The organism is Flagellimonas onchidii, assembly GCF_004804315.1.
In the GTDB taxonomy this organism is placed as follows: Bacteria; Bacteroidota; Bacteroidia; order Flavobacteriales; family Flavobacteriaceae; genus Flagellimonas; species Flagellimonas onchidii.
This window is the reverse complement of record NZ_SRXX01000001.1, coordinates 173015-230685: the sequence shown is the minus strand read 5'-3', so window position 1 is coordinate 230685 and position 57671 is coordinate 173015. Positions and strand designations below refer to the sequence as shown.

The 57671-nt window shown below is 40.7% G+C and carries 31 protein-coding genes (1 of these 31 cut by a window edge); 26 read left to right on the top strand and 5 right to left on the bottom strand.

All coding sequences use genetic code 11. The features are described from left to right. The 3 genes in view from E4661_RS00820 to E4661_RS00810 are tightly spaced (at most 7 nt apart) and all read right to left on the bottom strand, a layout consistent with a single transcriptional unit that may run on beyond the window. On the bottom strand, window positions 1-480 hold the 5' portion of the coding sequence (locus tag E4661_RS00820; protein WP_136464913.1) for a hypothetical protein. The gene continues 291 nt to the left of window position 1, outside the view; the window shows 480 of its 771 coding nt (coding positions 1-480); the start codon lies at window positions 478-480; its stop codon lies off the left edge, out of view. After that, window positions 456-1631: a CHASE2 domain-containing protein gene (locus tag E4661_RS00815; RefSeq protein ID WP_136464912.1), complete on the bottom strand. Its 1176-nt coding sequence runs from the start codon at window positions 1629-1631 to the stop codon at window positions 456-458. Before E4661_RS00815 ends, E4661_RS00820 begins: the two co-directional genes overlap by 25 nt. 7 nt (window positions 1632-1638) lie before the next feature. Beyond that, complete coding sequence (locus E4661_RS00810; RefSeq protein ID WP_168796300.1) at window positions 1639-2955, bottom strand: OmpA family protein; 1317 nt, start codon at window positions 2953-2955, stop codon at window positions 1639-1641. Window positions 2956-3120: 165 nt separating this feature from the next. Between E4661_RS00810 and E4661_RS00805 the strand changes: the two genes are divergently transcribed. The 3 genes from E4661_RS00805 to E4661_RS00795 are packed head-to-tail and all read left to right on the top strand — an operon-like array spanning window position 3121 to window position 14866. After that, the gene (locus E4661_RS00805; protein WP_136464910.1) at window positions 3121-7791 is read left to right on the top strand and encodes a caspase family protein; all 4671 of its coding nucleotides are present in this window, start codon (window positions 3121-3123) and stop codon (window positions 7789-7791) included. 9 nt (window positions 7792-7800) lie between these two features. Beyond that, window positions 7801-11466 (top strand): caspase family protein, encoded by a 3666-nt coding sequence (locus tag E4661_RS00800; RefSeq protein WP_136464909.1) that lies wholly within the window; start codon window positions 7801-7803, stop codon window positions 11464-11466. A 28-nt stretch (window positions 11467-11494) separates the two neighbouring features. Next, window positions 11495-14866: a CHAT domain-containing protein gene (locus E4661_RS00795; protein ID WP_136464908.1), complete on the top strand. Its 3372-nt coding sequence runs from the start codon at window positions 11495-11497 to the stop codon at window positions 14864-14866. A gap of 275 nt (window positions 14867-15141) precedes the next feature. Here the strand turns inward: E4661_RS00795 and E4661_RS00790 are convergent, their stop codons facing one another. After that, window positions 15142-15798: a response regulator gene (locus E4661_RS00790; protein WP_168796299.1), complete on the bottom strand. Its 657-nt coding sequence runs from the start codon at window positions 15796-15798 to the stop codon at window positions 15142-15144. 539 nt (window positions 15799-16337) lie between these two features. Here E4661_RS00790 and E4661_RS00785 point away from each other — a divergent pair. From E4661_RS00785 to E4661_RS00675, 23 genes are all read left to right on the top strand, one after another. Next, complete coding sequence (locus tag E4661_RS00785) at window positions 16338-17813, top strand: hypothetical protein (protein ID WP_136464906.1); 1476 nt, start codon at window positions 16338-16340, stop codon at window positions 17811-17813. 3 nt (window positions 17814-17816) lie between these two features. After that, window positions 17817-18362: an OmpH/Skp family outer membrane protein gene (locus E4661_RS00780; protein ID WP_136464905.1), complete on the top strand. Its 546-nt coding sequence runs from the start codon at window positions 17817-17819 to the stop codon at window positions 18360-18362. Further along, on the top strand, window positions 18343-18972 hold the full coding sequence (locus tag E4661_RS00775; protein ID WP_136464904.1) for a hypothetical protein: 630 nt from the start codon (window positions 18343-18345) through the stop codon (window positions 18970-18972). Before E4661_RS00780 ends, E4661_RS00775 begins: the two co-directional genes overlap by 20 nt. A gap of 6 nt (window positions 18973-18978) precedes the next feature. Further along, window positions 18979-24795, top strand: coding sequence for a hypothetical protein (locus E4661_RS00770; RefSeq protein ID WP_136464903.1), 5817 nt, complete (start codon window positions 18979-18981; stop codon window positions 24793-24795). Further along, window positions 24773-25513 carry a hypothetical protein gene (locus E4661_RS00765; RefSeq protein ID WP_133067279.1) on the top strand — a complete coding sequence of 247 codons (741 nt, stop codon included), beginning with the start codon at window positions 24773-24775 and terminating at the stop codon, window positions 25511-25513. Before E4661_RS00770 ends, E4661_RS00765 begins: the two co-directional genes overlap by 23 nt. A 4-nt stretch (window positions 25514-25517) precedes the next feature. Next, on the top strand, window positions 25518-30509 hold the full coding sequence (locus E4661_RS00760; RefSeq protein WP_136464902.1) for a hypothetical protein: 4992 nt from the start codon (window positions 25518-25520) through the stop codon (window positions 30507-30509). A gap of 10 nt (window positions 30510-30519) precedes the next feature. Continuing rightward, complete coding sequence (locus E4661_RS00755) at window positions 30520-30918, top strand: hypothetical protein (RefSeq protein WP_136464901.1); 399 nt, start codon at window positions 30520-30522, stop codon at window positions 30916-30918. Between the two features lie 11 nt (window positions 30919-30929). Further along, on the top strand, window positions 30930-41714 hold the full coding sequence (locus E4661_RS00750; protein WP_136464900.1) for an RHS repeat protein: 10785 nt from the start codon (window positions 30930-30932) through the stop codon (window positions 41712-41714). A 3-nt stretch (window positions 41715-41717) separates the two neighbouring features. Next, on the top strand, window positions 41718-42128 hold the full coding sequence (locus E4661_RS00745) for a hypothetical protein (RefSeq protein WP_136464899.1): 411 nt from the start codon (window positions 41718-41720) through the stop codon (window positions 42126-42128). Between the two features lie 256 nt (window positions 42129-42384). Then, complete coding sequence (locus E4661_RS00740; protein WP_136464898.1) at window positions 42385-43848, top strand: hypothetical protein; 1464 nt, start codon at window positions 42385-42387, stop codon at window positions 43846-43848. A 431-nt stretch (window positions 43849-44279) separates the two neighbouring features. Continuing rightward, window positions 44280-45125, top strand: coding sequence for a toxin-antitoxin system YwqK family antitoxin (locus E4661_RS00735; protein ID WP_136464897.1), 846 nt, complete (start codon window positions 44280-44282; stop codon window positions 45123-45125). Continuing rightward, window positions 45118-46335: a hypothetical protein gene (locus E4661_RS00730; RefSeq protein ID WP_136464896.1), complete on the top strand. Its 1218-nt coding sequence runs from the start codon at window positions 45118-45120 to the stop codon at window positions 46333-46335. Before E4661_RS00735 ends, E4661_RS00730 begins: the two co-directional genes overlap by 8 nt. After that, window positions 46313-46657, top strand: a complete 345-nt coding sequence (locus E4661_RS00725) for a hypothetical protein (RefSeq protein WP_136464895.1) — start codon at window positions 46313-46315, stop codon at window positions 46655-46657. The genes E4661_RS00730 and E4661_RS00725 overlap by 23 nt, the downstream gene beginning before the upstream one ends. Continuing rightward, complete coding sequence (locus E4661_RS00720; protein WP_136464894.1) at window positions 46620-47126, top strand: PilW family protein; 507 nt, start codon at window positions 46620-46622, stop codon at window positions 47124-47126. The genes E4661_RS00725 and E4661_RS00720 overlap by 38 nt, the downstream gene beginning before the upstream one ends. Further along, entirely contained in the window at window positions 47126-48256 is a 1131-nt protein-coding gene (locus E4661_RS00715) for a type II secretion system F family protein (RefSeq protein ID WP_136464893.1), read from the top strand. The genes E4661_RS00720 and E4661_RS00715 overlap by 1 nt, the downstream gene beginning before the upstream one ends. Window positions 48257-48260: 4 nt before the next feature. Next, entirely contained in the window at window positions 48261-48704 is a 444-nt protein-coding gene (locus E4661_RS00710; RefSeq protein ID WP_240751386.1) for a type II secretion system protein, read from the top strand. Beyond that, window positions 48701-49186 carry a hypothetical protein gene (locus E4661_RS00705; RefSeq protein WP_136464892.1) on the top strand — a complete coding sequence of 162 codons (486 nt, stop codon included), beginning with the start codon at window positions 48701-48703 and terminating at the stop codon, window positions 49184-49186. The genes E4661_RS00710 and E4661_RS00705 overlap by 4 nt, the downstream gene beginning before the upstream one ends. A 9-nt stretch (window positions 49187-49195) precedes the next feature. Continuing rightward, window positions 49196-50614, top strand: a complete 1419-nt coding sequence (locus E4661_RS00700; RefSeq protein ID WP_313778716.1) for a GspE/PulE family protein — start codon at window positions 49196-49198, stop codon at window positions 50612-50614. Window position 50615: 1 nt separating this feature from the next. Continuing rightward, complete coding sequence (locus tag E4661_RS00695) at window positions 50616-52508, top strand: type II secretion system protein GspD (RefSeq protein WP_168796298.1); 1893 nt, start codon at window positions 50616-50618, stop codon at window positions 52506-52508. Between the two features lie 11 nt (window positions 52509-52519). Beyond that, window positions 52520-53695, top strand: a complete 1176-nt coding sequence (locus E4661_RS00690) for a PilN domain-containing protein (RefSeq protein WP_205728908.1) — start codon at window positions 52520-52522, stop codon at window positions 53693-53695. Next, on the top strand, window positions 53695-54219 hold the full coding sequence (locus E4661_RS00685; protein WP_136464889.1) for a hypothetical protein: 525 nt from the start codon (window positions 53695-53697) through the stop codon (window positions 54217-54219). The genes E4661_RS00690 and E4661_RS00685 overlap by 1 nt, the downstream gene beginning before the upstream one ends. Further along, complete coding sequence (locus tag E4661_RS00680) at window positions 54203-55168, top strand: hypothetical protein (RefSeq protein WP_136464888.1); 966 nt, start codon at window positions 54203-54205, stop codon at window positions 55166-55168. The genes E4661_RS00685 and E4661_RS00680 overlap by 17 nt, the downstream gene beginning before the upstream one ends. After that, entirely contained in the window at window positions 55165-55656 is a 492-nt protein-coding gene (locus E4661_RS00675; protein WP_136464887.1) for a hypothetical protein, read from the top strand. Before E4661_RS00680 ends, E4661_RS00675 begins: the two co-directional genes overlap by 4 nt. A gap of 787 nt (window positions 55657-56443) precedes the next feature. Here E4661_RS00675 and E4661_RS00670 read toward each other — a convergent pair. Continuing rightward, complete coding sequence (locus E4661_RS00670) at window positions 56444-57667, bottom strand: site-specific integrase (protein ID WP_313778890.1); 1224 nt, start codon at window positions 57665-57667, stop codon at window positions 56444-56446. Window positions 57668-57671 lie beyond the last annotated feature (4 nt).

Here is a 57671-nt window from a genome sequence, read left to right as displayed (position 1 = left end):
CCGAAGGAAAAAGTAATAGAAGTTGGTATTAGCATGTTCCCAAAAGAATCTTAGATTTCGATTGGAGACCATTGCCGAATCTGGTGGCGTAATTAGCAAATCATTACCCCGATAAACCCCAGCCATGACTGACTCTTTAGGTTGTTGTCCTGTAAATTCCTGATAGATGAATTGAAAATAGCGAACGGTCAGATTGTTCAACTTTTTTTTCTTTTCGAGCAAATCAGCAAACCTGCATTTTGCTTCACCTTCATAGGTGTATGCCTGTCCGTCTGCATCAATAGCTGTAATACTTGCTTCATTATCCAAAAGCAAAACATCTTGCTTTTTCAGGATGTCACCTTTTAAAATAACTTCTCTTGTTTTCATATTGATGATATCGCCTTTTGAGCTGAACACAAGTAGTGAGTTGACCCTTTGACCATAAAAGGAAACGGGAACAAAAAGGAAGAGAATTAATCTATAACATAGCTTTTCCATGGCCAGCGTTTTTTAACAAATCGGGTTAAATGAGTATAAAAACAAATCATTTCTAAACCTAATAAAGACAAAATTATTAAGGGGGTAATTTGCAAATGAATGTTTGTCTTTACCAATGCATATGTAAGGTATAATAAGATAATGGTAGCTAAAATTTGTACAATTTTGATGCCAAAATCAAAGGCGAAGGCATTCTTTTTTCCAATTCTCATGCCCAACGCAATTAGGCCCCATGTGCCAATAAACGCAAATAACCAACTAAAAAAATTAGGTACTCGATAAATAAATTGACTAGTGGTGAACATTTCTATGATATTGGCATGAATCACAAGCCCATAAATATCTGGAAAAGACCTTCCGGCAAACTTAGGATTCAAGGGGGAGTAATGTCTGTCCTCCAAAGAAAAATTGTCGCCTAAACTATCACCCATAAACCCAAACAATACAATGGCATTGTACATGGCTGGGATGTTTTTCCGATCCAATAATTCTTCAATGTCAAAACTCAGATAACGATTTTGGTTTCCAAAATAATTAATGGTCAATTCATGGTCATAAAGTTTAGCTATCTTATCCTTATCAAGAAAGCCTGCCTCTAAAGCCACTTTTACTGGAAACGCCAATAAGGTGTTATTTTTAATTGTTTTGGCCCCAGTGAACTGCCGCACAACGGAAGTTTCATCATTTATTGATAAATCCAAATATCCAGAATTTTTCAGGGGAATTTCAAACTTGGGATGATTATCTACTATTCTGTCCCGATCAAAACGAAAGGCAGAGACCAAATTAGGGGTGCTTTTTAATATGGCTTTAAGAATGGAATCACTATTTGGCTCTTTGGCATCTTTAAATATCATATCCAAGCCAATGACTTTTGGGTTTTGCGAAGTAACTGTTTGCAAACCCATAGCTATCTCCAAACGATTGGCATGGCCCACATTCACCAAAATAATCTTGTCCGTTTTGGTAACAGAATCCTGAAGTTTGGAATAATAAATGTCACTATAATTAAAATCCCGAAAGGCATTTTCAATCGGACTTAAAAAATTGGCACTATTCAATAACAAGTAGAAAAAGCCCCCAATCAAAAAAGTTAAAAGGGTACATCCAAGAGCATCACGCCAGAGTAAAAATGAGTTTTGAATTTTCAAATTAAGATTATTTTTTCAGTCGAAATTCTATTCTTCTGTTTTGTGCTCTGCCAGATTTAGTTCTGTTAGTAGCTATTGGCTTGCTTTCTCCATATCCAATACTGGTAAGCCTCGATGCATTAATTCCTCTACCGATAAGGTAATATCTAACTGCCGAGGCTCTTTTTTCAGAGAGTAGTTGATTTGTAGGGCCGTCGCCAATGTTATCAGTATGTCCTTCTACAAAAAAAGCTGTTTCAGGATATTTCTGTAGTATTAAAACGATTTCAAGTATAGAAGAAATACCCTCAGACTTAATATCAGACTTTCCTGTGTTGAACAATATTTTTCTTCCGAAATCTCTTAATTTTTTCAACTCCTCCTCCTTAATTTTCCTTTTTTTTGGAGTATTTGAAGGGCTTGCCGAATTATTGGAATTTTCACTGCTTTCATACGAAAATGTAATTCTATCAGAAGAAGAAAAACCTTCATGTACCATTGGTAATTTAAAAATGAAATCACCTTTGTCTAATCTATTGTTTCTAATCGGGCCTTTCTGAGGATGTTGCTGACCATAACTATAGTTGATAACATTATCCCTTAGAAAAAGACCTAACTCTTCTTCCGTCACAAAACCATCTTGAGTATAATCGGCCCTTGAAGATGTTAATGCTTCAACAAACAATTCTCTAAAAATACTTTTATCCGGAACGGTTTCATTGGGAGAACCACTTGTGATAAAATATCGAATAGGTAATTTTACACTATCTACTATACTTGCCAAATTTTGATTTCCCCCTCTTGCATTGATTAAGGAGCCTGAAAAACAAGCATCGAATAAAAATAAAGCATGCTTTGAATCTATACTTTTGGCATATTCTATTATCCTACTCATTGGTATAGAACTATTTTTAAATTGGGCATCACTGGCAAAAACTGGGTTCTCCGCGTCCACAGGAACCAAATACCCAAATTGTTCCCCATAGGAGCTTTCCAAAGTATATCCATGGCCTGCGAAATAGAACAGAAGCCTATTATTCGCTTGATAACCATAATCCCTGATGAAATTGGAAAATGCATTATCAAGCTCTATTTTATTCAGGTTTTGTTTGGTAAATACAATAAAACCATGCTGTTCAAGTACCTTTTTAATTGCACCTATATCTTTGTTTACGCCTGGAAGATTATCCCAAGATTGGTATAAGCTATTCCCAATGACCAATGCATAACTTCCAGAATAAATTGTTCTAATTTCTATAGCTTTTTCATTTGAGACAATAGGTTTGGCCCCTCTAGATTGCGAGTAAAGTCCAACTGAGAACAATATTGAAATTAGAATTGTCACAAAACAGCAAATGGTTGAATGTACTAATTGAATATTCATTGATAGGGTAAATATGACCCAAAATAGTAAAAACCATTGTTTTCTACAGGAGGTCTTCCTTAAAATTTCCACTTATAGTGATACTTTTTGTTGTTAATATTTTTAGTTTTAAGCAGATACTTTCCTATGAAAAGCTATTTTACATTGTTATTGCTTGTCTTTTGGTCTTTTTGTTTTGGACAGGAGATTAAGTTGGGGTTGCCGTTGGGGCATTCTGGCCATGCAATTCCAGCTGAGTTTTCCCCTGATGGTAAATTGGTTTTGACAGGTTCCGCGGACTCTTCAGCCAAACTTTGGGATTCAGAGACAGGAAAACTAATACACTCACTGGAAGGACACTCAAACATGGTTCATTCTACTACGTTTTCCCCAGACGGAAAAAAGATTGCCACCAGCTCTTGGGATGGTACAGCAAAACTCTGGGACACTGAAACAGGTGAGATTATCTATTCTTACGAAAAACATTCGGACACTCTTTATTTTGTAACCTTTTCTCCCGATGGGAGTAGAATTCTTACCGCATCAAAAGATGGCACAGCCAAACTGTGGAGTGTTTTAGAAGGAAATTTACTTCATTCATTTGACCATCATGGTGAGACTGTATATCGAGCTAAATTTTCGCCAGATGGAAAGAAATCAATTACAGGGTCCTGGGACGGGACTGCAAAGATTTGGGATAATAATTCAGGTAGATTGATAAACACGCTTAAAGACCATGAAGGCCATGTCACTTCTGTTTCATTTTCTCCTAGTGGAAATCATGTCATGACCGCATCTTTAAACGGTTCGGTCAAAATTTGGAAACTTTTAAATGGAATGTTGGAGCATTCTTTTAATGATTATAAAAATAAAACTTGTCGGGCAGTATTTTCGGAAATAGGCAATTACATTTTGATTGCCTCGAGTGGAAAGACAGAAATTAAAAAAATAAACTCAAAAAAAACTATTTCCAGTTTTGTTAGTAACAAAAACAATTGGTACTTCGATGAAAAAGTCTTTTCAAAAGATGGAAAAAAAGTCCTTATAGCAAATTTTCTGGATGAAGCGGAACTGAGAGATGTTAATACTGGAGATTTAATCCATTTGTTGGACTATAAAAGTCATTTATATTCCACCGAATTTTCTCCTGAGGGGAATAAAATTTTAACGTCTCATGCTAATGGTACGGTAAATATTTGGGATGTAAATACCGGACAACTAATCCATTCGCTTGAATCAAAAACTCACGCTATTAAATCAGCTGAATTCAACCAAGATGACAGTAAGATTTTATTGAATATTCAAGGAAGTATGCCTCAAATAATAGACTCCTCAACTGGAAAAGGAAGTTTTATAAGTGACGGGCTGACCACCGCTATGAAATCAATTGATCTTTCTCCTGATGGAAAACACATATTGATTTCTTCCTCGAATTATATGGAAACTTACTCAAGTATATTTGATATTGACTTAAATCGAATTACTAAAAAACTTGAAAACGGTAAGTCTCATAATATCTCCAGATTTTATTCTAACGGCCAGTATTGTTTTACTGGCCATCAAGAAGGGTCAATATCGATTTGGAATGTTCTAACAACTAAACAAATCAAATCTATAAAGGCGCATTCGTCCCATATTGTTTCAATAATTGTGAATCCTAAGGATGAAAGTCTAATAACCAGAGCTCGAGATGATGATTACATCAAGGTATGGGACTCTTCTAATGGCCAGTTGAATTATACTTTTGAGAATTACAGCTCAGCAAGTCCTGGTCTTTCTGCTTCAGGTGAGCAAATCGCCACTGCGGGCCTTGACAATAAAATTAAAATCTGGAATTTAAATAATGGACAATTAATGTGTACTTTGGAGGGCCACGACAAACGAATAACTCGATTGGAGTTTTCACACGACCATAAATACTTGCTTTCCAGTTCTAATGATGCCACTATCTTATGGGATTTAGAATCTAGAATTCAATTGAAGTTGTGGAAGGGATATTATTCTTCGCCCATTATATCACCTGATGGGTCAAAAACATTTTTAGATCACTGGGGTAATTCCATTCTGTTTGATAATAATTCGCAAAAAACCATCACCCTACCTTTTAAAAATAAAAACCCTGTTCGTTTTGCCAAGTTCTCGCCAAATGGAAGAATACTCTTAACCGCATCAAATAAAGGAGATGTAAGTGTTTGGGATTTAAATACTTATGAAAAATTGTTTTCATACTCGAATAACTATTATTTATCACCCAAAACAATGTTTTTTACACCAGATAGCAAAAGCCTTTGGTTTATCAAAGATGGTCATACTCTGAAGAGTATAAACTTCAAAGCAAATAAACTATTAACCTTTCTAGATGGCCACAAATCGGAGATTACAATGGCAAAGTTCGATTTATTGGAGCCAGGATTGATTATAACTAGTGCAGGTAGAGAATTAAAATTTTGGGATTTCGGAATTGAAAAAAGACTAAAGACAAATAATTCTATAGTATGGGATCAAATGTCCAATAAAGGAGATAAAGTCATGGTTACCCAGTTTTTTCGTAGGGACAAAAAATCAAGTGAAATTTCAAAACACGAGGTTAATGTCTTCGATAAAATAACAGGAAATCTTTTAGCCTCGTTTTTAACCAGTGGTTCAAGAGTTAAATCTTTAGGTTTTTCTTCAGACGACGAAACCATTTTGATTGCCAACGATTCGTTGATAGAATCATGGAGCTTGCGGACAAACGAAAAATTGACAACCTTAAAAGGTCACTCAGAGTATGTTACCAATGCAATTTTTTCCAACAACGGAAAATACCTATTAACTTCTGCATTTACCGAAGATCCGGTTCTTTGGGAATTTAAGACTGGTAAAAAAATCCTAAAATTTAAGAACCAGCATGGTTATCATAATTCATCAGTGTTTACCCCAAAGGACCAAACGATTTTAATAGCTAGAAATGAAGAGGGCTTTTTAAGTGAATTGGAAGTTTCTTCAGGCAATTTAATTAAATCGGAAAAAGCACATTCCCTAGGTATAACATCAATTAAATTATCCAATAAAAAAGATAAAATTATTAGTACTTCAAAAGATGGCAGTTTTGTGATTTGGAAATCAGGTGGCGTGCAACAATTGATTCGATTTTTTATGTTTGATGGGGATCCCAATAAATGGCTCCACCTTCACCCAGGCGGCCTTTTTGATGCCTCGCCAGAAGCAATGAAACTCATGTACTATACCTATGGTCTTGAAGTCCTAGAATTCCAACAATTAAAAGAATTATACTGGGAACCTGACCTTTGGCCAAAGGTTATGAACAATGAGCCTTTGCGAGATGTTCCCTCAAAAGAAGAACTCAAAAATTATCTTCCTCCAAAAGTGGAGTACCCTAAGCAATTGGCCAAAAATAGCTATACCATACCCGTTACGGTTACCAAACGGGAAGGCGGTTTGGGCGTAATACGGGTCTATGTCAATGGGGTTGAAATTGCACATGACCTGAACCAACAGGTTGATAGTGCTTTAGCGGTTCAAAAATTGAAGCTCGTTTTGGATCCAAAAAAGGACTTACCTAACGGGAAAAATAGCATAAGCATCATTGCAGAAACAGCAAATGGTAAAGTTACTAGTAATCGGGGAGCAGTACCTGTTAGCAACAACAAAAATTTAGAAGATCCCAGTTTTTATGGAGTTATCATTGGGGTTGGGGATTACCCTGACGGAAATTTTCAAGATTTGGATCTCCAGTTCGCCGAAAAAGATGTGCAAGCCATGGGAAAGGCCTTAAAATTGGCCACTCCTTCATTTTTTAAAAAACGAAGCTTTTACAAGCTAAGCACCCATTCAAAAAAAGTGGATTCCCTACCTAATAAAACCAATATTGAAAAAGTATTCTCGACTATTGCCGAAAAGGCTGGCCCAAATGATGTGGTATGGGTGCATTTTAGTGGCCATGGCAAGGCCATTCCTAGAGATGGTTCTGAGGACAAGGACATTCATTTACTCTTGAATGATTGGGTAAACATTGACATGGATGGGCCGGGTGCTAGAGATTTGATTAAGCAACGTAGTATTTCAGGCGATGAACTTAAGGAAATGCTGAAAAAGATAAAGGCCAATAAGAGAGTGGTGGTCTTGGATGCCTGTGAGGCTGGGAGTTTTTACAACGAAAAAAGTGGAGGCAATACTATCGCCAAATCCTTGGATCGGCTCCGAACAGCTTCCGGAGCGGCGATGATCATGGGGAGTCAGGAAGATCAGGCCAGCTACGAGACCAGCAATTATGAGATGGGTCTGTTGACCTATTCCCTATTGGAAGGTATAAAGAACACGCCACAATCAAGCCCCATCAATTCTTTAAAGATATTGCAGCATGCCGAGGAACGAGTGCAGGATTTGGCTGAAGAATTAGGTGTAAAACAGCAACCAAAAATTATTGGTACCGCTAATTTTCCCTTTGGCAGCTTAGATGAAAAAGCTAACAAAAATTTCCCGAGCTTGCGTGGTAAACCTGTTGTCAAAGAAATTAGATTGACCTCAAAAACTAGAACTACCCGTGACCCATTAGGGTTAACTGATAAGGCGATTCAAGCTATTAAAGACTATGTTGATGGAGAAGATGAATTATTTTCTTATTTCAGCATTGATTCTGGTAATAATGAATATTATACTTTAGCTGGTCATTATACCAAATCTGAAGAAGGCCAACTAATTTTAGAGTTGGATTTATATAATAATCAAAATGATTTCAGTAAGTCATTGATTTTGAATAATAAATTTGATATGAATTTAGTGATTCAAACATTGGAAGATTTACTTGGAAAATAAGTTTAAATAATGACTCGTGTAAATTTACCGAAATTCTATCTCCTTAAAGCGTCATTGTTGTGTCTGATATCTGGTTTGTCTATTGCTAATATCTCACTAGCACAAGAAGTGAAATTGGGATTGCCCTTGGGGCATACTGACGGTATAATTACTGGATATTTTGACAAAACTGGTAAACAAATATTAACGGGTTCAAATGATAAAACTGCACGGTTATGGGATGTGGAAACAGGAAAATTGCTACAAATTTTTAATGGTCATTTTAGTTATGTTTGGTCTGCAATGTTTGATTCTGAATCCAAAATTGTGATTACAAATTCATATGATGGGTCTGCCAAGTTTTGGGATGTAGAATCAGGAGAGCTTTTAAAGTCATTTGATGGTCATGCAGGAAGTGTAGAAACCTCTTGTTTTCGCTCCGAGGAAAATCTATTGCTAACAGGTTCTGCTGATTTTACCGCAAAGCTGTGGGATGTCTCCAGTGGTACTGCTATTCAAACATATAGTGGACATGAAGATGCGGTGGTTGGGGCAGCATTTCACCCTAGCATGGAATTGGTTCTAACAGCCTCAGATGATGGAACTGCCAGAACTTGGAATATCCATAATGGAAAATTGAAAACCACCTTAACTCATAAGGATGCAGTTAATTCTGCAGTTTTTAATAAAAATGGAGATATGATTCTTACTTCTTCATCTGACAGTACGGCGGCTATATGGAACTCAAAAAACGGCAAACTTTTGAAACAATTTTTTGGCCATACAGATAAAGTAATATCCGCGGTATTTGGACCAAATGAAAAAATTTTGTTAACAGCTAGTTATGATAATACCGTAAGAATTTGGGATGTTCGAACTGGCGCACCATTACATGTCTTAGAAGGGCATGATGGAGTTGTGGATTCAGCTATTTTTGATAATAATGGGTCAAGAATTTTAACAGCTTCTTGGGACAAGACCGCCAAATTATGGGATGTGGAAACAGGAACTGAAATTAAGAGTTTCATTGGTCACAAAAGTAGCGTTCGATCCGCGATATTTTCGCCTAATGAAAATAACATTTTAACCGTTTCATCGGACAAATCGGCAAGAGTTTGGGATGTTTCAAGTGGTAATTGTCTTAGAAGTTTTAAAGGTTATACGGGTGAAGTAAACTCTGCTGAGTTTGATGCTACAGGGCAAAGCTTTGTTTCCTCATATGCTGATAAAACAGCCAGAGTATGGAATACGATAGATGGCAAGTTGAATGCTGTTCTTGAAGGCCATAGAGGCAATGTTTCCGGAGCCAAATTTAGTTCTGGCGGCAATTATATTTTAACGTCTTCATGGGATGGCTCCTCAAAGCTTTGGAATTCAAAGACAGGAGAAATATTGAAATTCTTAGGCAGTCATAACAGAGCAATCACATCTGCAATATTTGGGCCTGATGATTTAACTATTTTAACATCTTCTTGGGATAAAACAGCAAAGCTGTGGGATGTTGAAACTTCTAACTTATTGCAAACTTTTAAAGGTCATTCCGATTGGGTATGGAGTATTGATATGGATATGGATGGAAAAAAAATCGCTACTGCTTCTTCAGATGATACTGCAAAAATTTGGGATTTAGAAACAGGAGACTGTAACTTTACTTATTTAGGCCATAAGTCCGCCGTTCGATTTGTAAGATTTCTTGACAAAGGGAAAATCATTTCATCTTCTGCTGATAAAAAGATAAAGATTTGGGATGTAAAAACTGGTGAAACACTTAAAACATTTATAGGTCATAAAGGAAGGGTTAATGACGTAATAGTCAGTCAAAATGGTAATTACATTTTAAGTGCTTCAGATGATAATTATGTTAGATTGTGGAGCTTGGAGTCTGCCAAAGAGTTAAGAAGAATAGGTGGGCATTTTGATGAAATCAATTCTATAGTTTTTCATCCAAAAGATAATACAATTATGACTGCTTCAAAAGATGGAAGCATCAAAATATTCAGCTTGGATAAGGAAGAAACTACGATACGTCATTTTATTTTTGAGGATAATCCTGAAAAGTGGCTCCACCTTCATCCAACTGGTCTGTTTGATGCTTCACCCGAAGCCATGAAATTGATGTACTGGACCAAGGGTTCGGAAATCATTGAATTTGAACAGTTGAAAGAGCGCTATTGGCTTCCGGGCTTATGGAAAAAGGTAATGGCAGGTGAAATCTTACCCGATGTACGTGATATGGACGAGTACCAGTTGACCCCTGAAGTTGAATTGGGTAAAATAGTTGAGGGAAAATTACCTATTCACCTTACAAAGCGAGAAGGTGGCTATGGTAAGGTTTCTGTTTTCTTAAATGGCAAACGTATTATTGATGATGTCCGAGGAAGTGAGTTTGATAACACCGAAGAAAGACAGACGTTATACCTAAAAGTTGATGATCATCCCTATTTAGTTGATGGGGATAACGAAATTGGGGTCAAGGCTTCAGGAAAAGATGAATATTTTGGTCAGGGCCGCGGAGCAAAAGCGATTTTGACAGTAGATAAAGATGAGGTGCCCGAACCACAATTTTTTGGAGTAATCCTTGGTGTTAGTGAATATGCAAATGCTGAAATCAACCTCAAATATCCCGCTCAAGATGCCACTTCAATATACAAAGCTGTAGAGAAAGGGGCGTCAAACTTGTTCGAAGAAAAACGTACCTTTATGTACAAACTTACATCAGATGAAGGGCTAAAACCGACCAAAAGAAATATTGAGAATACTTTTAAAGAAATTGCAGAAAAGGCCAATGCCGAAGACATCATTTTTATCTACATGGCAGGGCATGGCATTACTTGGGGAGGCCTACAAGGGGACTTTCATTATTTGACCTTAGAGGCTACTTCAGCCAATAAAGAGGTATACAACGATAAGGCCATCCGGGATACAAGAACGGTTTCCACAAAAGATTTAAAGAATTGGTTAAAAGACATTGCAGCACAAAAACGGGTTGTGGTCATTGACGCCTGTGGTTCGGGCAAAGCGGTAGAGAATATAAAGTTAGCCCGCAATGATGACCCCTCTAAGAAAAAGGCTTTAGATAGAATGGCTGATGACGCAGGGACTTCGATAATTTCGGGAAGTGCGGCCGATGCAGTCAGTTATGAGTCCAGTCGTTTTGGTCAGGGTTTACTGACCTATACCATTTTACAAGGGATACGTGGAGCTCAGCAGTTAGAAGACAACAAATTGGTAGACATTATTCCAATTATGAGCTTTGCGGAAAAAGAGGTGCCAAAATTGGCGGAGTCATTGGGGGGTATTCAACAACCAGATATTTTTTTGGAGAGTGGAGCGGTTTACATCGGTATTTTAGACAAAGAGGAACGGAAAGAGATTCCCCTCGCCAAACCAAAGGAAGTGTTTGTACGGTCATCTTTCCTTTCCAGCGACAGTTTTGATGACAAGTTGAGTTTGACTGAATTGGTAGATAAAGAACTATCTACAATTTCTGCGATTGGTGTAGATGCGGACTTGGTTTTTTTTGATACACCAGACTTTCCTGATTCGTGCAAGTTGAGCGGTATTTACAAGCAAACTAAAGATGGCCTTGAATTGCAGATGAAACAAAAGTGTGGGGATTCTGAACTAAAAAGCACCATTAAAGCTAATGATACTGAAATGTTAGTGGAGCAGATAATGGACTTTTTAAAATACTAGTTTTTAAAGTTAAAAATCAGTTTTAATAATGCGCATTCAAATCCTCTTTTTTTTCTTTTTTTTTCTTGCGTCAGAGGCTTCAGGGCAACAAGTAGAGATTGATGAAAATTCACTTGAATTTCAAGAGATTTTAAGCTTATATAACGAAGCTAGTGAATTCAAAGCAAAACTAAATTTTGATAAAGCCATAAATACTTACCAAAGGGCATTGGAACGTTTTAAAAATTTGTACGGTACAAACCATCAATATTATGGTACGTTTTTATCAATGATTGCAGGTATATATCAAGATATGGGCGATTACAAAAAAGCCTTGCCCTTACAACTGAAAGCACTTGAAAGCACTAAAAAAACTGCAGGAGAGGCCCATGCTGAATATGGAATTAATATGAATAATTTGGCTGATTTGTATAACTCAATGGGTGAATATCAAAAAGCACTACCTCTGTATTTGGAGGTTTTGAAAAATTTTGATAAAAACTTTGGTCAAAACCACCCAAATTATGGAGCAATTTTAAACAATTTAGGTCAATTATACACTCAGATGGGCCAATATGATGAAGCCTTGCCTATAAGTTTAGACGCCTTACGACACGCCGAAAAATTCCTTGGTAAGAATCACACAGATTATGGAAATAGATTGAATAATTTGGCAACACTTTATTACGACATGGGAGAATTTCAAAAAGCTTTACCGTTAAGTCTTGAAGCTCTCGAGAATACAGAACAGAATCTGGGAAAAAACCATCCCGATTACGGGATTCGATTGAACAATCTGGCTCAATTATATAAGGTTATGGGCAAATTTGAAAAAGCTCGACCTTTATATTTTGAGGCTTTGGAAAATGCCGAGAATTCACTTGGAAAAAACCATCCCGATTATGGTAATCGGTTGAATAATTTGGGCGATTTATTTCGTCAGCTTGGGAATTATGAAAAAGCTTTGCCTTTTTTCATAGAGGCAGTGAAAAATACCAAAAACTCACTTGGACGCAGCCATCCCTATTATGGAATTCGAATAAAAACTTTGGCACAAACATATACCGCTATCGGAGAATATAAGACAGCATTACCATTGTATTTAGAAGCTTTGAAGGTTGTTCAGAACTCAGTTGGGAGAGACCATCCATTCTATGGGACAGTTTTAAATAGTCTCGCTGATTTTTATCGTAAAATAGGACATTTTAAAAATGCACTGTCATTATATAGAAAATCAATGACTAATACAGAAAGAATTCTTGGTAAGAACCACCCGGACTACGGGATTGTTCTTAGTAATTTGGCCTTATTATATCGTGAAATGGGAGACTATAATAAAGCTTTGTCTCTATTTTTAAGGGCTAAAGAAAATGTTGAAACCACCCTTAGTAAAAATCATCCAAACTATGTAACAATTTTATCCAATTTGTCCCAGTCTTATAAATCCATGGGGGATTTTGAAAGAGCTTTAGAGTTGTCATTAAAAGTTAAAAATGAGACTGAAATGTTGTTGGGGAGGGACCATCCGCTCTATGGACTTCGATTAAACGATTTAGCTATTCTTTTTTTGGAAACTGGCAGAAATCAAAAAGCTTTGCAATTAAGTATTGAAGCTCTTGAGAATATGGAACATAACCTAGGAAAAAACCATCCCGACTATGGACAAGTCTTAGTGAATATTGCAATTGTATATGAAAGGTTGGGCGATTATGGAAAAGCTTTTACAACGTTAAAGGAGTACAATAAAATCACTCAACTTCAAATTGCAAGAAACTTTAGTTATCAAACAGCTAAAGAAAAAGAAAGTTTTTTTGAAAATAATATTGGCAAATACAACTTTAAAGTTTTTTCCAACTTTAATTATATCTCAGATTCGAAATACAAACAGGCTTCAACCATAGCAATGAACAATATTTTGACCAGAAAAGGCATTTTATTGAACTCATCTAAAAATATCTTGGAAGAGTTAAGTTCCCTTGGTCAAGTTGGCATTGATAAAAAGGTAAACGAATTTCGTGGCAATATGAGCTTTATGCAAAGCCAGGAACAACTTCCAATGGCCAAACGTTCCAAGGATTTTGAGGAACGCCGATCGCAATTGGAGGTTTTAGAACGTGAGTTGGTTAATCTTCATGACGAGCATTTTGGTGAGGAAATGAATTATGTCCGGGACTTTAAGGATATTAAATTAGAAGAAGAAGACCTTGCGATAGAATTTACCTATTTTGATGTGTACAACAAACAATGGACTGACAGTACCATGTATGTGGCGTACTTATATAAAAAGGGCTGGGAGGCGCCCAAGGCGATTAACCTTTTTGAAGCAGGGCAGTTAGAAAAATACCTTGTGAATGCCAGTTCGCCAAACCAATTGTACAATATCAGGGGCGCGAAGGCGGTTTCCTCAGGCACCATGGTTTCCGATAGTATCTACAAGTTGGTATGGGAGCCCTTGGAAGAACATACCCAAAACATTTCAAAGATTTACTACTCCCCAGATGGGCTTTTGCACAAAATAGCGTTTGATGCCCTGCCGAATAAGGAAGGCGAGTTATTAGGCTCAGGTCATGACCTGAGCCGAATGGGTAATACTGCTGATGTGAACATGTATCCAATACAACCGAATCTAAATGATGTGCTCTTGATAGGAGGTGTGGAATACGCCTACGAAGGAGATACTATCGATTCAGAAGGCGATAGGGGATTCAGTGTTCTTGAGAGCGAACAGCTATTGGGCAGCTGGGAGAACAAAAACCGCAATACCAGAGAAGGCATCTGGAACTATCTTCCAGGCACTCAAAAGGAAGTAGAGGACATCAAATCCCTGTTGCCAGCAAGCAAGATATGGAGCGGTAAGACGGCCACCGAGACATCCTTCAAGGCATTGAGTGGCAATAGCCCCTCGGTCCTCCATATTGCGACCCATGGATATTTCTTCCCTGATCTAGAGAATAAGAAAGAAGACCGTCTGTTGAGACAAGGGAAGCCTTATGTACATGCTGAGAACCCACTATTACGTTCGGGCCTGATACTGGCTAATGCTAACTATGCGTGGCAGAACGGCAATAATCCGCATGAAGATGAAGATGGTATATTGACTGCATTGGAAATTTCGAATCTCGACCTCAGAAACACTGACATCGTTATCTTATCGGCCTGTGAGACAGGCTTGGGCGACATCCCTAGTTCTGAGGGAGTCTATGGTCTTCAAAGAGCTTTCAAGATGGCGGGGGTTGACACCATAATAATGACCCTTTGGGAGGTTCCGGATAAGGAAACCGCTGAGTTTATGAAGTTGTTTTATAGAAATTTGAAAAAACGAAACAATCCCAAAGATGCTTTTAAAGAGGCCCAAACAACAATGATGCAAAAGTATCGGGAAGAACCCGAGAAATGGGGTGCTTTTGTTTATTTGGAGTAAGTAATAGACTAAATCGTAAACGAAGAATACAATGTTTATGTAGTTAAAAAATAGATTGTATAAAGACTAGAACCTAGATTTTAAATGGCTTTGTTTACTGAGGTTTCCATGCCTTTGCATTTTTGTGCTCTCCGAATAGGACACCTAATTATTTTAGGTATTGTGGAATCCTGTCAATTAAAATGTGTATTGGGGCTTACCTAAGCTGTGCAATAAAAATAGTTTTTTATTGCTGTTGTTTAATCCTATTGTGAGTTGGAACTAAAGAAACGGATTTAAATAAATCCTTTTTTTCGAGCCACATCCAATAATTCCTTTGTGCTTCCATCCGGAACCCCAAGCAAAGATTTTATCCGTTTCTTTCTACGTTCAATGGTTGGCATTGACAAAGGAATATGCGAAGGCAAATCTTTCATTTTATGTCCTTGGGAAAGGTGGTACAGTATTTTTCTGTTCCATGAGTCAACATAAATTTTTTCAAAATCATCAGGGCTTAACAGAGTCCTAATTTTCTCGCTATAAAAATTCTTGTTCTGTAGTACTCTGCTCACAGCATGGTTCAATGTTTTAGGGTCAATATCTGATTTTATCAAAAAGCCTTCGGGTTTCAAGGTTCTAAAAATATTGGAAATACGTTGGATTTCATTCAATCCAGTGTGTACAATGATTTTTGTCTTGGGAAATCTTTTCTTAATCAATAATCCAAGGTCTTCACCACTTGTGACCGTTCTATCCTTGGAGGCGGGAAGGCTGATGTCCAAAAGGACAATGTCAAAAAAGTTACCTTCCAACTCATCCATTTTTAAGAGTACCTCATCACAACTATGAGCGCCATCAAACTCCAGAGAAGTCGGAATTTCAAGATTTTCCAATAAGATTTTGTAACCCTTTACGGTAATAGGGTGATCGTCAATGATTAAAATTTGGGACATTTTCTTCATTTTTTAAATAACACATTTCCAAACGAATAATTCTGACTAATGTTTTGTTAAAAAGATGTTTTGTATATGAACGTTTAATTCTTGTATACTAAATATGGCAATCTCGAACGCTGTAAGAATTTCGGAACTGTATGTCCATTGTTTGGATTGACTATTTCAAACTGTAGATTATTCTTACGGAATGATGGAATACCCATCACTCCCCACTCGATAAACAATTAGACGTAACCAACCAAGGGCTGGTTGTATGTCGACAAAAACTGCAATTCATCGAGCAAAAAGTATTTCGTGGGATTTTTTCAACACTTCATCGAAATCGGTTTTGTTGAAGAAAATTGGATTGGACAGATTTGTTGGGAACATTTTTAATGATCAAAACCAAACCAAAAACAATGAATCATATTAAACAAATGCATGGAATAAAATTCTTTGAACAATAACTGTTCTTTGTTTTTATTTCCATTAGAGCTGGCGTGTATCCCTCCATCGCAAACTTATTCTTTTAACATAATTACCAAACAAGACTATTGATGAATAGAGTAGTATTTCTATGCCTATTGCTAATATGTGCATTCTCAACCCAAATGCAAGCACAAAGGAACGGCCGTTTGGATACCGACGGCGACGGTGTAATTGACAAAAGAGATGTTGATGACGATAATGACGGAATCTTTGATCGTTACGAGAACCGGGTCAGAAAAATCCCCATGAAGAATTGGGTAAACCGTGTAAACGTTAGTGCTTGGCGCAATGATATTTTCTTTCGACGCGGAGATTTGGGGTGGAACAATTCAGTAAACTCCCAACCCTTTACTTCGTTTGGATTTATAAAGAACTATGCGGTTTCATTCAATGCGAAGGTTTCTACAAAGGCCATAGTGGGATTTGGAATCGAAGAGAATGGGATAGGCAGGGATGACGTTGATTACGGATTTTTATTTGATGGAGGCCGATTTAGCATATATGCCAACGGTTCATCTATTTCCAATGAAAAATACTATAGGTTCAACGACAAGTTCAAAATTGTATATGAACGGGATGAGCTGAAGTTCTTTAAAAATGACAGGCTCATCAAAACCATTGACGTTGGTGAAAATATAGGTTTTTATCTGGATACTTCTTTTAAAGGGGCTTATGGATATTACCGAAAGGCCATCTTTTCAAAATTCCAGATTTTTTCCTCTTTTGGCAACCGTGATCTGGATGGTGATGGCATTATCAATAGTAAGGATTTGGACAGCGATGGAGATGGATGCAACGATGTGCTGGAGGCTGGTTTTGAAGATCCTGACAATGATGGTATTCTAGGGGAAGGCGTTCCTGTGGTCAATCGATGGGGTAAAGTGATATCCTGTGATGGGTATTGGGATGTGAACGATGACTATTTGGATCCCACGACCCAACCCTGTGATACAAATGTTGAGGGTATCACTATCAATACCAAAAGCCTTCCCAGTTCAGAATTCGAGATAATTTTTGGGGACATAACGATAGATAATTTGATCAGTGGTACTGAGGAAAGCGAAGTGTTTGTTGAGACCGGTCCTGCCAATGGAGAGGACATCATACTCTTGATAAATGTTTTGGGAACTACAACAAAGGCGCCCCTGAACCTTAGAATAACTAAAAATCAAGAGCAATTTCAAATCGAGGTATTCCAAAATGGCGTTTGGCTTTTGTTGAGTGAAGAGTTTTATACTATTAGCGGGGATACCATATCCTTTACGACTGAGGGTTCTGATACTATTTCCCCATTTATACTGAATCTGGTGAACGGAGTGGAATACGACCGATTGAACCCCTTGGAATTCAAACTTGTGGAAGTGTTGAGTGTGGAAGGGGGCAATCTGGAAATCTCCGGACCGGACAATTTTTCGATAAGCATTGCACCGGATATTCCCAATAACAATTTTGTATGGGATGGAACACAAGCGCAGCCTGGACTGTACAAGTTCAAGATTCGGATACAAGAGAAAATATTCAACGGACAATTCCTGATACTTTGAGACATGAAAGAAAAGATACTATTTAGCGTGGCCGGAGCTCTGGCCATAATAGCAATTTGGCTCCTATTTAGCTTCTCAAAAACAGATGGTAATGTCGTCGTGGTTGATTCACAAAGGGTTTTGGAAGAATATCAAGGCTTTTTGGAAGCTAAGGACTCTTATGAGGTAAAGATCAATGACCTGAACAAAAGTTTTAATGAAAAACGGAAAGTGTTCGAATCCAAGACCAAGGAGTATGAAATTTTGGAAAGCTCACTATCTGGTACCGAGAAGTCAAAAAAACGAGCCGATCTGGCCGTTATGCAGCAAGAATTAATGAAGCTCGGTACTGCCATAGAAGGTCAAACAACCGAGGAGGAGTCCAAGTTGTTGGAAGGTGTGTATAACAAGATCAATGATTTCGTCCAACGCTATGGCAAGAAAAAAGGCTATGCCGCCATACTGGGCGCCAATGGGCAAGGAAATGTAATGTATGTGGATGGAAAAATTGACATAACCCAAGAAGTGATCAACGCATTAAATAAGGAATATGTCGAAGGGGTTCAGTAAAATTCTTATGGTCATGACTATTGGAGCTTTAGCGTTCAGTAGTTGCACCAGGTCAATCGGCTCGGAAACAGCTTTTTTGAAATGGCTTGACAATCCAAAAAATGGACTGGTAAAAAAGGCATCTGCCAATGGTTTTTCATTCTCCTTAAAATTCCTGCCCTCTGAATATGTGGCTTATACCGAATTGAAAAAGGGAAATGATGAAAAGGGTTGGAACGAGTTGTTGCACGATTTTGAAAGTTCGATGTCCATATTGTTTTCCATAGAACATGATATGCACGGTATCGATGCCACTAATTACGATGTCCAGAACATGGCCGCTTATAAGGAGCGCATCAACGAACTGAACTTTGACCTAAAGCAGCACCTTTTTATCAAAGGGTCAGAAGGGAAAAAAATAAGGCCGGTACTTACAACTTTTGAGAATAACTATGAGATAGGAGGCAAAAAAACTTTCTATGTGGTATTTCCGAAAACCGATGAGGAGCAATGGAAAACAGAATCCCTAGATATTGTTTTTGACGACCCTTTTTTGGATACGGGCATTAGCCATTTTGTGTTCAAAAAACAACATATAGACCAAATACCCACACTTGAATTTATAAACTGATACGATATGATCTCTATCTGCAGAAAACACATTAAGGCAGCGGCATATGTACTATTGTTCGATATGGCTTTGACCATAGTGGTACCTTCCACAAATGCGATATATGCTTTGACCTCAGGTCCGACCACACCGGAATTCACAAGCTTTGAACCAGTGGCGACGACCAATTTGGTGGATCCATTATCTGGGAATTTCACCTATAATCTTCCAGTGATTCAAGTTCCCGGTCCGGATGGCGGGGGCTATGCCATGTCCCTTTCCTATCACAGTGGTACCTCGCCGGAAGAAGAGGCCTCTTGGGTAGGCCATGGTTGGACGTTGAACCCAGGTGCTATTAACAGAAATGTAAGGGGATTGCCCGATGAGTACAATGATACTCCCATCGATGTGTATAACAAGACTCGGCCTAATTGGACTTTAAGTGGATCTGAAAAATTAAATCTTGAGGTTTTTAGTAAATCGCAAAAAGCAGAAGCTGGTTTGAAAGGCCAAGATCCAGTATCCGGAACAGGTTTAGGGGCAGTCAACCTTAGCAAGTTTGTCCGGTTTAATAATTATCAAGGGGTAGCAAAAACTTCATCAATAGGGCTTTCCAATGGTTATGGTAGTCTTTCGATGAACCGTTCCGTAACAGGGATTACCTTTAGTGCAACGGTAAATCCATTGGCGATATTTAGAGAACCAGCAGAAATAAAAGAAAAAGGGTTAAAAACAAATAAGGATAAAGGCTTTTTTAGATTTAATAAAAACGCTTTAAAGTTTGATAAAAATGCTCAAGCATCAACGCTAAACGCAGGGCAGAATACCATATTGGGGACATTAAGTCCTTTTAGAACCTTTACCGATCAGGGTGTTACGACCTCACTATCCAAATTACGTGGATACAATTTCAATGTAAGTTTCGGGGCGCAGGTCAATCCCGCAGTGGCCCCCATTGGTATTGAAGGTGGACTAACAGGGACCTTTGGATTGACTGTAACCAAAGAAAAAGAATCCGTGCCAACTTATGGATATTTAAATACACCTTCCGGTATTGGCAACTATCGGTCCGATTATTTTACGGAAAAAGCACAGTCCTTTGATCGTAGGGACTACTTTATCGGAATTCCATTTTCAACCCCCGATAACTATATGTTGACCGGGGAAGGGCTTTCCGGTGGTTTCCGACCCTATCGAAAAAGTGTGGGGCACTATTTCCCTGAAATGATTGACGGGGATGAGAACAAACGTCGGACCTATGGGATAGGTATTGAAGGGATGTTCGGGACCAATATCGGTGTAGGGGTAAATTTGGCCTTTGGCAATACCAAGTCAAAAATCAAGGATTGGGCTAGGGATGGCAATACCAACGCAGGTGGCTTTTCATTCAACGATTCAGCCAATGATAATTTATATCGTTTCTACGGCGATATGGGAGGTAAGATGGCGTATGGCAATAATGACTTGGCCAAAGCGGATTTGACCGCTTCACCAAATTTTCCCGGCATCACAACGGTATTTCCAACCTTAACATCGGAACAGATTACAGATTTGGATGAAACCCAAGCAAAACATGCCTCGTATATCGAAAAGGAGAGTTCTGGTTTCAGTATCCATAACGAGGCGGGCTTGAAATATACCTATGATGTGGATATGAAAGTCAAAAATACGGCCAACCTCTCCATAGATGTAAATGACAATGACAATATTGAAGAGAACTATCTCGCATTCAAGCAATTGTTTTTGGATAACAATTTTGATGTGGACCAGTGCCTTCACAACGTGGTCGTGGGCGATGTTAAAAAAGAAGGCTATGCCGCTACCTCGCTTCTGACCAGTATAACCACTTCAGATTATATTGATTTGGGAGCCTCTGGGCCTGATGAAGGGGATTTTGGGGGATGGACCAAGTTTGAATATCACAAAAAGTATGGAGATGCAAATGACGAGGGTAATTCAAATTGGTATCGATGGAGAATTCCCTACAATGGATTGTTCTATTCAAAAAATTCAATTTCGGATATTAAGGATGATACGGGTTTTGTGACCACTGGTGAAAAGGAAATCTATTTGTTGAAAAAGGTGGAGACCAAGACCCATGTGGCCTACTTTGTGACCAACAAATCTACCCCAGACCGTTTTGGTGTGGACGGATCAAATGATCAGGCCCGTTTTTTACAGGGTACCGGTGCGGATCGGTTTGATGGGTTGGCTGCTTCCGTTCTTACCACTGAAGATCCATCGGCCAATAGTGCAAGTGCTAAAAATACTGTTGATCAATTGGAGTACCTTGAAAAAGTGGTGTTGTTTGCCAAGGATAGACCAGAAATCCCTTTGCAGACGACAAACTTCAAGTATGATTATTCTTTGGTGGGAAACCTTCCGAATAATACCAATGGCAATTTTCCCAACAGCTCGACAACCGGGAATAGCGGCAAGCTGACCTTAAGAAAAGTATGGTCTGAGTTCGAAGGCGTCGTGGGAGCCCGTATCAGTTCGTATAAATTTGATTACCGTTACAAGGACAGAGCGGATTATCCCGATTATCTGGTTTCGGAACGACCAGAACTGGCCAGTTTCTTTTCATTGAGTGATCGTTATTCGGTCAATGCGCAAAACCCGGATTATGGCCCACATTTACTCGATGCCTGGGGTGCCAACCAATACAATGGTAGGGAAAGGCATTTGAACTTGATCAAATGGCCCTATCAAGGTGAAATCCCGGATAATGCTTTTGATCCGGCTGCATGGCAGTTGAAACAGGTGACCCTGCCATCGGGAGGACAAATTTTGGTGGAATACGAGAGCAAGGATTATTCCTATGTACAGGACCGCAATGTGATGGCCTTGGTGAAACTTTCGGATACCAATGACAATTATGATGCTCCGACCTATACCCTTGATTTGACGGACATAGGGTATGATCCTGTGGAAGATGCCGATAAGATTCAAGACCTCCATCAATATTTAAGAACATACTTTTTGGAAGAATATGATGATACGGCGATACCGGTAAATGGAGGGTTGGCCAATATATTGGGCAAGGATTTGGGCAATCTCAAAGTGGACAAGCGGATATACTTCAAATTATTGTACGCACTTGAGGGAACTTTTGCTGGTATTGAAAATTGCAAATCAGAATATGTTACCGGTTATGCCAAAGTGTTGGATGTACAGTATGATTCTGGCAATAACCAGATAGCCATCCAATTGGACGGTTCCAATGACGGGAAAAACTTGGTGGGGGTTGGTCTTTTTGACGACCCTGTGGAAGATCAAGGGTATCGTCTGACGCCCAGACAGGCTTGTTATGATTACTATACCACACAGCGATGGGGGAAATTCACTGCTGGCTGTGAATCAAATATAGAGCGAAGATATGAACGGCGTATCAATGAATTGGCGGGTTGTGAAGGCCCATTGGTCAATAATATTGGAGAAGCTGTTGCCATTGCGGAGTTTACCGTTGCAGGTATCGGAGTCGTTTCTGGGCTATCGGTGAATTCTAGATATCCTGAGAAATCGGAGGTATGTATGGCGCTCAACCCGGAACTGTCCTATTTGAAAATACCCATTAACAAAGCCAAACGTGGCGATGGCATCCGTGTCAAAAGGGTTCTGATGTTCGATAAGGGAATTGAGGATGGGGATGCCGCCATCTATGGTCAAGAGTACACCTATGAATTGGAAGATGGCCGTAGCAGTGGTGTTGCCACCAACGAACCCAATGAGATGCGTGAGGAAAATGCCCTTGTTGGCTTTTTGCCCAAGGACGATCAATCCTGGTTGAACCGCTTGATTTCTGGGAAGGACATGGAACAATCGGAAGGGCCCATAGGGGAATCCCTACTTCCTTCCCCTTCTGTAAAGCATGCTCGAGTAGTGGTCGAAAATATCCATAAAGGGAGGACAGGGTCTGGTTATACGGTCTATGAATTCTTTACCTGCAGGGATTATCCCTTTGACAAACTATATGATTATTCCCAAAATGGTAATGGGGCTGCCGATCAATTTGATATAGGGGCCGCACAACCAGCTAGAGGGGTTGACTATTCCGTGCTTCAGGACAATAGTTACGATGATAAACTTCGTATTCCAACACCTAACTTTAGTTATAGTGTTGATAAGGCATGGGCCTCCCAGGGATTTCGATTCATTATGAATTCCATGGATGGAAAGCCCAAATCGGTACGGACCTATGGCGGGGATTATACCATGGGGAATACCAGCTATATTTCCTCAGGACAGGATTTTTACTACTACGAACCTGGAGAGAAGGTTCCCATGATGCAGGGGGATGGCACCTATTATTGGGATACCCCGGGAAAGGAAATGGATATTACCATGGAGAAATTCCAGTTACAGAACCAAAACTTGGATTTCAATTTTGAAATCGATGTCAGTGTTGGTCTGGTATTTCCACCGCCCATATTTGTGTCCGGATGGTTACAGTTCAGTTTTAGTGAACAAAAACTGAGCAAATATGCCATATCCAAGGTCATCAAATATCCCGCAATCCAAAAAAAGGTGGTTTCCTATAGTGACAATATTGCGTCCGAAACAGAACATCTGGCTTTCGATAATGCTACGGGAAGACCTTTGTTGACCAGGACCTTTGATGCGTATCACAACATCCCTCTGGCGGGAACGACGGATGTGCATGATGGATCGATCTACAGTTTGAACCTTCCTGCGCATTGGAACTATGCGCAGATGGGTAGAAAATCCGAAAATTCCAATTATACCAACCAATTGTTGGCAAGTTCAGGACAGGTAGTGACCTATGGTTCGGGGGCCAACCCATTGAACCCCACGAATGGGGATGTAGGTACTTGGGACATCAAGACCGATAGGGTCATCTCGTCCGGAGCCAACACATTCAATACGTTGGCTGGAATCACTACTTGGATGGATGGCAACATCAATGCCATTTATAATTCTGCCGGGGCGACCCCTGAATTGGAAAGGATATGGCGTCTGCACCAGAGTTATGTGTACAAGGGCGAGACCAAAAAATCCTCCAATAGGGATACCCAGTTGGGTAAGATATATGAAGGTGGAGTACTTGAGGACTATACTCTTTTTGACTATACCATAGGGGCCAATCAAGACGAACGCTGGGTAAAACTGAGCGAGGTCACCAAATATTCGCCAAATGGCAATGCTTTGGAAGAACAAGATGTCCTAGGGGTTTACAGTGCATCAAAATTTGGATATGATTTTACACAACCCATAATGATCGGGCAAAATGCACGATATGATGAAATTTATTTTGAGCACTTTGAGGACAAGCAAGGGAGCAGTATTCCCAATATAGCCCAAGGTGTGGCCCATTCAGGCAGGTATTCCCAAGAAATTACATCTGGTGCCTCCATTGTTTCCAATGTGATTGCACAGGATTTGTTGAGCACCACAGGTGGATGGCTCAAGTTTTGGACGAGGTCCCAAGATGTATTGGACAGCCCGATTATTACCGTACTTGGAACAGATTACAGTCCAGAATTGGTAGCCAAGACAGGGGAGTGGACACTTTATAGGGTCTTTATCGATGCAGCATCACTGCCTCTTGGGCAACAAGTGAACATGATATTGAGCTTTGGCAACCCTATTGCCCATATCGATGATATCAAATTCAATCCAAAAGAATCACAAACGACCTGTTTTGTTTATGATGTGAAGTCTTTGCGGTTGATTACCCTTTTCGATGACCAGCATTTTGGTCTGTATTATCAATACAACAATGAAGGCCAGTTGGTAAGAAAACTCATTGAAACGGAAAGAGGATTGAAAACCATTACAGAAACCCAATACAATACACCCCGTGAAAACCGCAATAATCTTTAGGATACAAATCGTCATTTTAGCATTGTTTCCCATAATGGGATGGAGCCATGGCCCCAGCTGTAATGTCATGGACTGCAAGGAAAAACTAATGTCCTATTTGAATAGGATGGAATCCATGAGCGCCCCAAAAAATGGGCAGGTTTACCATGTGAGGTACAGCATGGAAACTAAGTTCAGCTCGAATAGCGGGGTGGAGTCCAAAACAACGGATACCGAGGTGTTCACAACGGCCAACAAAATAGCTGTCTATGATAGCAACATGAGTGTCTTTGGGGACGAAAAAGACATCTTTGTGGTACTTCCGGAACATGGAAAAATCTATTGGAACAATTCAGACCCAAGGATTTTCAATGATATCAATACGTACAGGAAATTTCTTGAAATACAACGCACTTTATTGGATTCGGCCGAAACTGTTGATTGCGTTCATAAAGACAATGGACTGACATTGATAACCGTGATTCCGAACGCAGATTTTGCCAAACGGACAAAGTTGGTGCAACAAAAGATCACATATGATCCAAAAAAGGATAAGATCGTCAGTGTTGAGAACGGCTACAATGGCCAAAGCAAGATCAAAAAGCAGCGGATTACCTATGAAAAAATGGACTTTGACAGTCCAAAAGAAATTATTTCCCCGGTTGCGGCCCTGTTCAAAGGACACCAGCTAAAACCTGCCTATAAAGGATTTGAAATCATCGATAACAGAAAAAATTGACACTATGCGGATACAGAACTTTTTTGCCAAGCTAATAGCAATAGGCTGTTTTATCGCCACACAGCATATACAAGCCCAGGAATTGGGAGTTCGATCGGATCATACGATGATAGCGGTCCCTTCCAGTGGAAATACGACAACAGGAAGCTTGAATTTCACGACCCCGTGCTCTGATTTTTATGTGAAGGGTGGAAAAACATGGGTCAAGATCGATTTGGGACAACAATATGGTTTTGGTAGCGGAACTGCTGGACTGCTCTTCGATATCAACGTCAATCTCGATTTAACCTTGGTCACTTCAGGAGGCACCAATCCGACCATTAATTTTGATGTAAACTTGGATAACCAAAACCCGGAAGGGTTGGTTTATTTGGATTTGGAGCAGTATCTGGATCGTACAAATCCAGCTACGGGACTTTCCTATTTGTCCGAATCGATAAGCAGTGTCACTGCGACCATAAATTCTGCCTCAGATGGTCTAGGAACCATTGATGTACAGGCCAATATGGGGATTGGACTTTACTATGAATTGAGTTATGGCATCGATGTAGCCAATAATGTAGTGAATTTGGTATCCAATACCGTAACGCCAAACGGCAAGGTGGTTTCCTTTGAATGGACGGATACCTGCGAAGCTCCCAATTACGAATTTCAATTGCTCCGTCTGTTCAATAAGGACGAGACCTTGGTTTCCGATGAGCGACAAATTGGAACAACAGTGGATTGGAGCAAGGCATTGAACTTTCATACGTTTAGTTCCAGTAACCAAATTTCCCTTACCATTGGTGAGGGGCAGGGGTTCTATGTGTGGCGGGTGCGTCCCATAGGTACTTTCTATGACAATGGATCAGGGAACAACAAGAACTGGGGAGTATGGAACACATCTGCCTATGACGCGGGCAGTTATGAATTCAACGACCCAACAGGGACTGTGGAAGCTTTCTTTTTTGAGGACCCCGATGACAATACCAATTACCAGTATAGTAGGGTGTTTACAGAAGGAAACAAGGTAAGTGAGCAAGCAACCTATGCCACTACCCTGAACCAAGTAAAACAAACCCAGCGCTACTTTCCCTCAAAGGATTATAAAATTGTGTCGCAAACAGTTTTGGACCATTCGGGCAGGCCGACTTTGACAACATTGCCCGTTCCCATAGAAGGGGAACGTATTGATAGGTACAGGAACAATTTTGTTACTACAAACGGTGAGCTTTACCGGGCCAAGCATTTTGATGAGGTATCCAATTATGGACAGCCATCCACCATTGATGCAACGGGTGCCTTTGCGTATTATTCAAGCTTGAACACGGATAAACGGATACCAAATTCAGAAGGATACCCCTATACAAGGGTCATTTTTAGCAATGATGGTACAGACAGGGTCGTTGAACAATCCGGAGTGGGCAAGACCCATATGTTGGGCGATCAAGCCATTGGACAGGGACGTACGGTAAGAACTTTGTATGGCACTCCGACCGAAGAGGAATTGGTGGCACTTTTTGGAGATGAGGCCCCAGATCCCGAACAAGTGGCCAAGGTCATTACGATTGATCCAAACAACACCAAATCCGTAGCTTATATCACCAAGGAAGGGAATACGATCGCTACAGGACTGACTTTCAGTGAGGATGACACTGTGTTGGATAAGATCACTACAGGTCCCACTGTTTCCGGGATAAATGATAAAATCACAAATAATACGGCAACGGAAAAAGGTTTCAAGGCTTCCAAGCGAATTACCATTCTGCAGGATGCCACGGATTTGAACATCGGTTATACGATTGACAAACCAGTTTTGGAGGGACTCTGCAATAACCTTGAAATTGATGTGGATTATAAACTTCACATACAAATATTCAATGCGGACACTGGTACAATGGTTCAAGAATTTACAGAAGAGAGCATTGGCGATCTATCCACTGACCCTACGAACCAAAAGATCATAGTGGATTTTGGATCCGTCAATTTGGACACAGGAACGTATTATGTGCAAAAGACCTTGGAACCTGTGGATGACTTTACGGCAAAATTGGTGGCCAATCAAGAGAACACCAAGAAACTTATCGAACCTTATTTTGCATGGTTGGTCAGTGCTCTGGACGAAATTGATTGTGAAGAGGAGATGCAGTACCTGTACAACGATATTTTCTTCTATGGACAGATACTCGCCAACCAGAATTTGGTAGCCAGTTTGGATACCGACAATATTTTGAATTTTGACTGCACAGATTGTTCAACCATAGCCTATCAATTCAAAAGAAAGGACAGCGCTGATCTTGAAGCCACAGATGAATTTTTAGATTTTTACGAACAGAATCCCGGACTGTATGGCGTAGAGATTATTTATTTTGATGGGAACAATCTGGTGCCCATTGATTATGCCCAGACATCTAGTCTAGGGGATATCAAACCCATCGAAGTACGGTTTACGACGCCCTGCTGTGAGTTTAATATCCCTATAGTATTTACGCCTCCATTTAGAAAACCCTCGCCTGAAGCATTGGAGGCCTATACGGCCGATGCAACGGCAGTTGGTCAACTGAATGGTTCGACCAACTATTTTGATACACCATCAAATGCGATCAATCCCAACAACGAATTTTTAACGGATACTGCCTCGAATTTCACCTATCAGGACAACGGAAGTGGAAGCATCACGATTACCAATAGGAATGCTTATCCCATGGATTTTGAAGGCTATGCCATTTCCATGCTGTATGAATGCAAGACATTGACGGATACTAACTATACCAGAAACATGGCAGCCGATGAAATTTACAACGCCATGCGGGGCTGGCACAGGCCTGGATTATTGAACCAAATGGTCTACCATATGGCTACCGACGATTATGGTGCAAATGGATGTGCGAATAGAGCCGATGGATCGGATCCCAATGACCCACCAACATTTGTTGGTGGTACGCCCAATCCCAATATTGGAAAGTATAATATTTGCGATATTCCCGAAGCTCCTGTCCGTTTGAACGGCGCACAATATTCTGTCAATGAATTGGCGGAATGTTGGGAGCCATTGGTCATTGAATTGGTGAACAAAATTTGCGTTAATCCATACACTGCGGATATCGATCAGGATAGCAACGTGGCCAATAATGTGGATGATCAGAATAAAGATGCGGTCAATGATGCCGTAAAAAATATAAAGAGTTGGATTATCCGTTGGATTTCAAGGGGCAAGATCAAGCGGAAATTACGCAAAAAAAATGCCAGCACCACGGATGATATCAGGGACGAAGTGGAGAAATTGGACAATAACTTGGTCAAGACCTTTTTGGATTGTACAGGCTATGTCTTTGCCGATATTTTGGATCCGGATACACCCTCCAACAATTTTGCGGAATTTGATAATGATTTTGACACGGACATCAATGATGGGGAATACAATAAGGAGCGTCTTTTAAATGGAGGCAATGGTGCTGATTGGGCATTTTTCTCCATTGATCAAAACGTTGCGGCTGGAACCTATGTACAACCACCATCAGACCCGGCGATAGAGACAACAGGAATTTTAAGGGATATCTTTCCCAATATCCAAGATCCCGTATATGCCTTCAAGTACTATGCATATAAGAACGGAACCTTTCCAAGCTTGGAAGTGGAGACCTGTTATCGGGATCCCAATATTTGTTTTGACGAAAATGGGAACCCTATCCCTTGTTGTGGCGGGACGCTACAAGATCCCGTACCCTGTAACTTCTGTGGGATAGGGTATATCACTTGCCCGTACGATAAAAGTAGTTGGAGTTGTGACCAACGGTTCACCTTTTACGATATGATCAAAAACTATGATGAAGTATTGACTCCTGACGGTGTGGTCATCAGTTGCGAAAACTACTATGAGGCTACCGAATATGTTGTCAACCCTGATTTTGAAAAACTATTGGATGAAGATGGTGGAAATACAGGGGATTTTGTACTGCAGTATTTGAATCCGGACATACCGTTGGATGCCTTTGTGGATTTGCCATATCTATCTCGAGACCTGATCGATACGTATGTTTCCAATAAGACATTTGAACAATTGCAATCGGAAGGCGGACCTGTGGAAATGAATGATATCAATGGGGATGCCCAGACTACTGGGGTAAGTATCATTGAAAATGATGCTTATGCCATGATGGAGGAATGTAGCTCTAATTGTGACCAACGTAGGGATGAGTTTCGAGAAGAACTTATACGGGCATTTTCTGATCGTTGTTATGAGATTGGGGAATGTAAGATTGACCCCAATGATAACATTATCCCCTATGAGGACATTGAATTGATGGTCGATCAGATTGTGGCCCAATGTAAATCACAGTGTACCATAAGCTCCTTTGCATGTTCTGATGAACCTTGTCGTTTACCTACCAAATCTCCTTTGGAATTTGGTGGCAGTCCTGAGGCCAGCAATGATTTCAATACCTCCTATATTGATTTTGGGGTAAGTGGTCCGATTGTCACTGGCATATCCAATCGTGAGAACCAGACCCTTAGGGTCATCGATACCAACTCGGCGACCATTGTGGATACGGGGGAGGGCGCTTTGGTACAGAACGTATCGGCCACAGGGGCCTTTGAAAAGTACGATTATGGTTCCGATCCTTCCATATGGGACGTCCGTCGATCATTGACCTATGCCGAATTTACACGTTGGACACAGGCCATGGAATGGGACATTGTCCTGGATATACCTAGCAAATGTGATGAATTTGGGAACTACAATGTGTCATTGACCTATGATTCCAATGGTCTTCCCATTGAACCTGTGTACCTGTTCAATGAAGAAACAGGACTGTATGATATACAACAAAGTTTTTCCATTGCACCCAGTCCATATGTGACCAAGGACAATCCGACAGGGCCAGGTGACACTTTTGTGGAACGAGATCAGTACATAAAGAACAATACAACACCTGCTTCGCCCAATGATCCTGCATTGAACGAACCGGTAAACTCACCAGCAGTGGGTATAAAAGTAGAAATAGATAACAACTAACCGTATGACCATGAAAAAAACAATAGCCACCATTATTCTTTTGATTGCTTTCATAGGGGTTTCCCATGCACAGGAAGGCACATTGTTCGATTATCAGATCCAAAAACTGGACTCTGTGAATTATGAAATGCAGTTTCAGTTGTTCAATACGGCCAATGTCCAGTTCATAGAGATCAAATTCTTGGAAAAGGGCAATGAACTGGCAATGAACGTCGCTTCCCTCAACCAGAAAAAGGACGGAAAGTTCTACCTGTCCTGTGATGGGGATGAAAAAATGGTGTCCCCGGGAGAGATGACAATGAACTTTACCCATGATTTTGGGATGCTCCAAGAGCATTCGGTGATGGTAAGGTTGCTGGACAAAGATTTTAACCTGATTGACTCCTACCAAAAGGTCATTGAATACTAAAAACACTCAAGATGCGAAATATTTACCTCCTTATAAGCCTGTTTTTGACATCTTTTTTTGCAGCTGCACAATCGGATGTGAACCTTTTGGTGGAAACCAATGCCTCGGCATCATTGAACCTCTGTGGTGATTCGGAAATCTTAACGGTGACCATCACCAATTCCTCCTCTGCGGCGGCTACGAACATTCGTTTTGAATCGGATTTGCCAGTTGGTATATCCGTGACGGCATCACAATACACCAATATAGGGTCCTTGGATTTTCCAATCTTTCAGATACCTGACATACCGGCAAGTTCGGTAGCAAGTTTTACTTACGAGATTTCAGGAAATTGCGAGCTGTTGGATGAATTTGAAAGCACCTTCGGTGATGATACCGAATTTGACGTCAGTAATGAAAACACGGTGCGGTACAGCCTGGACAATGGCCCTGAAATCAGTTTTACGGGAAATTCAGAGTCCTATAATATCCGTTTTGCAGAACTGGAAGTAAAGGTTGCTGATGATGATGTGAACCAGTTTACGGGCATTCTGGAAAAAGATGCGGATGGAACGGTCTTTACTCGTGAGATAGAGGTGCGCAATTCCGGACTTGGGAGGTTGTCCGAATACACCTTTTACTTGGATGTGGACAATAGGATTGTATTTTCTGAGCTGTCTTTGGACGGGCAGGTTTTGACTCCCACTTCTACGGGGGTATCACCAACTGATCCTAATGTCAATAGATACACCTATACCTTCTCAGACTTTTCATCCATTGGAAATGGGAATGCTTTTTTTGAGCAGGATGAGGTTATGACATTTACCGATAAGGTATCCATGTTATTTGGAACCTGTGAATCTGCATTGGAGACCAACTACAAGGTAAATTGGGGATGTAATGCCACCGTTTGTAACGATGGGGATCAAGAAGCTACCTCAATTGCCTTTTTGAGTTTTGTGCCGGGAAGGCCTAATCTGAATAACCCATCATCTCGAATACAATTAATCAACATGGATAGTGGTGATTTTTGTGGTGATGATGTTCGGGTAAGGTATACATTTACAAATGGAGGGTCAGGATCAACTAATGAAGAATCCGATGCTGCATTTGATGTCCTCTTAAGGACAGGAATACAATCTTTTATCACAGCATCATTTTCCATTAATGGGACTACATTGACTGATGATAATCCAACCACTACTTTTGAATCCATATTCAATGGGAACCCACTTTTTGCAACAGATATTGATGGACCTGGTGGATTGGAAGATTTGGATAATGATGGGTTCTATGATGATTTGGCCGTAGGGAATCAACTATCTGTTGATGTTGATATTAATGCAACCTGGGATGATACTTTGACTACCAGAACCTTTATTTCATTGGTTTCACTTTTCCCATATTATGACAGTAACGAATGTGACCCTTCCCGTTACGGAGGAAGCTCGCTATCAGTTTCTATGTCCTTTAACCAACTGTCCGCTCCGTCCATGGAGGTGCCTCAAGAAATGGCTACCAATCAATCGGAGACATTTACTTACAGAGTTAACAGACGTGACTTGGGTTCAAGTCCAACAGGAGTTTTGAATTTTGGCAACTTCTTTTCGGATTTCACCGTGCCTGAAGGTTACGTTGTGAATGAAATACGATGGAATTCCACAGTTGGTTCTGGAAGTACACAGATTCTGAATGTCCAAGACCTTGGGAATAACAGGTATAGGGCTTTTGGGGGAGAAGAAAGGGGAAGTTATGAATTGGATGTAACAGTAGAATGTGCTGATGGAGTGTCAGAATTTGGTGCGGTAGATTGGAAAATGTACTTAGATATTTGCCCAAACCCTAGTTTAGATGAATTGTATACCGTAGTTGATTTAAGTCAACCCATTTTTACAGCATACGAATCCTGTAATCCAGGTGGAGGAGGCACGGGTAATGGATGTGCTTTCGCTACCGATTCATTCAATATTGATAGGAATACCTTTGGTTATCTTATGCCTACAGTTGCAAGACAGGGGTTGCTTTACTATACCCACAATGAAATCCTTACTGCCCCAAGAGCAGATGAAAACACACCTGGTATAGAATTAAACGCTGCCTATCCTTTGGATGAAGTAATGGTTGAGGCGGAAGGGAAAATACTTGCGTCGACAACACCTGAATCATATGATAGGCTTTATTTTGAATTTGGATTTTATTTGCCTGAAGGATACAGTGGGGAATTATTGAAACACTTAACATCAAATCAAACAGGTACGATAACTATAGATGGCAACTCAATACCTTTGACTACAGCACCCTCGATTTCAATTGATGCCACTAACAGGGTTACCTATACCTACGAGATTTCTATGAATTTCGATAATTCGGTTGAAAAAATAATTAGCGTCTCTGATTTACTATTGCAGATTGAAGAGCTATCCAACCTAGGAGCGATTGGTTTTGGCATAAGAAACCTTTCTATATTCCGTGCGAATTTTTATGGAAGAAAAGTGAGTGGTAGCATAGGTTGCAGTACAGGGAGTAAGGGATCCGAATTTGCACTATATACACCACGAACTGGTGCTTCTGCAGGGACTGGGCAAGTCGGTAACTGTACGGGAGAGGTGAATGATGCAATTATATCTATTACTTCAGCTACAGGTGGTGATGATTTTCCAAATGAATATAGACCGGTTATTTCTTTCCAATCTTTTGTGGCCATGCCACCTGATGGTTATCGTTATGATCCTGCAGGTAGTTTTCTTGTCACTCTGAATACAAATTTTCCAATTACTTTTTCTGAAGACCCAGTATCCAATGAAATAGCATTTCAGTTTAATGAGGTACCCATATTAGAAGCTAGGCAGCGATCATACTCATCGTTCTTTAGGCAAAAATTGGTGCCAATTTGTGACGATAATTTTCAAAGACTTCCATTTGCCACAGCAATACTAAATAACAGGGAATTCCAATATATTAATCTATTCAACGATGAGCCACCAATTGTTTCCACACGCGAATATAAGCGTTTGGATATCGACCTTCCATTCTCCATAGAACCCAACACCACACAGGAAGGTTTTGAACGTTCAGTCTCTTGGCCAGTATTGTTTTGTCATGAAGGTGGTACTAGCCAATCCCTTACATCTCCTTGGATTGCTTTGGAATTAAAAGAAACGGACGATAGAACACAGTTGCAAGGTGCTACGGACGAGGCTGGCAATGAATTGGAAGTAGTATTTTATGGAGGGACTACTCCAGAAACGGCAAGGGGAATGTTGGTGAAGATAGACAATATTATTAGTAATACCTGTGTGACAATTTTCCCAAGGGTCACATATATCAACTGTGAAAATGATGCTGTTCAAAACATTGATTTGATTTCCAGTATTGCTTGCGAAACCCATCCGTTGGATGGTCTGGATTCGACAACTTTGGCTGCTATCGGATCTATCAAAGATGATGGAGTTCTCTCCTGCCAATACCGATTGGATGAACAAGAGGTAACACTTCGGTACAAAACAGGGGACTTGACTTGGGAAGTCAATCGTTTGGAAGATCAGGTAGACCTTTGTGAAGCACTGACTTATGAGGTCAAGGTATTGAGTTCAAAATTTGCCAATGTCTATGACACGGAACTGACCGTAACCCTACCGCAAGGCATTACTCCTGAAGATATTGCCAATATCCAATATCAATATGACGGCGTGACCGGATTGGTGAACGTGGCCAATTTTATTGAGGACAATACCGGGGCATCGGACAATTTTAAAATTAAGGTCTCTGAACTGGTCACCGATTTGTTGGTGGCTGCAGGGACGGCTGGGATAGAAGCAGGGGACAACACCATTCCAGGCTCCCGATTACAGGGAAAGAATGAGATTACCTTCAATATCAACCTGATAGCAGATTGTACCATGGATCCTGGGATTCCAGTACGCTTTGATCTGGATGGGGTAACCAATTGTAACGACAACATCAATTTGTTGTTCAACCGATTGTTCCCCATCAATGGAGTGGTATTGCCTGATTTGGCAGTGGATGTAATGGCCAGTGACTTTTTGGTATGCAGTACGCAGAACCAAGTGGACATTAACCTATCAAATAATGACCCGAATCCTGATGTGGCACAGCAAGAAATTAGATTGACCTTGCCGAACGGGGTAACCTATGGCGGAGTGGCTAATGGTTCGCCAGCTCCAGTTCAGAACGGTAATGTGTTGACATGGGATATCAATGACATCAATACCAATAGAACACAGACGTTCAGTATTTTCACCAATCTAACCGATTTAAATGTACTGTCCTTTGATTATGCCGTGGATGTGGTGCAAAACGGACAAGCTACCTGTGTTACGGATGCCTTGGCATGTGATTTACAGGTGACCACAGCACAAGATACCGACAACGCCGCTCAGATTACCTTGCCACAGGTGACCATAAACCCAATTACTAGCACCCCAGTATGTGAAGGAACACCGATTACTGTAGCTGTTGAACTGGTAGGGGTGACCGATTACTCAGAATATGTGTTTAACTGGAATATTGCACCGACCTCACAGAACAACAACCAATTTACCTTTACGTTGTTCAACGCTGCCCAATTGCAGGTCAGTGTATCTCCGGTGGGCAACAATAGCCCAACTTGTGCCGGAACGGCTAATTTGGATGTGGAAATATATCCGGGGGCCACAATTAACATGAGCCTGATAGAGGGAGTGACCTGTGCTGGAGAATCTGATGCCAGCATATCAATGGCCATTTTTGGAGAACAGGGAACAGGGTTTACAGAACAGCAACCTTTTGAAATCATAAGTGCATCCCCATTGGGAACGGTGACGATTGGTCAAATGGTCAATGATGGAGAATCCATAACCGTGGAAAACCTACCACAAGGGCCGTTTACCATCAATTTTAAGGACAATTATGGCTGTACGTTTGAGCGAACCTTGAACGTTCCAACCATTGGAAACCCGATAACAAATTTCTGTACAACATTATTGCCCTGTGGTGTGGCATCTGGTGATGTTACCATGGGCTTTGATATGGCCGATTTGCACAGTGTGCTAAATAGCACGGCATACAATGCCGTGGTGACCGATAACCAAACGGGAACCGCAATTTTGAATTTTACAGGAAATTTCCCCGATACACAGTCTCGTGTATTGACCAATGTGGCGCCAAATGCCACCTATACGCTGGAAGTAAGTGCGGACAATGGTTGCGTGTACGCCAGGTCATTTGTTATCGACACCTATCAGGTGACGGTCAGTCAACCTGCTAACCAAGAGCTTTGTTTTGCCAACGAGACCAAGGACATTGTTGTGAACATCAATGATAACATCCCAACGTGTTCCGCTTTTTCAGTGCCTAATTATGAGGCCTTATTTGGAGTTTATGATACGGATGTCGAAGGCAATCCTTTTATCGGTACCCCTCAGACCATTAGTGGGCTCTCTAATCAATTGGATTTGAACGGTCTTGGAGAGGGTAATTATAAAATTATTATCAGACCGGAAAATGCCTCTGGTTATCCAGATGATATTTCGGCTTGTTATGTGGAAAGAACCTTTAGCATTACATCAAGTGCCACCTTCTCGGCTTCTTTGAACACCATTGATCCATTGTGTGCCGGTGAGGCATCCGGTAGTGCCGAAGTGGTTATCAATGGTGGTACGGGTACCTTTAGTTATGAATGGACAAACCAGAGTGGCCAAGTGGTATCCACGGGGTACCGAGCTACTGGATTGGCAGCAGGGGATTATCAAGTTACAGTGACCAATGCAAAGGGATGTGATGTTCCGGTGCCATTGACCTTTACATTGACGGATCCAGATACATTGGAAGCACCATTTATTGAGGATGTACAGACCGCTTGTGAGGCCATAGCCGGTAGTGGTGGTCCCGCGGCATCTGGCTATACATCGGGAACGGCACCCTATACCTTTAGGTGGTATGAAATTTTGACAACGACCGATTTTGAAGGCATTGAAGTGACCAGCGAATCTTTTGTGTACCAAGAAATAGTACCCGATGGAGGTACGTCCACCTATGTGGGTATCACTGCTGGTGACTATAAAGTTATGATCACCGATGCCAATGGCTGTACCGCAGAAAGTTTGGTAACTGCTGTGACCCAGCCCGAGGTAGCTAGACAATACAACATCAACCTGTCTTGGAGTTCCAAAGTGATTCAGGAAAATGAAAATCCAAATCCAAGAACCTTTGAAGTAGATCCCATAGGGCCATCAAACTATAGGTTGGCACTTGCAACACAGATAGAACGCTGTATTGCGGAGACCCAAGAGGTATCCAGAGCCAATGTGGCCAGTTTCCTAAAGGATATTGAACAGGTAAAGGATACGGTAAGCTTAGCCTATACCAGCAACAGTGAGGTATACCACTATACACTTTACTACTACGATAGAGCGGGTAATCTGGTACGTACGGTACCTCCAGCTGGAGTGAATTTGGCCGTTGATGGCGATGGAAACGTGGCAAGGGTAGCTACCGATCACACCTACGTCACAGGTTATGATTACAACAGTATTTCGCAATTGGGCGGCCAGAATACACCTGATGGCGGCACAACGAACTTCCTGTACAACGATATTGGACAGCTGCTCTATTCGCAGAATGAACGCCAAATTGCGGATAATACCTTTTCATACAGTATTTATGATAAATTGGGCCGTATCATCGAGGCCGGGGAGGCCCAATTGGCCGGAAAAGTATTCCCGACCGATTTCTTTGTGAACGGACAGGCTGATGAAACTGTGGCACAGGCCATTCCATTGGCCGAGAAGGTGGAGTACATACAAACCACCTTTAATGACCAGACCTCTATCACCTACCAAGGTGAGGAACAGCGGTTCTTGCGTAATCGGGTGAGTCAAATCTTTAATCTGGACAAGAACGGTCAGGAGAGTTATACATACTACAGTTATGACCCCCATGGCAATGTAGAATGGATCGTACAAAACTTACCGTCCATTGGACAGACTACGGTTGCTTACGAATATGACCTGATTTCTGGTAATGTGAACCAAGTGGTCTTTAATTTGGGTAAGGTGGATGAGTACCATCACCAATATGCCTATGATGAGGACAACCGTATTGTATCCGTTAAGACTTCGAAGAATGGTCATCTTTGGGATGAAGATGCACGGTATGATTATTACTTGCATGGTCCCCTGGCCCGTACCGAATTGGGTGAGGATAGGATTCAAGGATTGGACTTCACCTATACCATCCATGGGTGGTTAAAGGGCATCAACACCCCCGATTTGGCGCAAAACGCCTATAATCCTGATGGGGTGAATACCCAAGGCGATGCCCCCAATACCCACGCAAAGGATGAATTTGGTATGGCACTGGGGTATTACGGTGGGGACTTTGCCCGTGATGGAGTATTCGATAGCCGTTTGACGGCAGCCAATCCCTTTGTGTTGGAAAACCAGATAAATGGTAATTCGCAGGACCTGTACAATGGGAACATCAGTACATGGACCTCGCATACGGCGGCAGAGGCCAAGGCTAAAAATGTAAACAGCTATTTGGTGGGCAATGCCTATCAATATGACCAGTTGAACCGTATCAAAGAAGCGACTACAAAGGCCTTTAATGAGGCCAGTCAGGTGTTTGAACCGATCAATGGACAGACCGATGCCTTTAAGACCAATTACAGTTATGATGGCAATGGTAATTTATTGACACTGCGACGCTTTAAGGATGATGGGCAATTGATGGACGATTTGGCGTATAACTATGATTTGACCAATCCTAACCTGTCCAATAAATTGACCCATGTGGACGATGCCGTGGGTCAAGTAAGCACAGCGATCAACGATCTGCCCGATCAGAACAATGGTAACTATGTATACGATGCCATTGGGCAACTGGTACGAGACAACAGCGAAGGTTTGCAATATGTCTGGAACACTTCGGGCAAGGTATCCGAGATCATTCCGGATGACACCGGTGATGCCAATACGCAAAAGGTGCATATGAAATTCACTTATGATGGTATGGGCAACCGTATTGTTAAACAAGTGAACCGTCTGCCCTATGAAAGTGGCAATGGCCCACAGGTGAACAACCCGGAAGCTTTGGAGACCACCTATTACAGTTTGGATGCCCAAGGCAATGTGATGGGCATCTATAAGCGGGAAGACGTAAAAGTAGTGCCCGGTGATGCGACTGATACCAGTTACAAAGCCGTGTTCAAAACAACGGAACGCCCAATGTACGGCAGTGACCGTATCGGACAGGACACCCATGAAGAGGAAATATACAGTACCGTTTATAACTTTGGCAGTGAGGCAGATTACAATGCCGTGATGCTCCAATTTGTAGAGCAGATCAATAGTGTGGCCTTGGGCAATGTATTGGTGGCCCAAAATATAGTTGCGGGACTTTTTGATGTGGATGGGAATACAATAACCATACCCGGAACAAACTTGGCGACCGCTACGGTTGATGGGGAGTATGTTGAACTAATGTACGATAGCACCCTTATTCAGGATGCCGACAGTACCCCGATTACAACAGATAACAACATCTTCTTGATTGAGGATGTAGAAGAAAACCCACTGGGATATGGCGTAGTGGCCAGCAATTATTTCAGTGCCAATGCCGAGGACGGGGTCATGCTCATTTATGACACCAACGGAAATCTGATTCCCGGATTGCAGTTGATCAATGCGGATACCGCGGACGCCGTGGATTATTTGGCCAAAAGTGTGGTGGTGAAAAACCCCGGACGTAACGATGAGTTCTTCCTGTTCTATAAAGATGTAGCGGGCAACTTGCATACGGCAACATTAAGTACAGCCTCTGGTAGTTTGGAGGTAACCACAACGGTACAGCGAAGCTCTAGCAACTATGGCCGACATATGGCCGTGGTGGACGACCGCCAGATGCAACGTGCCTTTGTCTATGCCACTACCCATACCGATGCCGTGGTGGATGTGGACGGCAATGTGGTTACACCACCGCAGGCCACCTTGGTACGCTTTGCCTTGGATGGTACAGGTGCCATTACCGAGGAGGGAGCAGTATTGGATCCCTTTGAAAGCTATGATATACAAGGTAGTGGAGAACTGCAGATTGCGTTGGATGGTAATAGCCTTAATATGTACAACTTTACTGGACTGGCCACGCAGTGGACGGGATTGGGTGAAGCAGAACTGCGTACATGGCAATTAAATGAAGATTGGCTACCTTTACAGAGCAGTACCCAACAAACAACAATAGGTGGGAATATTGGCAAAGGTTCTTTGATAAATACGGGCACGGAGTTGTATTATACGCAACGGGCCCAAGAGATAAGCACTGCAACGGAGACCGTACGGATTATACGGGCTTCCGATGGACAAGTGGTGAACAACAACATTGGTGACCTTAGGGCTAATAAGAACAACAAGTTTTACAACTTTGTGGAAGGCACCGATTCGGGGCAGGAATATAACTTGGCAGCTACCAATATTGTAACCTTGGGTAATTTACCCACCTCCAACAATGGGGTTACGGGGTACCAACCCTACCAACCGTATACCATAAATGGGATTACGCCACCTGCAACCAATGGGGTAGTGTACCGTAATATAGGTGAAAAGTATTATGAGCTTAAGGATCATTTGGGCAACGTAAGGGTTGTGGTCAATGATAGAAAGAACTTGGATACAAGTGACAATACATTGTCCGCGAATGTGGTGAGTTATAATAACTACTACCCCTTCGGGATGCCACAGCCCAACCGGAATTTTGACAGTCAAGAATACAGGTACGGTTTCCAGGGGCAGGAGAAGGACAGTGAGTTGAAAGGAGAAGGTTTATCCGTTAATTATAAATTTAGGATGTACGACACAAGATTAGGAAAGTTCCTAAGTCTTGACCCTTTATCATCGGATTATCCACATAATTCACCTTTTGCATTTGCAGAAAATAGGGTAATCGATGGTATAGAACTAGAAGGTGCAGAGTATCTTCAAAGAAACAAAGCACTAGTCAAATTAGCTTTAGGATATCCGATAATTCAACTTTCTAATACTTCAAGTGATTTTCGAGACGCCTATATAAAGTCACGTGGAACCGGTTTTGGATTGTCTTACGATGGAGTGCCAACTGATAGACTAACGGAAAGTCCCTTGTTTGAGGTGGAAACAAATCCCATGGTAGATGGTTTGGCCCATTCGGAAACACTAAACCAACAGCCTATTGAACATAATCTAAAGGCCAAAAAAATTATTTTTTCCAGAATCAATAATTTCAAGTTTATAGGAGTTAATAAGAAGGATGGGAATCCCCATTTAACCTCTTTTAGATCTTCTAAAAATTGGAAACCAGTTTATGAATTCAAGATAGCGGACTTTTCTTCTAAGCGGATAAAATTAGGGAATGGCGGGAGCACATCAAAAACTGGAGCAGCCCTAGATGTAATTAGTCTTGTCATTGAAGGATATAATATGAAAAATAACATAGACCTAAGTGATATATTGTCTACAATTGATCAACAAGCTATGGATAGAGTAAGATTTAATTGGATCCAAAGTAGATGGGAACCCCATATTTCTCCATTGACAAAAGCAACAAAGGATGTTTCACAAGCCATAGTTGCTGGTTTAATACCTCGAGATTTGGCAACAGATGTTCAATTCGTTTCAGAAGTTACTAATATTGTGTTGTATGGCGGAGATGGGAATGAGTCGCCAAAAGCTAAAATTGCCGGAAGAAAAATATTAGATAAAGTGTTTGGAAAGCAAGAAGGCCCTGTTTTAGAAAATGAAACAGGCGAGGATTTTACACCCATAATATTTACAGAAACCAAAAATTAAATTATGTTGAAAAAATTGACGCTATTGCTTTTTTTGCTTATAGTTACATCTTGTGCTGATAAATCTGAAAAACATCCGATATATGGTGATTGGAATGTTAGATATATGTACGTTAATGGAGAGGATTTTGTCGGTTATTATGACAATGATGTAGTCTATTTTTCTAAATTGGCAACGTTTACAAAAAATGGGCAACTGATAGTTTTTCTTGATGATGAAAATAAAAAAGTTATCAAGGCAAATTTTGAATTAAACTCGAATTTAGATTCAATAAAATTCAAATCAGACTTAAAGAATTTAAACGGTACGTTCAAAGTAAATTTATCTGATGACAAGGGTAGTGTCATAATGAAATTACAATCGGATAATGGCGAAATGCATTTTAAAAGGATTAATGCTTCCATTAATATGTGACCATCTGTGCCGAAGTAGTCGTTGCTGAGTCAAACAAAATAAGAGAAAGCCATGGCCATTTTTGGTCGTGGTTTTTTATTTCGCAAGCTTTTATTGGAAGTCCACCTCAGAAGTTTTTGTATCCTTTCTTCTCATGCAGTATTTATATACAAGAACCGCATATACACAACAAGTATTTCGTAGTCCAATACAATCGGGATATGTTTGAAATGTGAATTTTTATTTCATTCCACTGTTATAATAACCTAACCTGCATATGATGAGATTCCAAGGTATTGTATTTTCCGTTGCTTGTTTTTTGATACTCCAAGCGCCTATTTTTTCGCAAGAAAAAGTAATAGAAGTCAATATAGAGCCTGACCATGCCGTAAAGTTGGCCGAATTTACTCCATCGGGTAATTTTTATATTATGGAGTTTGCTAAGGATAAGGATTATAAAACTAGATATCGGGCCTTCGACTCCAACTTTAATTTGTTCCAAACCATTACAGCGGACAAGAAAATAGATGGTTTTGAAATAGGGGCAATATCCAGTATTGGAAATTACTTTACCTATCAAAGAAAAATCAACGAATGGAGTTTGGTATCTGATACGGAACTGGATATGAACAGCTTGACCGATAAGGACTTTTTGATAAACCTAGAAGTGTTGTCAAAAGGGTATCATGTGGCAATAGGGAAGGAAATAATAGACAAAAAGATAAAATTGTTCAGTAATAGTGCCTGGATAAATTCAGAAGATGTCTACTCAGAGAACCACTATATGCTGCGTACAGGTATGGCTGATAAAAAGACGACTGTATTCAAAATTGAAGTTCCGGAAGGTTGTTATTTCAATGGAGGCTCTACGAAAGTGCTATACCATGACAATGAGCATTTTTTGGTTTCCTTTTACTTGGAAGGGAACAAGACCAATAAAACATATCGTGTTGCTACTTATGACTATGAAGGCAATCTATTGGGTTATGTAGATGTATCCTTGGATATTTTGGATTCGAACAATGAATCTTTTGCTTATGCAAATTTGGAAAATGGCAGTTTTGCCACTGTAACAGTAACAAAATACTACGGACTGGGCAATACTGTGGGCAATACAGATTTAGATCAATATGGTTTCGCTACGGTCAACGCTCATTGTAACATTAAATACGACCCATATGAAAAGGCAATCTATGTCTACGCAGGGATAAAACCCAAAAAAGGAGATTCCAGTATTTTAATCTATAAATATGATTCCAGTGGTAGTTTATTATGGCAACGACAACATCAGTTGAGTGATACACAACTACGGTATCTTAATAGTTTTAACCGATATCTTTCATTCGATATTTACCCACAATTCATAGGTGTCTCTGTAAATTCCACAAAAGGGAAGAGTTACTGTGATTTTTATATCGTGGATAAAAATACAAGTGAGATGATCGCTCAAGAAAAATATGACAAATACGGGTTTTATTCCAATTCTGGTTTTTATGATGTGAAAAGTAAGTTCAGTGGTCTGGATTCCGAGTACGAAAAGATTACAGGTTATAAAAATCTTAAGTTGGACCGTAGTATCATATATGCTGCCCTATACAGTTCCGCTTTCAGAGAACATCTGAATAGATTAAATAATGATGGGGAATTTTTGATCAAAGGCGTATTCATGGACCAAGGATTGAACACTGTCATGAGTTCTAAAAAAGGAAACAAAATCACCTTCTCACGGTTTAAACTATAGTTTACATGCCTTTTCTGCACCCTGACCATTAGAAACGTGCAACACACAATTTTCTTACAACATGATGGTTTTTCCATCACTACCAATGCCGTAGTCTAGGTCTTTCATAAAGTCCTTATAGGGTAATACAGCGAAGAAATAGATCCTGTTACCGAATTCCAGAGTATTTCATGATGCACTTTTTGCACTTCATCGAATGTGACTTGTTATCACAATCCTTTTCGAACAAATTTGAGATGATTCTTATATGAAAACAGGGGAATCATTTACCAATTAACCCAATCAAGCATAAACAAATGGATAGGGCACCGAACTGTTGATTCTTACAGACTTCTGAACAACACCAGACTGGAAGTTTGAAGCATGATCCAAGAGTCCGTTCAATACAGGAAATGTCATTTCCATAAATAAAGTCAAGCTATAGACCAATAATGAAAAGGCAACCAAGAAATAGTCATTTGGTATTCAACAAGGGGTATATCCCCTTTCTTCTTTTAATGTTGTTTGTGTTATCCGCGAATAATCTTTTAGGGCAGACATTTGAACTGTCGGTACATCGGAAGGTCATCAATGATAAGGGAGGTAGGGAGATTGTTTATGTGACTGACAAGACCCCGGAACCCAAGGGCAAGCGCATGTACCATTGGTACAAATCCCGAAAGGTGCACACCTCTCAGAACAACTATGCCGGAGAACTGCTGGATGGGGAATACCTCAAGTATTATCCGGACAGCCAACTTGCCGAAAAGGGTGTGTTTAAAAACGGGCTAAAAGTTTCTGTTTGGAACACATGGCACCAAAACGGAAGATTGGCCACACGTTCCCTATGGAAGAGTGGTAGGATTTCCGGAAGGTTTGTGAAAAGGGACAGTTTGGGCAATACCTTGGAGACCGGTACATATAAGAAAGGTTTTAAAAATGGAAAATGGATCTATCCCATGGAAGGAGACACCCTTTATTTTAAAAAGGGAAACTTGGTTCCAACGGACTCCATAACCAACGATTCCCTACCTAAAAAACCTTCTTTCCTTAAGCGCTTATTTAAAAAGAAAAAAGATGCTGGTGGAGAAAGTATAAAAAGCCCTGAAACATTCAAAAAACAAGGATTTTTTAAAAGACTTTTTGCTAAAAGGGAGAAAAAACCCAGCACAAAGCCCAAAAAGAAAAAGGATAGAGAGTCCAAAAAACCTGAAGGGAAGGCCGATGTAGGGAAAGATGGATTCTTTAAACGTCTGTTCGGGAAAAAGGATAAAAAACCAAAAAAGACCAATGCTTAAGGCGGGTTCGTTATATTATGCCATTATGGTCTGTGTGTTGGTGGGCATCTGCTGCTCGGCCCTATTGCTCATGAGCCATTTTTCCAATCTCTTCGCCCTGAACATGGAGACCCGTACCGAGCTTTTGGAGAACAATCGCTCGGCCACCAACTATTATTTGGCCAAGGTGGAAAGCCTTAAAAATGGTTCTGAAACTATAGATCTTTTTGAAAACGGGATAGTTTCCCATGGGACCGTTTCCCAATGGGGCCTTTACCCTGTACTACATGTGCGATCGGTCTTTAAAAAGGACACCGTTTCCAGAAGTGTCCTAGTAGGTCGGAAATTGGAATCGAGGCCAGCACTGTACTTGGTGGACAATGACAAGCCGTTGCAAATGGTGGGCAAGGCCAAGATTGTAGGTGATGCCCATTTGCCCAAGAAAGGGATCAAAAGGGGATATATTACCACGCAATCGTTCAGTGCCTTTACTTTTTTGGAGGGGACAAAATACCGTTCAAAGAATAAACTGCCCGAACTTAAAGAAGCATTTTACCTGCCTGAGCAACGCAATGATACGATACATTTTCTGGATGAATTTGAAAAAGTGAAGCCTATATATAGGACATTCGAGGACAAACCGTTGCATATACGAATGCTGGAAAATCAGATCATGGGTCGGGAACTGATGGGGAAAATCGTATTGCGTGCCCAAGATTCCATTTTCATCAAAAAGGACAACCGCTTTGAGGATATTTTGATCGATGCACCCATAGTTGCTTTTGAAAAAGGTTTTGAAGGCACGGTACAGGTCATTGCTTCGCAGAAAGTGGTTCTTGGGGAAAACGTCACCTTAAAATACCCATCCACTATTTACTTAAAGGGCAAAGCACTTGAGGAAACCAAAGTGAACCTCGCTGAAAGCTCTAAAATATTGGGAAAAGTGGTCATGACGGGTGTATTGGGGAACAACAAAGGGTTCAACGTCATCCATATTGCCAAGAATGCCCAAGTTGTCGGCGAGGTGTACTGTGAGGGAAGTACAGACTTAAAGGGAGAAATTCTGGGGACATTGTACACGGGCAACTTTTACCTAAGGACAAAAGCATCGTCCTATGAAAACTATATAGCGGAAGGGGTCATTGACAGCAGGGCCATGTCCGATATTTTTCTGGGAAGTATTGTAAACGAGAACGATAACAGGACCTATGGCATCATCAAAACGCTATAAAGTAAAAGCAAGCTCGCTGACGGAGTCCATTATCGCCATGGTGATTGTGGCGGTATGCCTGTCCATTGCCATTGTGGTCTATGTAAGTGTTTTAAAAAGGGATAGGGGATTGCCCTATTATAAAGCTGAACAAAAAGTAAAGGAACTGCTCTGGGCAACACAATATGAAATGCAGTTGGAAGATGAGGACTATACGTTCCTAGGGTTCACTATCAACAAAAAAGTGGAGCAGCATAGGGGATCGGCCAATACGTATAAGGTGACCTTTATTGCAAATCTGCCCAATGGCAAAAAAAACTATGCGTATGTGGTTGCTCCATGACCGAAAGGCACATATCAAGGCATTTACCATCCAAGAGCTTTTGGTGGCCATGGTCATCAGTTCGTTGATCATAGGGATGGTATACGCCATTTATGTTCAGCTCAACAAGCAATTGTACACCTATGGTAGGCATCAAGAGGAAATGGTGTCCTTTAACCAGTTTAAGCACGTATTGGCCACTGATCTGTTTTTGGGGTTGGCCATTGAAAAGGAAACGGAAAACAGATTGACCATAAGGTTCAGGCAAGGGGAGCATGGTTATCTGTTCCTAGAGGATAAAGTGATCAGAAATAGGGAAGGTGCCTTACAAGATACATTTGACCTTGGCATCTCTGGTTTTGAACTGAAAGCCAATGAAAGTTATATGGGCATTGCATTGACCACCAAAATGGACGGGGAGCCCATCACCATTTATGAAGCAAAGGAAATACCGATAGCGGATCGAATCAATTCGATGTATACCAAATAATGGGCATTAATATATCCACATACCAGTCCAACAGACCAAAAAACCTTCAGAAAAAGAAGGCGGGTTCCGATTTTCTTAAAATGGAGCTCAAAAAAGGGTTTTCAAACAAGAACAAGGTTGAATTCTATAAGGAATTTGCCACTCTGTTGAACTCCGGGGTGGATTTTAGGCAGGCCCTGGATATATTGAAGAACCAGCAAAAAAAGAAAGTCCACCAGCAGTTTATTGCCGATATCACCAAACAGGTGGTGCGGGGCAAGTCGCTGTATGAGGCCTTTAAGGAATCCGGAGAGTTTTCGGCCTATGAATACTATAGCATAAAGATTGGGGAGGAGACCCGGAAATTGGGTAAGGTGCTCCAAGAGCTGAGCCAGTTTTTTGACCGGAAGGTGAAAACCACCCGTCAGATGGTATCGGTGTTCACCTATCCTTCCTTTGTAATGCTCTTGACCCTTGGGGTACTGTATTTCATGTTGCAGTATGTGGTGCCCATGTTTTCTTCTGTTTTCAGGCAATTTGGAAAGGAACTACCGGCTTTGACCAAGAAAGTGATATTGCTTTCAGAGAATTTCACTTTGATCACATCGGTGTTTTTTGGCACCATTGTATTTTTTATGGTGTTGCACTATGTCTATCGAAAAAATATGACGTACCGGTCGATCCGATCAAAAATGCTACTCAAAATTCCATTTCTGGGCAATTTGGTCCAAAAACTATATGTCACCCGTTTTTGCCAATCGTTGAGTTTGTTGTTGAGTGCCAAGACCCCCTTGATCACCTCGTTGGACCTGATACAAAAAATGATCAGTTTTTATCCCTTTGAGGCCAGTCTGGAAAAGGTGAAATCCGATGTTTCCAAAGGAACCTTGCTATCCACCGCATTGGCAAAGCATGCCATCTATGATTTTAAGCTGATCTCCATGGTCAGTGTGGCGGAACAGGTAAATACCTTGGATGAAATGTTTGAACGCTTGGCCAAGCAGTATGACGAGGAGACCCAGCACCAGACCAAAATGATCGGGGTGATCATTGAACCCTTGATCATAGTCGTCATAGGTTCAATTGTTGGGGTCGTTTTGATAGCTATGTATTCCCCCATGTTCGATTTGAGTAAAATTTTGCAAAACTAACCGTATGAAAAGAATAAAGAGCAATGGAAGGTTCAAAAAGAACCTGCGAAAGAAAATGTGGGCAAAGGCCTATTCCATGTCGGAACTATTGGTGGTACTCTGCATCATTGGGATATTGATCCTTTTGGTGTTGCCCAACCAGACCTCGGTAATCGCACAGGCAAAGGCCATTGAGGCTCAAAGCATGTTGAACCACCTTTATGGACTGCAGAAAAGCCATTTTTATAGGTTTTCAAAGTATTCGAGTGATTTTCAGGCTTTGGGATTTGAGCCGGCTCCGACCATAAGCGAAGGCGGACAGGCCATATACAAGATAGAGATTATGGAAGCTTCGATAAACTCCTTTAAGGCAAGGGCGGTCTCCTTATCCGATTTTGATGGGGATGGCAACTTCAACACTTGGGAGGTGGATCATAACAAATTGTTGGTCGAAACAGTAAAGGATTGATACAGGGTATACTATATATCATATTGATGGCGGTATTGGCCTTGGTCGTTTACCAAGATGTCAAACTACGCTTGATCCATATATTGCTGCCAGTAGCCATTTTTGGTCTGGGCATTGCCATTAACTGGGACTTGATGCGGTTTATCCATATGGATTGGATCTCGTCGTTGCTTTTTCTTGCGTTGAATCTTTTAGTGGTCACCCTATATTTTTCAATTAAGGCAAAGAGGTATGTTAACCCTTTTGATGCTCTTATTGGCTGGGGTGATATATGGTTTCTGATCGCTTTAGTCCCCTTGTTCCATTTCAGGGGCTATGTCCAGTTCTTTGTTATGGGGATGCTCTTTTCCTTGGTTCTCTTCATCGTCATGAAATCCATATATCCTAAGTACAAAACCATTCCTTTAGCAGGATTTCTGTCCATTTTCTTGATTGGAACAACACTGGCACAGCATCTAACGGACATTGATATTTTATTATAAAACAAGATCTTGGAGTATTTGGAGAACATAGCGATATCCGTGGAGGTCAGACAGATCATCAATGCCGATTTGGCTCACCATTACCGTGTTGTACCCAAGAAGGAATCGGGTGAAGCATTGGAACTTTATGTTTCGACATCAAATGCCACGCAGACTACCGCTGAAGAATTGGAGCTCTATTTGGGAAAAAGGATCCTGTTCTGTGAAGTGCCTGAGCAGGTATTGAACAAGGCACTCTATGAATATTACAGAAAGGAAGAGTTTACCGGGAACGTGGATAACGGGCAGACCATTTCCACTGGAAAGGATTTTTTGGACAATCTGGTGATGGAGGCCAAGGCCATTGGGAGCAGTGATATCCATTTTGAGGTATACGAGGACGAGGCCCGGATACGGTTTCGCATTGATGGGCTGCTCATTGAAAAGTACAAACTTCCCAAGGACTCCTATTTGGAAATGACCAATAAAATAAAGATTGAGGCCAATCTGGACATTACCGAGAAACGACTGCCACAGGACGGGCGTATCAATTATGAGGATTTTGACATTCGAGTATCCATTTTGCCGACTCTGCATGGGGAAAAAACCGTGATGCGCTTATTGGGACGGGACACCTCCCACTTGAACCTTGAAGATGTGGGGTTTGAGGAAAAACAATATAGAATATATAAAGAGGCCATAAAGCAATCCAATGGAATTGTGCTGATCAGTGGACCTACCGGTTCAGGAAAGACCACTACACTATACGCTACCTTAAAACTGTTGAATGATAACAAGCGGAATATTGTAACGGTGGAAGATCCTATCGAATATACGCTCAAAGGAATCAACCAAGTACAGTTAAAGGAGGATATCGGTTTGAATTTCACCAGTGCATTGCGATCGTTTTTAAGGCAGGATCCGGATATTATCATGCTAGGGGAGATCAGGGATGCGGAAACTGCAAAAATGGCCATACGTGCTTCGCTTACAGGGCATTTGGTATTGTCCACCATCCATACGAACTCGGCCATAGGAACCATTTCCAGATTGGTGGATATGGGGGTGCCTGCTTTTTATATCGCTGAGACCCTGAATGCCTCGGTTGCCCAACGTTTATTACGAAGGCTTTGCGGTTCTTGTAAGGAACAGGTGCCTTTTGATTCCAAGGATTTTCCCATGGGCTATACAATACCCAAACCTTTGGAAAGCTATTATGGGCCAAAGGGATGCCCAGATTGTTACTACACAGGTTACAAGGGAAGGGTTGCCATTTATGAGGTGATTCCCATGCTCGATGATATCGTTTCCGTTATCAAAGAGCATCCCCAGAATATCAAGGACAACATTAAATATGATTATCAGACCCTTGCGGACAAGGCATTTGACCTGCTATCGGATGGGACGACCTCCATTGAGGAAATTTATTCCCTATTAATCAATGCATGATATGAAGAACTTTTTGACATACATATTCTTTCTTTCCATAAGCTTTGGTGTGTTTGCGCAATCAGATGCCGAAACATTGCTCACTGACTATGCAGTTGAACATGAAGCACTGAATGAAAAGATAACCATTGATATTTCGGGGCTTACCATTTATGAATTTTTGAACTCCGTAGCCCTTGAGTACAAGATAAATTTGAGTGTGGATTCCGAACTTTCCAATGTGGTGGAGAGCAGTTTTTTTGAGATTCCAGTAAAGGATGTATTTCTGTTCATTGTAAAGAAATTCGATTTGGAGATTGGCATTGTCAACAATATCATCGTGTTTTCAAAAAAGAAAGTTGAACGAGAGGTCAAGGAATTGCCCAAGCCCAAGGAAATAGAGGCCACCTATAATGACAAGAACAATTTCCTTTCCATCAAGCTTTCCAATGAACCATTGGAAAGCGTGGCAAAACGGATTACGGACATCTCAGGTAAGAACCTCGTACTAGGCCCTGCCTTGAAAGACAAACAGGTATCGGCCTATATCTTGAACCGTCCCTTTGAGCAAGTGGTCGAAATGATGGCCAAATCCAATCAGATGATCTTGACCATCGATGACAATGGATTTTATTATCTGGAAAAGGATATGGAGCCCATCGAGCCGTCCAACAATCCAAAGAAAAAAGGGAAAGGCCTGAAGAGCTTGGCCAGTTTGGAATCCTCCGCAGAGATCAAGGTCGAGGACAATGGATATATCAGCATAAAGGCCTTTGATGCCGATATTACCGCTTTGATCACTGAAGTGGCAGACCAATTGCATGTCAATTACTTTATGTACAACCGACCGGATGGGCTTACCACAACCTTGGTCTCCGAAATGATCACCTTCGAAGATCTTTTGGATCATGTGTTCAAGGGCAAAAAGTTCACCTATAAGAAAACTGGAGATTTTTACCTTATTGGAGATCAAAATGTGGAAGGACTCCGAAGTACTGAATTGATCCAATTGGAAAACCGGACAATCGAGACGGTATTGGAGACGTTGCCCAAGGATTTAGTGGAAAACGTAGAGATCAAAGAATTTTTTGAACTTAACGGATTCGTTATTTCTGGATCAAGGCCACGCATTTTGGAGATCAAAGAGTACATCAAGGAAATTGATGTGGTCGTACCGATGATACTGATCGAGGTATTGATTGTCCAGTACCAAAAATCAAGCGAGGTGCAAACAGGGCTCCAGGCCGGTTTGGACAATGAACGCAGGACAACTTCCGGTGTCCTTTTTCCCACTACCGATGTGTCCATGAACAGTAGTTCGGTAAACTCGCTCATCGATGCCTTTAATGGCTTTGGTATATTCAATCTTGGGAAGGTTACGGAGAATTTCTACTTGAACCTAAGGGCATTGGAGAACAATTCGATCATTAATCTGAAATCTACTCCCAAGATATCCACCCTGAACGGACATGATGCCAAACTCTCCATCGGTGAGACCAGCTATTATTTTGAACAGAACAATAGGTTGATCAACAGTGGTCTGGGGAATGACATACTGCAATCGGGCCAATGGAAATCTACCGATGCCAACTTGAGTGTCAATATCAAACCCTTTGTGTCCAAGGACGAGCAGATTACCTTGAACATCTTGGTGGAACGGAGTACCTTTTTAGGGAGACAGGGTGAGAATGCCCCTCCAGGAAAGGCAACACAACAATTTGAGTCCTTGGTACGCTGTTTGAACGGGGAGATGATTTTGTTGGGCGGCCTTGATCAATTGGACAAAGAGAATTCCGGCACCGGAACACCTGGACTTTCGAAGGTTCCCGTTTTAAAATGGTTCTTCAGTAGTCGAAGGAAGAGCAACAGCAAGTCTAAACTCCATGTCTTTATCAAACCAACAGTAGTGTATTGATGCTTTTAAATTTGAAAAATATCGACATTTTCGGCAGCAAGACCTTTGCTGTCATAAGGGTTGTTTTTGGTGACGCCATAAAGTACCATGTGTTGGAACTTGAAAAGGATAAGGAACAGCTATCGGTAAAAAAATCTTTTGCTGCAAATGATTTTGATCAGATCCAAAAGGAAGTAAAAACCGATACACAAATCATACTCAATTTTTCGGGAAGAGGTGTTGTCAGTAAAAAAGTCAGTACAAAAGGGAATTACATCAAGGAAGTCCTTTTCAATGGAAATCCCGATGATTTTTATAGCTATACCCTTTTTCAGGATGCCCATAACTTCATTTCCATCTGCCGAAAGGAAACGGTAGATGGACAATTTGCCATATTTAAGGATGCCAAATACCAAGTGGTCGATTACAGTATAGGGCCTTTCGTAGCCCATATAGGCAAGGGTATGGTCAATGGGGATGTTTTGCAGTTGGATGGTGAACAATTGGTCTTTAGAAATACCGACCTTATGGATTATGCACGTGTGGGTCACGAACTTGACTCCCCAACATATCTGGTCGGTGACGATCGATTAAGCGGAAATGAAGTTGTGCTCTTGTCCTCCTTGTTGAGCCACTTGTACCCATCGGATAGCATTGATTATGACGCAGATTATCTATTTGCCAATCTAAAGGAACAAAAGCAAAAAAGGATATTTGAATATGCTTCGGTGGGAGCACTAGCCCTTTTTTTATTGGCCCTTATGGGCAGTTATTTGTTGCTACAACACTACAATAAGAAGTATGTGGAGTATGAAGAGCAGCTCTATCATTTCAATGACAACTATGCGCAGCTCAAAAAAATGGAGGAAGATGTGATCAACAAACGCTTTATTGTTGAGAACTCGGGGGTGTTGAACAAAAACTTCATTTCCTTTTATGTCAATGAGGTTGTAAAAACAGTTCCTGAAGGAATCACATTGAACGGACTCCAGGTAAATCCATTGTTGAAGAAGGTCAAGGGAAATGAAACCATATCGATGGATTTCAATACACTCCTTATAAACGGTAGAACAAGCAATAGTTTTTTTCTGAACCAATGGGTGAAAAGGTTGCGGAAAAATCCTTGGGTGAGAAAAATTGAAATACTGAACTTGAACAAAGTCGATGGGAATTCGGATGCCTTCTCCCTAAAAATAGATATAGAATAATGTTTGAAAACTATTCCCATAAACAGAAGTTGATAGGCCTTTTAGTATTGTTGTTGGTCTTGTTTCTAGCCGCCAACAAAAGATCGTTCAAGGTCACAAAAAATGCCTATGTCCAAATGCAGGAGGTTAAGGGGAAACTGGAGTTTATGAAGAACTCCAACCATGATTCAAAGCAATTGCAGCAACAAATGGATTTTTATGACAATCTATTGGGACAACAGGGAATCCGACCCGATGTCGCGCAACAGTCCATTTTGGATTTTGCTACCCGGTACACTAATGTGGAAATCGATGAACTCAGTGAAACCCATTTTTCCAACGCTAAAGGCTTTGATATCATCACGAACCAATTGACTCTGCAAGGAAGTTATACCGCCCTGTCCAGGGTGGTCTATGATTATGAAAAGAACTTTAAAGCTTCATCGTTGGTGGGAGTGTCGTTTGTAAAACAGAAAGATCGGAACAGGAAAAAAAATAAGCTCAAGGTGCTTTTAATATTCCAGAATTATGAAAAGAGTATATAGTGTTAGCCGTACATTAGTGATGGTATTATTGTTTTTGGGGTGTGATGATGTTTTTGAAGAAGATATCTCCGATGATGTCATGACCGTTGTATCCCCTAAAGATGATCAGGTGATTATCGGTAATTCGGTCACGTATCGATGGAGCCCATTGGAAGGGGCGGACAACTACAGGGTACAAGTATCACAGGAACCCACATCTGAGATAGTTTTGGATTCTCTGGTTTCAAGTGGTTCGCTTGCCATCCAAATGGAATCGGGAACGTATGATTGGCGAGTACGAGGCGAGAACTTTGCCTATGTCTCCAGTTATAGCTTTCCAGAACGTTTTTCCGTTGAATCTACTAACGATCTTTCTGAACAAAGGGTGTTTTTGAACTCACCATCTGAAAATTTCTATTCGAAGAACAACACCGTGATCCTAGATTGGGGAACCGTTCAATCGGCGGAATCTTATAGATTACAGGTCGAAAAGACAGTTGGGGACAATACCTCGGTTGTCCTTCAGCAGCAGGATATTCTAAATGTGGGATATACCCTTGATTCCAGTGTTATGGATGAAGATGCAGTTTATAAATGGTCGGTCAAGGCGGTCAATGAAAATAGTGAGACCCCATTTTCTTCTAGGACATTGTTCTTGGATACGACAGTTCCAGGTCAACCCATCTTGACCGCCCCCAATGACAATGCAACGGTTTCTACAACGGTCAATTTTACTTGGAATTTGGGAGATGATACCGGTGAGGTACAGTCACCTTTGGAGAGCCTGTTGGAAATCTCCACAGATGAGAACTTTACCGCTATTGCTAGATCATATACCATTGAAGAAGGGGGAGGGGAACAACAACATACCTTTCCCGATACGGGTGATTACTATTGGAGGGTAAGAATTATGGACAGTTCGGGTAACCAAGGTGTCTATAGTGAAACTAGAAGTATAACCGTGGAATGAAAAAAAAGACCATAAACATAGTGTTGGGGCTGGGGCTGTTGATAATTTGGGGCTTTGTGACCAAAAGGGCCTTGTTCTATTTTGGAAATACTGACGAGGACAAAGCAGTATTGCACCCCATTGCCATAAATGATCCATTACCAAAGTTCAAAAAAGATACTTTTGAACTTGCCGTTTTGGACAGGGATCCCTTTTTGGATGTTATGGCCAATAGAAAAACCACGATTCCAAAAACACTGCCCAAAACATCAAAAAAGAATATCGCCCCCGTTCGAAGAAAGGAGTCCAATGTCAATTGGCCAAAGCTTCAGTATTTTGGCTATCTCAAGGGGGACTCCCAATCTGGCAAATTGGCAATAATAAAGATTGACAATAAGCTTCATAGGGTACGAGAGAAAAAAAGTGTTGAAGATGTACAGGTGCTAAAAATCTATAAGGATTCCGTATTGCTTAAGCGGAATGGTATGATTAAGATATTGGAGAAGTAGGGGTTCCGTACCATTTTTTAATTCTTCAGAGCTGACTTTTTATATAATCTTTCTATTGAGCTGGGGCTTCCTAGTGTATACATATCCAAACTTAATATGGAAATTACCCGAGTTGTTGCTTCTCAAGACAAACATTCTTAATGTACATTGGATTGCTCACCAAAACCTGAGAATTCAAAAATGTACTAAAAAAGCAATTGATATCAGATAATCTATTCAATTAAATTCATTTATGGCTAAATAATAAGCAGAAACATTCAATTCTAATTTTACATAAAATTTGATGGATGTTGCGTTCACTTAATAGGTACTTAAAGCACATAGTGTTTACATTTTTTGTCCTGCCAGCAGGACGAAGAAGGTAAAGCAAGAGGGTAACGCGCTAAAGCGACGTTACGTTTTTTAGTCAATTGATTTTCAGTATATTATAATGTTTTTAAAATCTGTAAAAAAAGATTTTTACTGTAAAAACCTTGGGAACCCCTATAAGCACTGAAAAAATTTACTGTAAATAATATTTTTTGCTACAAATTGAGGCTATTTAAGCAACCTTTTTTCACGGATTTATTTTGAAGTTATTTGTTGCAATTTGAACAATGCTTTGAGATAGAATATTGACAAGAGAGAGGATTTGAAAATAGCAAGTGCGCCCTGTTTCGATTTTACTTCACGCTTAGCTACCGGCACGCTATAAAATCGAAACAGGATCCAGCGCAGGTTAGATATGGTGGATTTGGGAGCTTTGCGCTCCGCTAACCAAAATGTGGTTGAAAAGAAGTTTTGGAATTTACATTGAAGATTGGTTGGTCTTTGCGTTATGTGCCAATTTATCTTTTAATATAGCCATATCATCTCTAACTTTCTTGTTGACAATCTTGGCGTAATGTTGTGTAGTACGAAGATTCTTGTGTCCCAAAAGCTTGCCCACGGTCTCAATTGGAACTCCGTTTGAAAGGGTTACTGTAGTAGCAAAAGTATGCCGAGCCAAATGCGTGGTGAGATTTTTGGTGATACCACATCGGTCTGCAATTTCTTTTAAGTAAGAATTTGATTTTTGGTTACTTAATACCGGAATTACACATTCCCCATTTTTGACCCGTGGATGATTTTCATATTTATCGATGATTTCCATGGCAGTTGGAAGCAAAGGGATACCCAATTTCGAACGGGTCTTTTGTCTTGCACTTTGAATCCATTGACTTCCATCAATATGGGGTACGATATTGTTTGGAGTGAGTTTTTTGATGTCGATATAAGCCAAACCAGTAAAGCAACAGAAGACAAACATATCCCTAACAACGTCTAATCTTGGCATGCGAATTTCTAGACTTATAATTGATTCCAATTCTTGTTTCGTGAGATATTCACGTTCTACAGACTTGAATTGTACTTTGAAGTTATAGAATGGGTCTTTGGAAATCCATTCATGTGTGACCGCAAGCCGTATAATCTTCTTGAAATTGTTGATATATTTTAAAGATGAATTGTGATTGCAGTTTTTGTTGGTTTTCAAAAAGTATTCGAAACCCTTTATAAACTTTAAATTGACATCTCTTAGAGGTATATCAGAAGAGCGGTATTCTGCCCTCACATATTCTTGAACGTGCTTCTTGGTAGTATTGTAACGCTTCCAGGTTCCAAGTGCAAAATCTTTGCCTATGAGCTTTTTCATTTGCTCATTGTGCTCTTTAAAAACTGCGACCAACATTTTTAATTTATCCCCTTTATCGGAGTAAGCATATTTGATATCGGAAGCGGTAAACGGTTTTTCTTCGTCTATAAACCGTTGATGAATCCTGTTGATTTTACTTCGTACTGTATCCAAATATTGATTTAATTGAACAGATTCTGGGTCGGTTCCCTTCATTTTTCCCAACTTGGCATGCCATTTTTTAGGCTCAATTTTACGAGAAATACTCAATTCGCTGCGTTTGCCATTCACTGTCAATCTCAAGTATATAGGGACTTTCACGGATTTTTCAAGATGTTTGCCTTTTAAGTAAAAAAGCATAGAG

What these genes read in the sequence shown, in the direction of transcription:
- E4661_RS00805 (WP_136464910.1), top strand. Translation starts at nt 3,121, where the DNA reads ATGAAAAGCTATTTTACATTGTTATTGCTTGTCTTTTGGTCTTTTTGT.
- E4661_RS00800 (WP_136464909.1), top strand. Translation starts at nt 7,801, where the DNA reads ATGACTCGTGTAAATTTACCGAAATTCTATCTCCTTAAAGCGTCATTG.
- E4661_RS00795 (WP_136464908.1), top strand. Translation starts at nt 11,495, where the DNA reads ATGCGCATTCAAATCCTCTTTTTTTTCTTTTTTTTTCTTGCGTCAGAG.
- E4661_RS00790 (WP_168796299.1), bottom strand. Translation starts at nt 15,798, where the DNA reads ATGTCCCAAATTTTAATCATTGACGATCACCCTATTACCGTAAAGGGT.
- E4661_RS00785 (WP_136464906.1), top strand. Translation starts at nt 16,338, where the DNA reads ATGAATAGAGTAGTATTTCTATGCCTATTGCTAATATGTGCATTCTCA.
- E4661_RS00780 (WP_136464905.1), top strand. Translation starts at nt 17,817, where the DNA reads ATGAAAGAAAAGATACTATTTAGCGTGGCCGGAGCTCTGGCCATAATA.
- E4661_RS00775 (WP_136464904.1), top strand. Translation starts at nt 18,343, where the DNA reads ATGTCGAAGGGGTTCAGTAAAATTCTTATGGTCATGACTATTGGAGCT.
- E4661_RS00770 (WP_136464903.1), top strand. Translation starts at nt 18,979, where the DNA reads ATGATCTCTATCTGCAGAAAACACATTAAGGCAGCGGCATATGTACTA.
- E4661_RS00760 (WP_136464902.1), top strand. Translation starts at nt 25,518, where the DNA reads ATGCGGATACAGAACTTTTTTGCCAAGCTAATAGCAATAGGCTGTTTT.
- E4661_RS00755 (WP_136464901.1), top strand. Translation starts at nt 30,520, where the DNA reads ATGAAAAAAACAATAGCCACCATTATTCTTTTGATTGCTTTCATAGGG.
- E4661_RS00750 (WP_136464900.1), top strand. Translation starts at nt 30,930, where the DNA reads ATGCGAAATATTTACCTCCTTATAAGCCTGTTTTTGACATCTTTTTTT.
- E4661_RS00745 (WP_136464899.1), top strand. Translation starts at nt 41,718, where the DNA reads ATGTTGAAAAAATTGACGCTATTGCTTTTTTTGCTTATAGTTACATCT.
- E4661_RS00740 (WP_136464898.1), top strand. Translation starts at nt 42,385, where the DNA reads ATGATGAGATTCCAAGGTATTGTATTTTCCGTTGCTTGTTTTTTGATA.
- E4661_RS00735 (WP_136464897.1), top strand. Translation starts at nt 44,280, where the DNA reads ATGAAAAGGCAACCAAGAAATAGTCATTTGGTATTCAACAAGGGGTAT.
- E4661_RS00730 (WP_136464896.1), top strand. Translation starts at nt 45,118, where the DNA reads ATGCTTAAGGCGGGTTCGTTATATTATGCCATTATGGTCTGTGTGTTG.
- E4661_RS00725 (WP_136464895.1), top strand. Translation starts at nt 46,313, where the DNA reads ATGGCATCATCAAAACGCTATAAAGTAAAAGCAAGCTCGCTGACGGAG.
- E4661_RS00720 (WP_136464894.1), top strand. Translation starts at nt 46,620, where the DNA reads ATGGCAAAAAAAACTATGCGTATGTGGTTGCTCCATGACCGAAAGGCA.
- E4661_RS00715 (WP_136464893.1), top strand. Translation starts at nt 47,126, where the DNA reads ATGGGCATTAATATATCCACATACCAGTCCAACAGACCAAAAAACCTT.
- E4661_RS00710 (WP_240751386.1), top strand. Translation starts at nt 48,261, where the DNA reads ATGAAAAGAATAAAGAGCAATGGAAGGTTCAAAAAGAACCTGCGAAAG.
- E4661_RS00695 (WP_168796298.1), top strand. Translation starts at nt 50,616, where the DNA reads ATGAAGAACTTTTTGACATACATATTCTTTCTTTCCATAAGCTTTGGT.
- E4661_RS00685 (WP_136464889.1), top strand. Translation starts at nt 53,695, where the DNA reads ATGTTTGAAAACTATTCCCATAAACAGAAGTTGATAGGCCTTTTAGTA.
- E4661_RS00680 (WP_136464888.1), top strand. Translation starts at nt 54,203, where the DNA reads ATGAAAAGAGTATATAGTGTTAGCCGTACATTAGTGATGGTATTATTG.
- E4661_RS00675 (WP_136464887.1), top strand. Translation starts at nt 55,165, where the DNA reads ATGAAAAAAAAGACCATAAACATAGTGTTGGGGCTGGGGCTGTTGATA.
- E4661_RS00670 (WP_313778890.1), bottom strand. Translation starts at nt 57,667, where the DNA reads ATGCTTTTTTACTTAAAAGGCAAACATCTTGAAAAATCCGTGAAAGTC.